The following is a 55,235-nucleotide window of genomic DNA, read 5'->3' on the forward strand; positions in this document are numbered from 1 at the left end:
TTCGGAGCTGACATGGGTGTAGATCTGGGTGGTGGCCAGCGACGCGTGGCCCAGCATCTCCTGCACCGACCGCAGGTCGGCCCCACCCTCGAGCAGGTGGGTGGCCATCGCATGGCGCAGCCCGTGGGGGCCGAACTGCGGCACGTCCGGGACAGCCTCAAGGCGTTCATGGACGACGCGGCGCACCACGCGCTGGTTGATGCGCCCGCCACGGGCCCCCAGGAACACCGCCGGCCCGGACACCTCGGTCGCCACCTTCGGCCGCACCGCCAACCAGCGGTCCACCGCGTCGAAGGCCGGGCGCCCCAGTGGCACCGTGCGTTCCTTGTTGCCCTTGCCGAGCACCCGGAGGGTTCCCCGGGCGCGGTCGAGGTCATCAATGTCCAGGCCACAGACCTCGGCGACCCGGGCGCCGGAGCCGTAGAGCACCTCCAGCAGTGCCACATCGCGCAGCCCCAGCGGACCGGCGTCAGGTTCACCGGCACGGTCCAGAGCCGCCCGGAACAGGGTGTCCAGGTCGTCCCGGCCGAGGTCGGGGGGCAGTGCCCGCGACACCTTCGGGCTGGCCAGTGCTTCGGCGATGTCCTGTTCCACGAGTTCTTCGGCCACCAGCCAGCGGTAGAAGACCCGCACGGCCGCAGTCCGCCGTTGCAGGGTGGCCGATGCCGCCCCGCCGCGGTGCATCCGGCCCAGCCAGGCGCGCAGGTCGGGCAGGGACACCTGGTCCCACCGGGCAATTCCCCGCTCGGTGACGAAACCGGTCAGGTCGGCCAGGTCACCCCGGTAGGCCCGCAGGGTGTGCTCGGAGCGCTGCAGCGCGAGGTGGTCGAGAAAGTCGTCCACCGGGGTGGTCAGCGCGGGGGTGCTCACCACCCCAGCATGACCCATTCGCCACCCCACGCCCGTGCCGAGCCCGGCGTGTCGGCCACCTCGGCCGCTAGCCTCAAGACCATGACGCGAACTCTGTGGGTGGGCTGCATGACCGACGACACGGGCCACGGCGGCCTGATCCGGCTGGAGGTGGACGACACCCGCGTGGTGGAGCAGACCGGCTCGTGGGACCTGCCCTCCCCCGGTTGGCTCGACACCCGCGACGGCATCGTCTACGCCGCGCTGCACACCGATGACTCTTCGGTGGTGAGCATGCGGTTCACCGACCAGGGCCCCCAGGTGCTCGACCGGGTGCAGACCGGCGGCGCTGATGCCTGCCACCTGGCGATCAACCCGGCCGGGCGCCGCATCGCTGTGGCCCACTACTCGTCGGGGTCGGTCGCGCTGCTCGGCACCGATCCCGAGGGTGACCTGTACACCCTCGACCTGATCGAGTTCACCGGTTCCAGTGGCGCCGTGCCCGACCGGCAGCAGGCCCCGCACGCCCACCACACCCACTGGCTGTCCGACGACCAGCTGCTGGTCTGCGACCTGGGCGCCGACATGGTGCGCCGCCTGCAGGTGGTCGACAACCGATTCATTGAGGACCCGCCGATCCAGCTGCCGCAGGGCTTTGGGCCCCGCCACCTGGTCACCCGCCAGCGCAACGAGGGTGTCGAGGTGGCCATCGCCGGTGAACTCACCGGCGAGGTCGCCGTCGTCCGGCTCGACCTGGAGGGCCATGACGAACTCGTCGGCGTCTTCCCCGGCTCGTCCGAGCCCACCGCGCAGCCTTCGGGCATCAGGCTCGACCAGCGCGACCGGCTGTGGGTGGGCCAGCGCAACGTCGACACCCTGTCACTGATGGACTGGCAGCCGGACGCCACCGTGGGTGCGTTCACCGAGCACCCGACGATCGGCGCCGGGGTGCGTGACCTGGTGCTGAGCCCCGACTCGTCCCCGGTGAACGTCTGGACGGCGTTGAAGGCCGGCAACGAGGTGCGTGCCTTCATCGAGACCGAGCACGGGCTGGTGGCCGGTGATCCGTTCACGGTGGCCGCGCCCATGGCGCTGTTGTTCGGCGACCGCATCGACTCCTGAGGCGCCCCCGTTGGCCCGGTCGGGGCGACGGGCAGTAGGTTCGGCTGTATGAACATTGCCATCACCAACGCCCATGTGGAACCGGTCAACGGTGAACCGTTCGACGGCACGGTCCTGATCACCGACGGCCGCATCGCCGCAGCCGGCCCCGACATCGAGGTGCCCGCCGACGCCGAGGTCATCGACGCCGCCGGCCAGTGGCTGTCCCCCGGGCTGGTGGAGGCCCACGGCCATGTCGGGATCATGGAGGAGTCCCACGGCTGGGCCGGTGAGGACACCAACGAGGGCACCGACCACAACGGGGCCCGCTTCCGCGCCCTGGACGGCATCCACCCCACCGATGAGGGTTTCCGTGATGCCCTGTCCGGCGGCGTCACCACCATCGTGGTCAAGCCGGGCTCGGCCAACCCCATCGGCGGCCAGACGGTCGCCATCAAGTCGTGGGGTCGCATCGTCGACGAGATGGTCATCAAGCACCCGGTCTCGATGAAGTCAGCGCTGGGCGAGAACCCCAAGCGGTTCTACGGCGCCGACCAGAAGAAGTTCCCCAGGACCCGCCAAGGGGTGGCCACCGCCATCCGTGAGGCCTTCACCGCCGCCCGCAACTACGGTGCGCGCAAGGCCGAGGCCATCCGTGACGGCAAGGCCTTCGACGTCGACCTGAACAATGAGGCGTTGCTGCTGGTGCTCGACGAGGGCATGCCCTGGTGCCAGCACTGCCACCGCGTCGACGACATCGCCACCGCGATGCGCCTGCAGCAGGAGTTCGGGTACAACCTGATCATCAACCACGGCACCGAGGCCCACTTGATCGCCGACGTCATTGCCGAGAAGAACCTGCCCGTGGTGATCGGTCCCCTGTTCACCGCCCGCACCAAGCAGGAGCTGACCCACCGTTCGGTGGCCAACCCGGGACGACTGGTCGCCGCCGGGGTCAAGATCGCGATCACCACCGATGCACCGGTCGTCCCGATCAACATGCTCAACCTGCAGGCGTCGATGGCCGTGAAGGAGGGCCTGGACCGCGAAGCCGCGTTGAAGTCGATCACCTTGTGGGCGGCCGAGATCATGGGCCTGGCCGACCGGGTCGGCTCGATCGAGGTCGGCAAGGACGCCGACCTGGTGCTGTGGAGCGGTGACCCGCTGGCGGCCACCAGCCGCGCCACCGCGGTGTGGATCGATGGGCGCCGGGTCTACCACTACGATGACTCCACGGCTGAGGGCATCACCCTCGACCCGTACAGCACGCTGGGCACCACCGTTGCCGAACCCGGAAGAGAGCGCCGATGAGCGAGGGCCGAATCCTGCCGATCACCCGCTGGGGCGAACCGGTCATGCACGAGGTCACCGAGCCGGTGACCAGCTTCGATGAGGAACTGCACCAGCTGGTGGCTGACATGTTCGCCACCATGGAGGCGGCCGAGGGCGTCGGCCTGGCCGGCACCCAGGTCGGGCGCAACCTGTCGATCTTCGTCTACGACTGCCCCGACGAGAACCAGGTGCGTCGCCGCGGCGTGGTGTGCAACCCGGTGACGGTCGTGCCCGAGGGCCGCGACCGCAACATGGAGTCCGCCGAGGAGGGCTGCCTGTCCTTCCCGGGTGCCTACCAGCCGTTGGCGCGGCCCGACAAGGCCACCTGCACCGGCCAGGACGAGCACGGCAACCCCGTCACCGTCGTCGGCACCGGTCTGCTGGCCCGCTGCCTGCAGCACGAGACCGACCACTGCAATGGCACCGTGTTCGGCGACAAACTGTCCTCACGGGTGCGCAGGAAGCTGGACGAACAGCACGCCGAGCTGGTCAAGCTCTACCCGGACGACTGGCCGGTCACCCCCAAGCTCAAGCGTCACGAGCTCTGAGGCCGTGAGCCGTGGTTGCGTGACTCGCTGCTCACCGGCCACGCCTGCCTGATCCGTTCCCTGGTGGCCGGGTCGTGGAGGTGGTCCATGATCGTGCAGGCCACGAACCCGGCCAGCAGCACGATCCCGGCCTGCAGCAGGGCCCAGCCGATGCTGGCATGCTCGGCGTAGATGGTGTGGCCGACGCTGCCCACCAACAGCCAGGTGGCGCCGACCAGCATCGGGCCCACGATCCAGGCACTGAACAGGTTCGCGGCCTGCCGCCTGCCTGACCAGGGAGACGTCCGAGGACCACGTCTTGCGTGGCGTGGTGCGGGTGAACGGCGTGCGTACCCGCAGGGTGAGGGCACCGCAGATCACCCCGAGCACCACCCCGACCGCGCCGATGACGACACCCTGCATCGAGCCGGGCACGTCGTCGGCCAGGCTGACCAGGCCGAAGATCAACAGGAACGCCCCGACGACGAGCAGGCCGACGCAGTAGACGATCAGCGTGACCCTGAGGTTGGCGCGGGAGTCCTCCGGGTCGCGCTTCAGCTGGGCGGGGGTGGCGACCAGGCCGGGCAAGTCCTCCGCCTGCGCCTCGATCGCCCGGCGGGTGGCCAGGTCCGCCCAGTGGGTGGCGGCCACGGCCGGTGGGATCAACGCGATCGCGACGAGGGTGACGATGCCGATGCTGTACCGGGCCAGGGCATCGAACTGGCGCCAGGGCCGGGCCAGCTCGATCGCCCCCTCCTCCAGGACCAGGAGGCAGACCAGCACCACCAGGAACGTGATCAGGGCGCCGTAGAGCAGGTACCAGACGACGTGTTCGACGATCCTCGGCAGGGCCGGGGTCGAGAACTCGCTGTAGCGCAGTCTGGGTCTCGGGTCGGCCACGGGAGTCATTGTGTCAGGCGAGCACGTGGCAACCGATCGCCGCGGCAGCAGCCACGTTGAGGGAATCGACCCCGCGGGCCATCGGGATGGTGGCCACGATGTCGGCCGCTGCCAGCCAGGTGCGGCTCAGGCCGGCACCCTCGGTGCCGAGCATCATCGCGACCGGCCGGTCCCCCACCAACGCAGGCACCTCGGTGAGCTCGACAGCCTCGTCGCTCAGCGCGAGCGCTACCAGCACGACCCCGGCTTCGCGCAGGCGGACGAGGTCGTCATCGCCTCCCATCCGGGCCCAGGGCAGGCTGAAGACGGTGCCCATGGCGGTCTTGACCGACCGGCGGTACAGCGGGTCGGCCGATCGGGGCGACAGCAGCAGCCCGTCCCAGCCGAGGCCGGCGGTGCAGCGGATGATGGCCCCCAGGTTCGTGTGGTCGACGATCTCCTCGACCAGCACCAGGCGTCGCATGCCGAGCAGGTCCTCCACCCGGGCCGTTGGGCGCCGGTGGAACGAACCCAGTGCACCGCGGTGCACATGGAAGCCGGTGACCTGTTCGGCCAGCGCCTCATCGACGAGGTAGACCGGCACGTCCAGCGGTTCGACCAGGTCACGCAGCCCGTCCCACCACCGCGGGGCCAGCATCAATGAGCGCGGGGCGAAGCCGGCCTCGAGCGCACGCTCGATGATCTTGTGGCCCTCGGCGATGAACAGGCCGTGCTCCGACTCGATGCTGTGGCGCAACTGGGTCTCGCGCAGCCTCACGTAGTCACCCAGTCGGGCATCGGCCGGGTCGGTGATCTCAAACAGCGTGGCCACCCGAGCACTCTAGTGGGGCCGCCCGCGTGCTGCCCTCGTCCTGACCGGCCGGTGTCTGCGTTTGGGGGGTGCGTCAACGGATGGCTGATCGGGGTTTTAGTGTGTGTCCATGCCAGAATCCCTCAAGCTCACCAGTCCTGAGACCACCGTCGAGCTGACCGTGACCGATGGCGCCATCCGCGCCACCGACCTGCGGCAGGTCGCCACCGATCAGGGGCCGCTGGCCAGCTACGACCCCGGCCTGGTCAACACCGCCAGCTGCCGCAGCGCCATCACCTACATCGATGGTGACGCCGGCATCCTGGAGTACCGCGGTTACCCGATCGAGCAATTGGCTGCCAACGCCACCCACCTGGAGGTGGCCTACCTGCTGCTCTACGGCGAGTTGCCCACCCCCGAGCAGTTGACCGCCTGGGAGAACCGGGTCAACAACCACCGCTTCGTCCACGAGAACGTGCGCAGCATCATCCAGTCCTACCGCTACGACGCCCACCCGATGGCCAAGCTGATGAGCGGCGTGGCCTCGATGCACACCTTCTACCCCAGCGCCCGCCAGATCGACGACCCCGAAGCGCGTGAGCGCAACATCGTGCGGCTGCTGGCCAAGATCCCGACCATGGCCGCCTGGGCCTACCGGCACTCGATCGGACGCCACTACGTCTACCCCAACGACGAACTGGGCTACGTCGACAACTTCCTGGCCATGCTGTTCCAGAGCCAGCAGTTGGTCTACCGGGCCGACCCGCGGGTGACCCGCGCCCTGGAAATCCTGTTCATCCTGCACGCCGACCACGAGCAGAACTGCTCCACCAACGCGGTTCGTGCGGTCGCCTCGGCCGGCAATGACGTTTACACCTCCGTCGGTGCCGGCATCGGCGCCCTGTTCGGCCCGCTGCACGGCGGCGCCAACGAGGCGGTGCTGAAGATGCTCGGAGAGATCGGCAGCGTCGACCGGGTGCCCGAGTTCGTCGAGGGCGTGAAGAACGGCGGGGCCCGGCTGATGGGCTTCGGCCACCGCGTCTACAAGAACTACGACCCCCGCGCCCGCATCATCAAGCGCGCCTGCGAAGACGTCTTCGAGGTCACCGGGGTCAACCCGCTGCTGCAGGTCGCCCTCGAGCTCGAGAAGTACGCCCTGGAGGACGAGTACTTCATCAAGCGTCGCCTCTACCCCAACGTGGACTTCTACTCCGGCCTGATCTACGAGGCGCTGAAGTTCCCGCCGGAGATGTTCACCGTGCTGTTCGCCGTACCGCGCACCTCCGGCTGGGCCGCCCAATGGCTCGAGGGCATCACCGACCCCCAGCAGCGGATCACCCGCCCGAAGCAGGTCTACACCGGCCACCGCAACCGGCAGTTCATCGCCGCCGACGAGCGCTGAGACCCCGGACGACCCCCGGCGCTGCGGGCGCCGGGGGTCGTCTGTCGCCGACACCGTCGTCCGCTGTCCCCGCGCAGCCCCGTCCGACCTGCAATCCTTGCGCCGCAGCAACGAATACACCCCGCCAGACCCGGACGAGGTGTATTCCTTGCACTCACGCAAAGAATGCAGGTCGGGGTTGAGCGGGCCCCAACCACCCCTCGACCTACTGGGTGGGGTCGATCGGCTCGGGGTGTGCGCCGGGCTGGGACGCATGCCAGTCGGTGGACGGCCGTCCGCTGGTGTCCCAGGCCTGGTTCGGGGCCGACGCGGCATGCGCCTGTCCCTCGGTGGCCTCGAAGGGTGAACCATAGGCCTGCCCGGCATCCGAGGGTGCCTGCTGGCCCTCCAGGGCCGGCTGCCCAGCCGGGTTCACCGCGGGAAGTGACGCCCGGCCCTTCGACGACTTCGGCTTGGTCCCGATGCCACCACCCTCGAGCGCGCGGGCCTCGGCGATGGCCTTCTCGACCGCCGCGTCCGAATCAGCCTTTTCACGCTGCTTCTGTTCCTCGATCTCGGCGAACACGTCGACCCGTTCGGGGGCGCTGAACTCGCCCGTGGGTTCCTCCCCGGCCAGCCGGGGGGCGCCACCGGACTCACCGCCCATGACCTGGCCGAGGCCTTTGAGGGCGTCGTTGAGTTCGCTGGGCACGATCCACATCTTGTTCGAGTCACCCTGGGCGAGGGTGGGCAGCATCTGCAGGTACTGGTAGGCCAGCAACCCCTGGCTGGGACGGCCGGCGTGGATGGCCCCGAAGACGGTGGTGATGGCCTGCGCCTCACCCTCGGCCTTCAGCATCTGGGCCTGACGTTCGGCCTGGGCACGCAGCACGGTCGCCTCCCGCTCACCCTGGGCCCGCAGGATCGCCGACTCCCGGTCGCCGCCGGCGGACAGGATCTGGGCCTGCCGTTGGCCCTCGGCGAGCAGCACCTTGGCGCGCTTCTCACGCTCGGCACGCGCGCTCATCTCCATCGCGTCACGGATGGTCGGCGGCGGTTCGATGGCGCGCAGCTCGACCCGGTTGACCTTGATGCCCCACTTGCCGGTGGCTTCGTCGAGCACGGCCCGCAGGCGGGCGTTGATCTCCTCACGTGAGGTGAGTGCCGCCTCCAGGTCCATGCCGCCGATGATGTTGCGCAGGGTGGTCATGGTCAGCTGTTCGATGGCGGCGCGGTAGCTCTGCGCCTCGTAGGCCGCCCGCACCGGGTCGACGATCTGGAAGTAGATCACCGAGTCGATGTTGACCATCAGGTTGTCCTCGGTGATCACCCCCTGCGGTGGGAAGGGCACCACTTGCTCGCGCATGTCGAGGGTGTAGCGCACGCGGTCGAAGATCGGGATGACCAGGTGTGGCCCCGGTTCGAGTGGGCGCCGGTACTTGCCGAGGCGTTCCACCAGCCCGATCCGCTGCTGGCTGATGATCTTCAGGCTCTGCGAGAGCGCGATGATCACGAACACGACGAGTACGGCGATGATGATGATCTGCATGGCAGCCTCCTAGTGGCCAAGCATGGGGTCGGACCCGCCGTGGTCCAGGTCAGGTGGTGGGGCCTCCAACGGGTAGACCATCAAGGTGGTGCCGTTGACCTCCTGCACCTCGACCTTCTGGCCGAACGCGACCCGGCCGGGGACGACGAGTTTGGCGTTCCAGACCTGTCCCTCGACCTTCACCTCGCCACCGTCATCGGTGATCTCGGCGGTGGCGGTGGCCTGGGCCCCGACGAGCTGGTTCAACGAGTTGCGGTAGCCCGGGGCCTTGCGGACTCGTTCCAGCAGGGTCGGGCGGGCCAGCAGCAACAGCAGCACCGAGACGACCAGCGCCACCAGCACCTGGACGACGATGAACCCGGGCAGCACCAGTGCGGTCAGCCCGCCGGCGACCGCGCCGCCGGCCAGCATCAGCAAGGTCATGTCCAGGGTGAGCATCTCGGCGGTGCCCAGTACCAGCCCCAGGCCGAACCAGCCGGCCCACAGGTTCTCCCTGATCCACTCCCCGAAGTCCATGACGTGCTCCCGCCTACTGCGGCACCCTCAGGCCGTCGGTGGTCATGGGGGCCGCAACCCCATTCTCCCCCACCGCGGCAACTCCCACCTGGGGGACGTCTGCCCTGGCCGGGGCGCTGTTGCGCACGGCCCGCGCGGTCCAGCGACCGTCCTCGTGGCCGACCTTCAGCGGCAGGTCGAAGGTGGCGCTCAGGTTTTCGTCGGTGAGCACCTCGCTGATCGGGCCGGAGGCGACGACACGGCCCTGGCGCAGCAGCAGCGCGTGGGTGATGCCCTCGGGGATCTCTTCGATGTGATGGGTGACCAGCACCGTGGCCGGGGCCTCTTCGTCCAGGCAGATCTCGCTGAGCGTGCTGACCAGCGATTCGCGGCCGGTCAGGTCGAGGCCGGCGCCGGGTTCGTCCAGCAGCAGCAGCTCGGGGTCGGTCATCAGCGCGCGGGCGATCTGCACCCGCTTGCGCTCCCCCTCGGACAGGGTGCCGAAGGTGCGTGCCGCGAGGTGGTCGACCCGCAACTGGCGCAGCAGGCCCTGGGCGCGTTCCACGTCCATCGGGTCGTAGTCCTCACGCCAACGCCCCATCACGGCGTAGCTGGCTGACATGACCACGTCGTCGACGCGCTCACCGCGGGGAATCCGGTCCTGGATCGCGGCCGAGGAGACGCCGATGCGGGGCCGCAGCTCGAACACGTCGACGGCACCCAGCAGTTCGTCCAGCAGCCCGACCAGGCCGCTGGTCGGGTGCAGCTGCGCGGCCAGCACCTGCATCAGGGTCGTCTTGCCGGCGCCGTTGGGCCCGATGACCACCCAGCGTTCACCTTCGGCGACCTGCCAGGTGATGTCGTCCAACAGTTTCGCGCCACCCCGGACGACGTCGACACCGGCGAGTTCCACCACTGAGCTCATGGCTCCCAACCTACACAATCACCGCCACCGGGCTGCCGCGGCCCGCGGCATAGGCTGGGGTGCGTGACTTTGCTGCTGCCACGGCTGGCGGTGCTGCTGAACTCGATGGACGCCGGCCGCGTGAACCCGTCGGAGGCCGAGCATGCGCTGGCCGGTCAGGTGCACCTGGTCGAGGACCCCGAACAGCGCCTGGGGCTCGGTCACCACCCGACCCTGCGGCTGGCGATGGCGCAGATGCCGAGGTTGCCGGGGCCGGGCGGGTGGGTGCTGGCACTGGTGACACCCGGACGACTCGGTGGGCTGCGTGGCCCGGCCGCGTTGAACCAGTCAGCGCTGGCGTCGGTGCCGGAACCGGAGTTGGGGGCGGTGGCGGTGGTGCTGCGTCACGACGGGCTGCTGGCCTGGCAGGCCGCGGCGGCCATTCCCGAGGAGGAGTCGGTGGACGAGGAGGTGCTCAGCCTGGTGCTGTCCGGGGCGGAGCGCCCGCTGTCGCCTGCCACGCCCACCGAGGCCGGGCGCCAGTTGGCCCAGGTGATGGCCGCCTCCACCGCTGCCCTGGAGGCGATGGCGGTGGCGGCCGGGCGACGCCCCGACCCGGCGGCGACAGTGCAGCTGGGCGGCAGCTACCCGGCGAGCAGCCAAGTGCTGCTCGACCAGGCCATGACGGTGCTGGCGGTCGTTGAGGCAGCACACCGCTGGGAGGCGGAACTGCCGCATTCCCACGCGGTGACCAGCCGCTCGGGAGCGCTGGCATCGCTGCGCGCCGCCGCGCTGGATGCCGTGCAGGCAGCCGTGTCGTGGCCCACCCACCTGATGGTCTGAACCCGCAGCGGGCGTCGGCCAGCAATGGGCGCGGGTCAGCGGCGCGGGAAGGCAGCGGCCAGCTGCAGCTGGTCCTCGAGCAGTTGCGGGACATCGGCCCGCAGCCGCCGGTAGAGCTCCACCTCCTGGGGGTCGGTGGCGACCACCTCGCCCTGGTCCACCCCGGGCCGCAGCAGGCCCAGCCCCTCGTCCAGCGTGGTGGCGCGACCCACGGCGAGCAGGCCCAGCGCCGCCGCCCCGAGGCTCGCGCTGCCGTCGCTGCCCACCACGGTCAGCGGACGACCCAGCACCGAGGCGATGATGTGGGCCCAGACGGCAGACCGGAACGCACCACCACTGGCGTGCACGGAGGTCACCGGGCTGACCTGGCCCAGGGCGTCGGTGATGCCGGCGAACTGCATGGCCACGCCCTCCATGGCAGCCCTGACCAGGTGGCCACGCCCGTGGTGTCGCTGCAGCCCCATCAGGGTGCCGTGCAGCGACGGGTCCCACAGGGGGGCCCGCTCGGCGATCAGGTAGGGCACCATCACCAGGCCCTCACTGCCGGGCGGTACTCGCCCGGCCAGCTCGAACAGGTCGGCGAAACTGCGGTCGGGGCCCTCGGTGAGCAGGTCGAAGCCCAGCAGGTCGAGCAGCCAGCTGATCACCCCGCCGCCGTTGGACAGCGGCCCGCCGACCACCCAGCTGCCCGGCGTCAGCGCCAGGCAGAACAGGGTGCCGCGGTCGTCCACGCCGGGTTCGTCGACGAAGGTGCGCACGGCACCGCTGTTGCCCAGGGTGAGCCCACCCACACCGGGGACGAGCGCCCCCACCCCGATGTTGGCCAGCGGCCCGTCGCCGGCCCCGAGCACCACCGGCAGCCCGGCGGGCAGGCCGCAGCGCCCGGCGGCAGCAGCGCCCAACGGCAGGGTGTCGGTGATTTCGTGGACGTCGGCGAGCTGGTCGGCGGTGATGCCGGCCAGTTCGAGCAGACCCTCGTCCCACTGCCGGGTGTGCATGGCCAATAGCCCGCTCGCCGAGGCACTGTTGACCTCACTGGTGAGCCGGCCGGTGAGGTGCCAGACGACGTAGTCCTTCAGCCCCACCCACCAGCGCACCCTGGCCTGGGGGTCGTGCCGGGCGAACCACATCAGCTTGGTCAGCGGTGACATCGGGTGCACCGGGACGCCCGACAGGTGGTGCACGTCGAAGGCCTGGCTCGACTCGTACAGGGCGGCGCACTCATCGGTGGAGCGGGAGTCGGCCCAGGTCACCAGTGGGGTCACCGGACGGTGGTCGGCGTCCAGGCCGACCAGTCCGTGCATGGCCGCACTGCACGAGATCGCCAGCACCGGTGTACCGTCGAGCTGCTGGGCCAGGTCTGCCAGCGCGGCCAGCACCGCGTCGACGATCTGGTCGGGGTCCTGCTCCTCACGCCCGGGAGCAGGGCGCAACAGGGGGAACTCGCGGCGGACCGTGATGGCCCGGCCACCCCCGATGGGGTGTGCGGTGGCCTTGACGGCGGTGGTGCCGACATCGAGGCCGATGATCACCTGCGATGGCGCTGAGTCCCCCTGTTGCATGGCCTCATCCTTGCCCAAGTTCCTCCACCAGTGCCACCACGAGGGCCACCAGTTCGGCGTCGTCAGCCAGGTCGGCCCCGAGCAGCCGCAGCACTCCGGTCACGGCCTCCTCGGGGGTTCCGGTGGTGGCGGCATCGACGTAGGGCGGGGCAGCGGCATCGGTGATGGGGGTGGTGTGGCCCTGCAGGTGGCGGATCCAGGCGGCGACACCGCGGGCTGCCCCGCGTCCGTCACGGCCGGCGGCCCGTTCGGCGCGCAGGGCGGGCAGCAGCCGCACCGGCACCTTCTGGGATCCGTCGGCGGCGATCTGGGCCAGCAGGTGGCGGATCTGGCGGTTCTCGAAGCGGCTGACCAGCGCGGCCCGGTAGGCGACGATGTCCGACTCGGGCACCGACAGGTGGCGGGCGGCCTCGTCCCACCACTGTTCGACCCAGTCACGCACCACCGGGTCGGTGATGGCCTCGGAGACCACCTCGTGGCCGCGGGCGGGCGCGGCGTAGGCCATCAGCGTGTGCGAGCCGTTGAGCAGCCACAGCTTGCGCTGTTCGAAGGGTTCGACATCGTCGACGAAGTTGGCATCCCAACCCGGACGACCCGCGGGGAAGTCGCCGGCGACGACCCATTCGGTGAACGGTTCGGTGACCACCGGGGCGGCGTCGGTGCGGCCGGTCTGTTCGGTGACCGCGGCGATCTCGGCGTCGGTGGTGCGGGGGGTGATCCGGTCGACCATGGAGGTGACGAAGCTGTGCTGGTGGACCAGGTCGAGCAGGGCGGGGTCGACGGCCTCGGCGAGGCTGAGGGTGACCCGGCCGGCCACTCCCCCGTTGTCGGGCAGGTTGTCGCAGGACAGCACCGCGACGGGGCCACCGCCGGCGTCGCGGCGGGCGATCATGCCGGCGACCAGTTTGCCGGGAGCGGTGCGGACGTCAGCCAGGTTCCCGGCGGCCAGTGCCTCCCGGTCGGCGACCACGGTCGGGTTGGTCAGGTCGATGCCGCCGTCGGCGCCACGCAGGTAGCCGGCCTCGGTGACCGTCAGGGTCACCACGGCGAGTTCGGGAGCACGCCAGTAGTCGAGCCAGGCCTCGAGGTCGGTGCCGGCGTGGACGGCCGAGACCGAGCTGATCACCTGCGGCTGGTCGCCGTCGTCGGCGCGCACGAGCAGGGTGTAGAGGCCGTCCTGGGGCCCGAGCTGGTCGGCCAGGGTGGTGGAGCGACCGCAGAAGGCGGCGATGCCCCACTGGTCGGCGTCGGGGGCGTGTTCGGTGTACCAGGCCTGGTGGGCCCGGAAGAAGTTCCCCAGGCCGAGGTGGACGATGCGGACGGGGGCGGCGGGACGTCCGTCGCCGGCGGCACGCGACAGGGTGGGGAGTGAATCGTTCACAGCTGGAACACCTTTCGGGGGTTGTCGACCACCAGGGAGTGGATGGTCTCGAGTGCTTCGTCCTCGTCCAACCGGTGTTCAACGACCAGGTCTGCCAGGTGGCAGGCGTCGAGCCGGCGGGACATGTCATGGCGGGTGGGAATGGAGCAGAACGCTCGGGTGTCGTCGATGAACCCCGAGGTGCGGGTGAAACCTGCCGTCTCGGTGACCGCGCGGCGGTAGCGCTTGATCGCGTCGGGGGCGTCGAGGAACCACCAGGGCACGCCTGCGTACACGCTGGGGTAGAACCCGGCCAGCGGTGCGATCTCGCGGCTGAACACGGTCTCGTCGAGGGTGAACAGGACGAGAGTCAGGTTCGGGTGGGTGCCGAAGGACTCCAGGGCGGGTTGCAGCGCGCGGGTCACCTCGACGCTGATCGGGATGTCGGCGCCGATGTCGGCGCCGTAGCGTTCGAAGCTTGGCCGGTGGTGGTCGCGGGCCACCGCCGGGTGCAGGGTCATGGTCAGGCCGTCCTCGCAGGCCATCCGTACCTGGTGCCAGACCAGGTGGCGGCGCAGTGCGGTGGCCTGTTCGGTGGTGATGCTGCCGCTGAGGCCGAGCTGGTAGAGCCGGTTGGCCTCGTCCTCGTCAAGGCGGGTGGTGCCCAGGTCGGCGTGGGAGTGGTCGGCTGACACTGCGCCGTGCTGCTGGAAGTAGGCGCGGCGGTCCTGCAGTGCGGCCAGGAAGCCGGGCAGGTCGTCCACCGGCACCCCGCTGGTCTCACCGAGCCGCTGCACCAGGGAGGCCCAGCCGGGGTGGGCGGCCTCCAGGTACTTGTCGGGGCGGAAGGTGGGCACGACCCGGCGGGTGAAGCTGCCGTCCGACCGCAGCGCCGCGTGGTGGGTGAGGTCGTCACAGGGGGCGTCGGTGGTGGCCAGCACGGCGATGTCGAAACGTTCCATCAGGCGGCGCGCCGAGTTGGCGGGGTCGGCCAGCCAGGCGGCGATGGTGTCGTAGAGCCGGTCGGCGGACTCGCGGCTCGGCTTCTCGGTGATCCCGAACATCTCGACGAACTGGTTCTCGAGCCAGTAGCGCACCGGGGTGCCGCGGAAGTCGGCCCAGTGCTCGCACAGGTGGGCGAAGGCGCGCCGTGCGGCCGGTTCGTCGAGGCGGCCCTGCCCCACGCCCAGTTCGTGCAGCGGCACCCCGTTGGCGTGCATCAGCCGGGTGACGTAGTGGTCGGGGGTGATCAGCAGTGCGGCCGGGTCGTCGAAGCTGATGTCCTCGGCGATCCACTGGGCGGGCACGTGCGAGTGGGGCGAGATGATCGGCAGGTCGGCGACCGAGGCGTGCAGCCGTCGGGCCACGGCGCGGGTGCGCTCGTCGGCCGGGAACAGCCGGTCGGGGTACAGCCGCAGTGACGTCGTGGTCATGAGTCCCACTGTGGTTGCCCGGCCGCGGCTGCGGCAACGGGTTGCCATCGGTTGCCAGTCCTGACCCGGACGAGCCGCTGTTTCGGGGTCCTGCCCGGGCCCGACCCGGGTACGGCAACTCGCGGCAAGTGGTTGCGCAGGCTGCGGGGGCGGCGTGGAATGGGGGGATCGACCAGATGAGGAGTTGCCGTGACCCAGATTGAAGCCGACCTGATCGGCGGGCCGGACCAGCATGTCATCGACGACCAGCTGGACGCGTTCATCCAGAAGAGCCTCGCCGGGGCCGACCTGGACGGCAAGGATGTCGTCCTGGTGATCCCCGACGGCACCCGCAGTTGCCCGCTGCCGCTGGTGCTGGGGCTGCTGCACCGCCACCTGGTCGACAAGGTGGCGAAGCTGACCGCCGTGATCGCCCTGGGCACCCACTCCTACATGGAACCCGACGAGATCGCCCGGATGGTCGGCGGTGACCCCGAAGAGACCTACCCGGGGATGGCTGTCGTCAACCACGAGTGGGCCGACCCCGACATGCTGGTCAACGTCGGCCACATTCCCGGTGAGCGGATCTCGGAGTTGTCCGAGGGACGCCTCGACGTGGGCGCGAACATCCTGATCAACCGGCACGTGGTCGAGTCCGACGTGGCGATCGTGGTGGGCCCGGTCTTCCCGCACGAGGTGGTCGGCATCTCGGGCGGCAACAAGTACTTCATCCCCGGGGTGGCCTCGCAGGAGTTCATCGACATGACCCACTGGGTCGGGGCGCTGATCACCAGCTACGAGATCATCGGCACGACCGGCATCACCCCCGTGCGGGCCATGATCAACGAGGGTGCTGCGCTGATCCCGACCCAGCGGCTGGCGCTGTGCCTGGTCGTCGAGTCGGGCAGCGGCCTGATCGAGGCGGCCGCCTGGGGCACTGCCGAGGACTCGTGGGCAAAGGCGGCGGCGATCGCCGCCGAGACCCACGTGAAGTACGTCGAGAAGCCGTTCACCCGGGTGCTGTCGATCATGGCTGAGCGCTATGAGGACATCTGGACCGCTGCCAAGGGGTTCTACAAGCTGGAGCCGGCGGTGGCCGACGGCGGTGAAGTGATCATCTACGCCCCGCACGTCACCGAGGTCTCGGAGACCCACCACGAGATCCACGAGGTCGGCTACCACTGCCGCGACTACTTCGTGAAGCAGTGGGACAAGTTCAAGGACGTCCACTGGGGGGTGCTGGCCCATTCCACCCACCTGCGCGGCAAGGGCACCTACAACGCCGAGACCGGTGAGGAGAAGCTGCGGGTCAAGGTGACCCTGGCCACGCAGATCCCCCGGGAGGTGTGCGAGTCGATCAACCTGGGTTACCTGGACCCTGCCGAGGTCGACATCGCCGCCTTCGAGGCCGCCCCCGATACCTTCGTCGTCCCCAATGCCGGGGAGGTGCTCTACCGGGTCAGGTGATAGCCGGGTCAGGTGATAGCCTGCAGGTACGTGCTCCGGGGTCGGTGCAATTCCGAACCGGCGGTAACAGTCCGCGACCCACCCGCATTCGCTGGGGTGGTTGACCTGGTGGAACTCCAGGACCGACGGTGAAAGTCCGGAGGGGAGGCAGCACGAACGGGACGCACCTTGGGGTGTGCCCCGAAGGCATGGCACCTGTAGCCGTTCCGTCAACCCGGAGTCCGTCGTGTTACACGCCGACAGGACGAGGGAGGGCGATGATGACCGCGGGTCACCCCGACGACGAATGCTGGCTGCGTCGCGCCCTCGAGCTGGCCACCCGCTCCCCCGCCCCCGACCCGAACCCGCGCGTCGGTGCGGTCATCGTGCGCGACCAGGTGCTGCTCGGTGAGGGCTGGCACCACGGTGCCGGCACCCCGCACGCCGAGGTCGAGGCCCTGCGCGCCGCCGGTGATGCGCGGGGTGCCACCGCCTACGTCTCCCTCGAGCCGTGCAACCACACCGGACGAACCGCTGCCTGCGCGCTGGCGTTGATCGAGGCCGGCGTCAGCCGGGTGGTCTACGCCCAGCCCGACCCCAACCCGGTCGCTGCCGGCGGGGCGAGCACCCTGCGGCAGGCCGGTATCGAGGTGGCCGGTGGCCTGCTCGCCGAGCAGGCCGAAGCCCTGAACCGGGGCTGGTCGTTCTCGGTGCGCCACGGCCGACCGCGGGTGACCTGGAAGTTCGCCTCGACCCTCGACGGGCGCAGCGCCGCCGCCGACGGCACCAGCCAGTGGATCACCGGTGGGGCGGCCCGCGCCGACGTGCACCGGCTGCGCGACGGTTTCGGTGCGGTGGTGGTGGGCACCGGCACCGCCCTGGCCGACAACCCCCGCCTGACGGTCCGCACCGACCCCCCGCCGCTGCGCCAGCCCCTGCGGGTCGTGGTGGGTCGGCGTGACCTGCCGCCCACCGCCAACCTGCTGGACGGGTCGGTCGAAACGTTGCAGGTGCGCAGCCATGACCCTGCCGAGGTGCTGGCGGCCTGCCATGCCCGCGGCATCCACGAGGTTTGGCTGGAGGGTGGCCCGGTGCTGGCCGCCGCCTTCCTGCGCGCCGGGCTGGTCGACGAGGTCATCGCCTACCTCGCCGGCGCCCTGCTGGGGGCCGGCGCCCAGGCGGTGGCCGACCTCGGCGTCGGCACCATCGACCAGGCCCACCGGTTCAGCCTGGTCGACGTCACCCGGCTGGACGACGACGTCCGGCTCACCCTTGCTCCCCGTCCGACCGAGATTCCCCGTCCGAGCGAGATTCGCCGTCCGAGCGGCGTTGCCCACTCCACCGACCTGCAGGAGGCCGACTGATGTTCACCGGAATCGTCGAGGAGGTGGGCACGGTGCTCACCATCGAGCAGCAGGCCCGCTCCGCAGTCCTGGCCGTGACCGGCCCACTGGTCACCAGTGACGCCGCTCCGGGCGACTCGATCTGTGTCAACGGGGTGTGCCTCACCGTGGTCGACCTGGTTGAGGGCCACGACGGCCGGGCCTTCAGCGTGGATGTCATGGCCGAGACCCTGGACCGGTCAAGCCTGGGTGGGCTGCAGGTGGGCTCCCCGGTCAACCTGGAACGAGCGATGCCGGCCACCGGCAGGTTCAGCGGGCACATCGTGCAGGGCCATGTCGACGGCACCGGCCGGATCATCGAGATCGTCCCCGGCGAGAAGTGGCAGGTCGTGAAGGTCAGCCTCGACCCGGCCCTGAGCCGCTACGTCGTCGAGAAGGGGTCGATCTCGCTCGACGGGGTCTCGCTGACGGTGGCCTCGACCAGTGAGCCCGGCGCCGAGCAGGCGTGGTTCACGGTCTCGCTGATCCCCACCACGCTGGCCGGGACGATCCTGGGCACGGCCCGGGTCGGCCAGGTGGTCAACCTCGAGGTGGACGTGCTGGCCAAGTACGTCGAACGCATGCTGGCCCGCGAAGAAGGACTACCCGTGGGGGTGCAGGGGGTCACCCCCCGCGAAGGACTGGAGCCCCAACGATGACCGCGCCGCTGGAACTGAGCATCGTCACCGACCCCGACCGGGTCGAGCACTGCGCGACCACCCGGATGCCCACCGAGCACGGCACCTTCACCGCCCATGTCTACCGCGACCTGCTCACCGGCGCCGAACATGTCGCGCTGGTCAGCCCCGGTGGCCTGGAGGGCACCCGGCTGTCGACGCCGCTGGTCAGGATGCATTCCGAGTGCCTGACCGGTGACGTGTTCGGGTCACTGCGCTGCGACTGCGGCCCGCAGCTGCAGCGTTCCATGCAGGAGGTGGCCGAGCGGGGTGGTGCGGTGATCTACCTGCGGGGGCATGAGGGCCGCGGGGTGGGGCTGGCAGCCAAGCTGCAGGCCTACGCCCTGCAGGACCAGGGCGTGGACACCGTCGATGCCCAGCTCGAGCTGGGCCTGCCGGTGGATGCCCGTGAGTACGGTGCCGCGGTGGCCATGCTCGCCGACCTCGGCATCGACCGGATTGCGCTGCTGACCAACAACCCGGCGAAAGTCGAGGCCCTGCGCGCCGCCGGCATCGTCATCGACCAGGTCGAGTCGGTGGAGATCCCGCCGAACCCCGACAACGAGTTCTACCTGCAGACCAAACGTGACCGGATGCGCCACCGCATCCTGCTCGACCAGATGGAGGCCTGACATGGTCAACCCCGGAATCCCCATCCTGTCCCCCGAGGGCGCCGGTCGCCGCATCGCGATCGTCGCCTCGCAGTGGCACACCACGATCATGGACGGGCTGATCAACGGCGCCCAGCAGTCGCTGGCCCGCGCCGGTGTCGACGACGTCACCCTGGTGCGGGTGCCCGGCTCGTTCGAGCTGCCGGTGGCCTGCGCCCGGCTCGCCGACCACTTCGACGCCCTGGTGGCCCTGGGGGTGGTGATCCGGGGCGACACCCCGCACTTCGACTACGTCTGCCAGGCCGCGACCCACGGGCTGACGCAGGTGGCGATCAACACCGGCAAGCCGGTCGGGTTCGGCGTCCTGACCTGTGATGACGAGGCCCAGGCCCTGGACCGGGCGGGACTGGAAGGTTCCAGCGAGGACAAGGGCGCCCAGGCGGTCGAGGCAGTGCTGATGACCCTGTCGGCGGTCGAGCGGGCGCTGGCCGGGCTCACCGACGCTCGGTAGCCGGGGGTCCGGTCGACGCGCGCACCTTCAGCAACACCGGCATCACGACCGGCGCCTGGGAACGCCAGGTGGCGCCCTTGATCAGCCCGATCAGGTTGGAGATCCCCAGCGCACCCAGCCGCGCCAGCGGGGCGGCCACGGTGGTCAGCTGCGGCGTGACCAGTTCGGCGCCGAAGGCGTTGTCGAAGCCGATGATGCTCATCTGCTCGGGTACCCGCACCCAGCGGTCGCGCAGCGCCTGCAGCAGCCCGAAGGCCATCAGGTCGTTGTAGCAGACCACCGCCTTCGCACCGCGGGCCAGCAGTTCGTCGGCGATCTTGTGGCCCTCGCGCATGTTGGGGTGGAAGGGCCCGATCCGGTGCGACGTGAGCACCAGCTCGATGGAGGCTTCCCGCATGGCCCGCCAGCGCACCCCGTCCGCCCAGCTCGCTTCCGGCCCGGCGACGTACCACAAGTGGGTGTGGCCGAGTTCGGCCAGGTGCTCCACCGCCCGACGCATCCCGCGTTCGTTGTCGGTGATGATGCTGGGCATCCCCTGCACGTCGCGGTTGAGCACCACCACCGGCATCTGTTTGCCGAGCTGGCGCAGGTGCGTGTCCGAGATGCGTGAGCTGGCCACCATCATCGCGTCGATCAACGGCATCGCCCGGCCCATGTTGCGGCGTTCGATCTCCTCGTCCTCCTGGGCATCGATCAGCAGCACCGAGTAGCCGTGTTCGGCGGCGGCCGCCTCGGCGCCGCGGATGATCCCGAAGTAGAAGGGGTTGGTCACATCCGAGACCGACAGCCCGATGGCGCGCTTCGTCGAGGGCAGGGTGGGGGGCGCCTCGATCGTTTCGGTGCGGTAGCCGAGGTCCTGGGCGACGGCGCGGATGCGGGCTGCTGTTCGGGCACTCACACGTCCGGGCCTGGCGAAGGTCCGGCTGACGGTGGAGGGGCTCACGCCGGCTGCGACGGCCACGTCATAAATGGTTACCGCAGGCCCGAAAGCATCATTGCTCACGCCGTCATGCTAGGCGACACCACGTCGCATGTATGGGCGGGGGTGTGACAAAGTCCTCAAACCCGGTAGTGTCGCGACTTGCGGCGGCTTACCTGCGGATGTCACCTGCATCCAACGAAGGGATCCCCCGATGCTGCGTCCCCAGGACAGCTCGACCCGTGAACGCAAGAACCCTCAGTGGCATGTGGGACTTCCGCCTCGACCCCGACGGCGTGGGGCGTGAGCAGGTGGTTCGCCGGAGCGCTGGCGGATGCGCGCAAGATGCCGGTCCCGGCGAGTTTCAACGACCTGGTGACCGACACCGCGACTCGTGAGTACTTCGGCGACATCTGGTACCAGACCACGGTGCGGGTGCCGCGCGGCTGGGACGAGCAGCGCATCGCGCTGTACGTCGAGTCGGCCACCCACCGTGCGACCGTGTGGGTGGACGAGGCCGAAGTGGTCAGCCACGAGGGCGGCTACCTCCCCTTCGAGGCCGACCTGACCGACGTCGTGGACCCGGGCCAACTCGTCCGGTTGACGATCTGTATGAACAACTCGCTGAACTTCCAGTCCGTGCCCCCGGGTGTGGTCGAGGACACCCCGGCCGGCCCCCGCCAGGATACTGGCACGACTTCTTCAACTACGCAGGGATCCATCGTCCGGTGTGGTTGCACTCGATCCCGAAGGCGCACCTCAGCGACGTGACGGTGGACACCGGCTTGGACGAGGGCGTGGGCACTGTCGGCTACACCGTGGACACCCGGGCCGCCGAGGGCCTGGGGGTGCGGGTGGTGCTGCGCGACGAGGACGGCATCGAGGTGGCCACCGCGGAGGGGCACCGGGGCGAACTGACGGTGGCCGATGTGCGGCCGTGGCGCCCGCTGGACGCCTACCTGTACGACCTGGAGGTGCAGGTGGTCGACGGCGACGACGTGGTCGACTCCTTCCACCAGGCGGTCGGGGTGCGGACCGTCGAGGTGCGCGGTACGCAGTTCCTGATCAACGGTGAGCCGTTCCACTTCAAGGGGTTCGGCATGCACGAGGACCACGTCACCATCGGCAAACACAGACCGACCCCACTCGTCCGGTGGGGTTCGTCAACGTGATGCTGGCCCCGCACGGCCAGTGCCGGGTGAGCCAGTTCGGCGAGGTGATCATGCTGAACCGCTACTACGGCTGGTACGTGCAGACCGCTGACCTGGCCAACGCCGAGGTCGCGATGCGCGCCGAGACCGCCGGCTGGGCGGGCGAGGGCAAGCCGATCATCTTCACCGAGTACGGGGCCGCCACCTACCCCGGCCTGCACCAGCTGCCCGCCGAACCATGGAGCGAGGAGTACCAGGTCGACTACCTGGAGGTGCAGCACCGGATCTTCGACGAGTTCGACGAGGTGGTCGGCGAGCAGATGTGGAACTTCGCCGACTTCGCCACCACCGGCGGCATCATGCGGGTGGGCGGCAACAAGAAGGGTGCCTTCACCCGGGAGCGCCAGCCGAAGCTGGCCGCCCACCTGCTGGGTCGCCGCTGGACCGGCGAGAGGGGCTGACGGATGACCGGGCCCGGCCGACGGGCCGGGCGCCGGTCGAAGGGCTCAGGCGCCGGTCGAGTGCAGCCCGCCGTCGACGTGGACGACCTCGCCGGTGGTCGCGGGGAACCAGTCGGACAGCAGCGCCACGACAGCCTTCGCGGTCGGGGTGGTGTCGGTGGGGTCCCAGCCCAGCGGGGCACGTTCGGCCCACACGTCGTCGAAGCTGGACGCCCCGGGGATGGCCTTCTTCGCGATGGTCTGCAGGGGGCCGGCCGAGACGATGTTGGAGCGGATGCCCTGCTTGCCCAGGTAGCGCGCCAGGTAGCGGCTGGTCGACTCCAGCGCTGCCTTGGAGACCCCCATCCAGTCGTAGCTGGGCCAGGTGACCGAACCGTCGAAGGTGAGGCCCACGACGCTGGCGGACTCGCCGAACAGCGGCTTGCAGGCCATGGTGAGGCTTGCCAGGGAATAGGCGGAGACGTGCAGCGAGGTGGCCACGTCGTCCCAGCCGGTCTCGAGGAACTTGCCGCCCAGGGCAGTCTCGGGATTGGCGAAGGCGATGGAGTGCACGACGCCGTCGAGGTGGTCGACGTGCTCACGCACCGCGTCGGGCAGGGCGGCCAGGTGGTCGGCGTCAGTGACGTCGAGTTCCAGCACCGGCGGCACCGGGTCGAGCTTCTGCACCACGCGCCGGGTCAGGCTCAGCGCCCGGCCGAAGTTGCTGACCAGCACGGTGGCGCCCTCCTGCTGCGCGATCCGCGCCGCCTCGTAGGCGATGGAGGTGTTGTGGGTGACGCCTGCCACCAGGATGTTCTTGCCCTCGAGGATTCCCATGTGTGGTCCTTCGTTCTCGTCCGTGTGTCGTGTGCGCGGTGTCGCGCGGGGAGGGTGTGGAGCGGGCTCGTCAGTGGCCCATGCCGAGGCCGCCGTCGACGGGGATCACGGCACCGGTGATGTAGCCGGCCTCGGCCAGGAAGGCGACTGCCTGGGCGACGTCGTCGACCTGGCCCAGTCGTCCGGCGGGGATGCGGGCCTGGTAGCCCTTGATGGTGTCCTCGGGCAGCACCGCGGTCATGTCGGTCTCGATGAACCCGGGCGCGACCACATTGCAGGTGATGTTGCGGCTGCCGAGCTCACGGCTGAGAGAGCGGGCGATGCCGACCAGTCCGGCCTTGGAGGCGGCGTAGTTGACCTGCCCGGGTGAGCCGAGCAGCGCCACCACCGAAGAGATCAGCACGATGCGGCCGTAGCGCTGCTTCATCATGGCGCGGGTGGCGCGCTGGACCACCCGGAAGGAGCCGGTCAGGTTGGTGTCGATGACGCTGGCGAAGTCGTCCTCACCCATGCGCATCAGCAGCCCGTCCTTGGTGATGCCGGCGTTGGCGACCAGCACCTCGACCGGGCCCAGTTCGCCCTCCACATCGGCGAAGGCGGCGTCGACCTGCTCGGCATCGGTGATGTCACAGCGCACCCCGAAGACACCCGGGGGCACCTCGCCGCTGCGGAAGGTGCCCGCCACGCGGTACCCCTGCTCGAGCAGGTGGCTGGCGATGCTGGCGCCGATGCCCTTGTTGGCTCCGGTGACGAGCGCGACACGGCCGGCCTGGTTGGGGGATGTGCTGGTTTCACTCACACCTGTGAACCTACCCAACCGTGCCGCGGCTCGCCTGCGCCGAACGCACAGTGTCCCGGTTTGGATTTGTGTGGAATCCTGCAAAGGTGAGTTCATCCAGTGATGGCCAGGGCTTCCGCCGGTCATCCCAGCGGGTGGTCGTGGTGACCCAGGTCGCCGAGAGCCGCACCGAGGACCTGAATCGCCGCCGGCGCAACTATGCGATCGCGATGGCGATCCGGACACTGTCGTTCGTCCTGATCTTCTTCGTGCCGGGGGTCTGGAAGTTGGTGCCGCTGCTGGCGGCGGCGGTGCTGCCGGTGCTCGCGGTGATGTTCGCCAACGCCCTCGACCACCACCAACCACCACCCATCAGCGAGGAGCCCGACCCGCGGTTGGCGCTGACGTCGGGGGCCGAGATCATCAAGGGTGAGGTGGTCGCTGACGAGGACCCGTCGGCGACCGACGACCCCCCGCAGCCCGGCTGACCGCCGGACGGTCCCCCACCGACCAGCCGATAGGCTCATGGGGTGAAGAAGCTGTGGATCCGGTGGGTGGTGCTGGTCTTGTTCGTCACGGCCCTGGCGGTGACCTTCGTCCAGCTGGGTGAGTGGCAGTTGCACCGCCTCGACCAGCGCCGCGACCGCAACGCCGCGGTGCTCGCCAACCAGGCCAAGCCCGTGGTCGACTGGCGACAGGTTTTCGGTGACACCGTCGAAGAGGACGAGCAGTGGCAGCGGGTCACCATCACCGGCACCTACCTTCCCCAGCACCAGCTCGAGGTGCGCTACCGCAACGTCGGCGGTGAGGCAGGCAGCGAATGGGTGGTGCCAATCCAGACCGCCGACGGTGGCATGGTGCTCGTCAACCGGGGCTTCACCCCCCGCGACGCCGGCACAGTCCTCGAGGCCGGGGCTCCCCCCGGTGGTGAAGTCACCGTGGAGGGGTTCGTGCGCCGCAACGAGCGCGGCAAGGACAGCGCGACCGTCCCGGTCCAGGGGTCGGTGCGGCTGATCAACGCGCCGGCGATCGCCACCGAACTGGACCTGCCCCTGGCCGACGGTTACATCCAGCTGATCAGCAGTGAGCCGCCGACCACCGGCCTCACCCCGGTGGGCCTGCCCGAGACCGATGAGGGCCCGCACCTGTCCTATGCCATCCAGTGGTTCCTGTTCACGGCGGTGGCGGTGATCGGGTGTGTGCTGCTGGTGCGCGCCGACCTGAGGGAGCGTCGGCGTCGCCGGGAGCGCGCCCAGGCGCTGCGCGAGGAGTTGGCCGGGCGCACCTCCGCCGGGGGTGGGGCGGCCCCCGACGAGCAGTCCGACGACGACCAGTCCGACGACGAGCAGCTCGGCGGCGAGGACCCCCGCGAGGACTCCGGGGAATGAGCGGTTTCGATGCGCTGGTCTGCCCGCTGTGCCGGCTCCCGTTGGGCGTGCAGGACCGGGTGGCGGGCTGCGGTTCGGGGCACCGTTTCGACCTGGCCCGGCAGGGCTACCTGAACCTGCTGGGTCGTGCTGCCGGGGCCAATGCCGACACCGCCGAGATGCTCGACCAGCGCCAGCAGTTCCTGGGGGCCGGCCACTACCAACCCATCGTCGACGCCGTGGTGGCTGCCTGCACCGGGGCATCGAGGGTGCTCGAGGTCGGGGTCGGCACCGGGTCCTACCTGTCGGCGGTCCTCGACGCGCTGCCGGAGGCCGAGGGGCTGGGGCTGGACATCTCGCCGGCCGCCGCCCGCCGTTCCACCCGGGCTCACCCCCGCCTGCAGGCGGTGGTCGCCGATGCCTGGCAGCCGCTGCCGCTGCACGACGAGTGGTTCGACGTGGTGTTGTCGGTGTTCGCGCCGCGCAACCCCGCCGAGTTCGCCCGGGTGCTGGGGCCGGGCGGGCGACTGGTCACCGTCACCCCCAACTCCGGGCACCTGGCCGAGGCCCGGGAACGGTTCGGCCTGATCGACATCCACCCCGACAAGGACGAGCGGCTGCAGCGGGCGCTGGAGCCGCTGTTCACCCGGGTCGACGAACAGCGGGTCGCCTTCGTCCTCGACCTGGACGCGGCGGCGATGACCGCCCTGGTCGGGATGGGCCCCAATGCGCTGCACGAGCATGGCAGCACGTCCCCCGGCAGGGTCGGCGTCGACGTGCACGTCAGCACCTGGCAGCTGAACTGAACGGGGCGCCACCCCCGGGTGGGGGTGGCGCCCCGTCAGGCTTGGCCAGGATCAGGCGCCGGTGTCCGGCAGGGCCGGGGGCTTGACCGGGGTGGTGCTGGGCGCCGACGAGGTCGGGGCCGGGCTGGTCACCGGGGCGTGGTCACCGGGGCGTGGTCACCGGGAAGCCGGAGAAGTAGGCGGTGGTCGAGGTCGCCGGTGCCGCACTTGAAGTGGCAGGTGGCAGCGGAGCGGTTGCCACGGGTGTGGCCGAACATCGGCAGCAGCTTGAGGTCCTTGGGCATGAGGGGTTCTGCTCGAGGTACGGGGACGACCGTCGTCGCGAGAAGGCTCTCCGCGCGTCACGAGATCGATCCGGACATCCATTGAACACTCAATGACCGAGCGGTGCCGGGCCTCAGCGGTTCTTCTTGCCCTTGTCCTTCTTCTGCTTGTCAGCGGCCTTCTTCGGCGCGGCCTTGGCCGACTTGTCCTTGTCGGGCTTGGCCTTCTTGCCGGCCTTCTCGTTCTTGGCCTTCGTCTTCTTCGACGCGGACGAGGTGCTCTCGTCCAGCCTGGTCCTCTTGCCGTTCGCCGCCTTGGCCTTGGCCTTCTTCTTGGCCTTGGACTTCTTGCCCCCTGCGGGTGCACCCTGGTCGGCCAGCACCTCGGCGACCCGGGCGGCGGTCTGCTCGAACCGGCTGCGGGCGGCCGGGCTGCGGGTGTCTCCCCCGCGGCGTCGCAGCGGCACCTCGGCTTCGACGAGCAACTGCTGGACGAATCCGTAGCTGCGTCCCAGGTCTGCCGCGATCGGCCGGATCGCCTCCCCCGCCAGGTAGCGGCGGGCCACCCACTGGGCCATCTCGGCCCGGGCCTCACCGGTGATGCGGGCACCAGCGATCACTGTCATGGCTCGGGCTCCTCGGTCGGCGTCGGCGGAAGTCCCTGCACAGACTACGCGAGCGCCGCTGCGCCCGTGCAACCCGGGTGCGGCGTGATCACCCGCAGTTGCGGGGTCAGGCCGGTGCGGGGTCAGGCCAGGGCGATCAGGTCGGCGTAGTCCTGGCTCCACAGGTCTTCGACGCCGTCGGGCAGCAGCAGCACCCGGTCGGGTTCCAGGGCTTCGACGGCCCCCTCGTCGTGGGTGACCAGGATGACGGCACCCTGGTAGGTGCGGATGGCGTCGAGCACCTGCTCACGGCTGACCGGGTCGAGGTTGTTGGTGGGCTCGTCCAGCAGCAGCACGTTGGCGGCAGAGACGACCAGGGTGGCCAGGGACAGTCGGGTCTTCTCACCACCGGACAGCACCCGGGTGGGCTTGTCGACGTCGTCGCCGGTGAACAGGAACTGGCCCAGGATCTTGCGGCATTCGGTGGCGTTCAGGTCGGCCGCCGCCCGAGTCATGTTCTCGAGCACGCTGACGTTCATGTCGAGCAGGTCGTGTTCCTGGGCGAAGTAGCCGAGCTTGAGCCCGTGCCCGGGAATGACCCGGCCGGTGTCGGACTGTTCGGCGCCGGCCAGGATGCGCAGCAGGGTGGTCTTGCCCGCCCCGTTGAGCCCGAGGATGACCACCTGGGAGCCCCGGTCGATGGCCAGGTCGACGCCGGTGAACACCTCGAGCGAGCCGTAGGTCTTGGAGAGGCCCTCGGCCATCAGGGGGGTCTTGCCGCAGGGGGCCGGAGTCGGGAAGTTGATGTTGGCGACCTTGTCCTGCACCCGCTCACCCTCGATGCCCTGCAGCAGCCGTTCGGCGCGGCGGGCCATGTTCTGGGCGGCGACGGCCTTGGTGGCCTTGGCGCGCATCTTGTCGGCCTGGGCCATCAGCTGGTCGGCCTTCTTCTCGGCGTTGATGCGTTCACGGCGGCGTCGCTTCTCGTCGGTCTCACGCTGCTGCAGGTAGCGCTTCCAGTCCATGGAGTAGATGTCGAGTTCGGAGCGGTTGGCGTCGAGGTGGAAGACCTTGGTGACGGTGGCGGCCAGCAGGTCGGTGTCGTGGCTGATCATCAGGACGCCGCCGGGGTAGCCCTGCAGGTAGGTGCGCAGCCAGGTGATCGAGTCGGCGTCGAGGTGGTTGGTGGGTTCGTCCAGCAGCAGGGTGTCGGAGCCCGAGAACAGGATGCGGGCCAGCTCGACGCGGCGGCGCTGGCCACCGGAGAGCTGGCGGACCGGCTGGTCGAGCACCCGGTCGGGCAGGCCGAGGTTGGCGCAGATCCGGGCTGCTTCCGACTCGGCGCCGTAGCCGCCGGCCGCGACGTGTTCAGCCTCGGCGCGGGCGTAGGCGTCCATGGCCTTCTGGCGGCGCTCACCGCTCGCCTCGGCCATCTCGTGTTCGTAGCGGCGCAACCGGGCCAGCACCTGGTCGAGGCCGCGAGAGGACAGGATCCGGTCGCGGGCGGTGACGTCGAGGTTCCCGTCGCGCGGGTCCTGCGGCAGGTAGCCGAGCTTGCCGGTGCGGGTGACGAGGCCACCCGACGGCTGCCCCTCCCCGGCCAGGATCCGCGTCATCGTGGTCTTGCCGGCGCCGTTGCGGCCGACCAGGCCCACCTTGTCACCGGGCAGCACCTGGAACGAGGTCGGCATCAACAACGTACGGGCACCGACGGTGACTTCGAGATCCTTGACTTGCAGCACGATGAACCATTGTCCGCCCTCAGCGGGCCCCAGCCAAACCAGTTCGCGCAGGGCACCAACGCCACAGCGGTGGCAAACCGTTGGTAGTCGAACGGTTTGCCACCGCTGTGGGTGACCTGGTGGGCGGGCTCAGACGTTGTAGCCGATGGCCCGCAGCTGTTCGCGGCCCTCGGCGGTGATCATCTCCAGCGACCACGGCGGCAGCCAGACCCAGTTGATGGCCACCGAGTCGACCAGGCCCTCGAGCACCGTCTGGGTGTCGTATTCGATGCGGTCGGTCAGCGGGCAGGTGGGGCTGGTGAGGGTCATGTCGATGGTGGCGTTGTTCTGCTCATCGACCTGGACGCCGTAGACCAGGCCGAGGTCGACGACGTTGACCATCAGCTCCGGGTCGACGACATCACGCATGGCCTCGACCACGTCGTCGATCTTGGCGATCTCGGTCGGTGCGTTGATGTCGGGCAGGTCGTCCTTGACCAGGTCGGACGGTCGCGTCGCCTGGGCCTGCTCGGTGTGGGAATCGCTGGTCATCATGCCTCCTGTGCTGCTGGTGACTGCTGGTCTGCGGTGGCTCGCAACAGGGCGTCACGCAGGGCCGACCAGCCCAGCATGGCGCACTTCACGCGGGCCGGGAACTGGGCCACCCCGACGAAGGCGATGCCGTCCTCGAAACGGTCCTCGTCCGGTTCGATGGCGCCCTGGGACTGCATCATGGTGACGAACTCGTCGTGCAGGGCCAGGCTGTCGGCCACGTCGCGCCCGATCACCAGGTCGGTCATCACCGACGTGGAGGCCTGAGAGATCGAGCAGCCCTCGGCGTCGTAGGACACGTCAGAGATCACGTCCCCGTCCACGTCGACGCGCAGGGTCAGTTCGTCGCCGCAGCTGGGGTTGACGTGGTGCACCTCGGCGTCGAAGGGTTCGCGCAGCCCGGCGTGGTGCTTCTCGCGGTAGTGGTCCAGGATGATCTCCTGGTACATCTCCTCGACGTTCATCAAAGGGCTCCTGCCTGCGCCGCCCGGGCCGCGCGTTCGGCGCGTCGTTCGGCGAATGTTTTGCGGGGGGTGTGGGGGCGGGTGCGCCCGGCGAAGAAGTCGCGGGCGTAGGCCACCGCTTCGGCCAGCACCTCGATCTCGGCCTCGGTCGTGTACAGGGCCACGCTGGCCCGCGACGAACTCTGCACCCCGAGCCGGTCGTGCAGCGGACGAGCGCAGTGGTGCCCACCCCGGATCGCCACGCCCCGTGAGTCGGTCAGCTGCATCAGGTCGTGGGGATGGACCCCCTTGACGGTGAACGCCACCGCTCCCCCGCGGTCGACGGCCGGGTCGGTCGGGCCCAGCACCCGCACCCCGTCGATGCCGAGCAGGCTGTCGACCAGGTGGCGGGTGATGGCGACCTCGTGGTCGGCGACCTGCTGCATGCCGATGCCGGAGAGGTAGTCGATCGCCGCGGCCAGGCCGATGGCCTGCACGATCGGTGGGGTGCCCGCCTCGAACCGGGCCGGCGGCGGGGCGTAGGTGGAACCCTCCATCCGGACCACCTCGATCATCTCGCCACCACCGAGGAACGGTGGCAGTTCGGCGAGCAGGTCACGACGACCCCAGAGCACACCGATGCCGGTGGGCCCGCAGAGCTTGTGCCCGGTGAAGGCCAGCAGATCGACGCCGAGCGCAGCCACGTCGGTGACCCGCTGCGGGACGCCCTGCGCACCGTCGGCGACCATCACGGCACCGAACCGGTGCGCCCAGGCGGCCACCTGGGCGATCGGGTTGACCGTGCCGACCACGTTCGACACCCAGGTGAGGCTGACCACCTTGGTACGTTCATTGATCAGGTCCTCAGCGCGGGCCTTGTCGAAGTCGAGCTGCCCGTCGTCGGTGATGTCGAACCAGCGCAGGGTCGCTCCGCTGCGCTGGCAGGCCAGCTGCCACGGGACGATGTTGGAGTGGTGCTCCATCACCGAGACCACGACCTCGTCCCCGGGGCGAAGCCGCGAACCCAGGGTGTGGGCGGCGAGGTTCAGCGCTTCGGAGGCGTTCTTGGTGAACACCACCTCGTCGGCACCGGCGGCACCGATGAAGCGGGCCACCGTTTCACGGGCACCCTCGAAGGCCGCGGTCGATTCGGCGCCGAGCTGGTGCATGGCGCGGGCGACGTTGGCGTTGTGCTCGAGCAGGTGCTCCGACATCGCCTCGACGACCTGCCGTGGCTTCTGGGACGTGTTGCCCGAGTCCAGGTAGGTGAGCGGGTACCCGTTGACCTGTCGGCCCAGGATGGGGAAGTCGGCCCTGATGGCCTCAACGTTGTATGTCATCTCACCTGCTCTCAATGTTCTTGGACCCGGGCGCATTCCCGCCCGCGAGAAATGGGCCTCACGCGGTGGCGGCGGCCTTCACGAACTTCTCGTAGCCCTCGACCTCGAGACGGTCGGCCAGCTCAGCGCCGCCCTCCTCGACGATGACACCGTCAACGAACACGTGCACGAAGGTCGGCTTGATGTAGCGCAGGATGCGGGTGTAGTGGGTGATCAGCAGCACACCGCGGTCCTCGTTGCTCATGTAGCGGTTCACGCCGTCAGAGACGATGCGCAGGGCGTCGATGTCCAGGCCCGAGTCGGTCTCGTCCAGGATGGCGAACTTCGGGTTGAGCAGCTCGAGCTGGGCGATCTCGTGGCGCTTCTTCTCACCACCGGAGAAGCCCTCGTTGACCGAACGGCCGCTGAACTCGCTGTCGAGCTGCAGGCGGTTGAGGGCCTCGTTGACCTCCTTGACCCAGGTGCGGACCTTGGGGGCCTCACCGTCCAGGGCGGTCTTGGCGGTGCGCAGGAAGTTCGACACCGACACGCCCGGCACCTCGACCGGGTACTGCATCGCCAGGAACAGGCCGGCGCGGGCCCGCTCGTCGACGGTCAGCTCGGTCAGCTCGACGCCGTCGAGCTTCACCGACCCCTGGGTGATCGTGTACTTGGGGTGGCCGGCGATGGCGTAGGCCATGGTCGACTTGCCCGAGCCGTTGGGGCCCATGATGGCGTGGATCTCACCGGGGTTGATGGTGAGGTTGACACCCTTCAGGATCGGCTTGGGGCCGCTCTCGGTCTCGACATCGACGTGCAGGTTGCTGATCTCCAGCTTCGACATGTTCTCCAGGCTTTCTGTGTTCTTGATGCGTGTTCGGGGGTCGCCTCAGGCGACGGGCAGCGGGTTGTCGGCGTCGACCTCGAGGTCGTCGCCGTTCAACCGCACGGGGTAGACGGGCACCGGCTGGGTGGCCGGCAGGTTGAGGACGGCGCCTGTGCGCAGGTCGAACCTGGAGCCGTGCAGGTAGCACTCGATGGTGCAGTCCTCCACGTCGCCGTCGCTGAGGGCCACCTTGCCGTGGCTGCACTCGTTGTGGATGGCGAAGTACTCCCCCTCGTGGCTGACGATGGCGACCTCGAACTCCTCACCGGCGTCGGTGACGACGTCGACGGGGAGCGGCAGGTCCTCCTCCAGCTCCGAGGTCTGGGCAACGACGCGCCAGGTCACTGGACGACCTGGAGCTCGTTCTCGACGATGTCGCGCAGGTGTTCCTCGATGTCCTCGATGCCGATGCGACGGATGATGTCCCAGAAGAAGCCGTGCACGACCAGGCGGCGGGCCTCCGACTCGGGGATGCCGCGGCTGCGCAGGTAGAACAGCTGCTCGTCGTCGAAGCGTCCGGTGGTCGAGGCGTGACCGGCGCCGGCGATCTCGCCGGTCTCGATCTCCAGGTTCGGCACCGAATCGGCCTGACAGCCGTCGGTCAGGACGAGGTTCTTGTTCGACTCGTAGGTCTCGATGCCCTCGGCGACCTTGCGGATCAGCACGTCACCGATCCACACCGAGTGCGCACCCTTGCCCTGCAGCGCACCGCGGTAGTCGACATTCGACTTGGTGTGCGGGGCGTTGTGGTCGACGAACAGGCGGTGCTCGATGTGCTGGCCGGCGTCGACCAAGTACAGGCCGAACTGCTCCAGCGAACCGCCGGGGCCGTCGAAGCGGCTGTTCTCCTGCAGGCGCACGTCGCCGCCGATCGAGACGGTGATGGTCTTGACCTGGGCGTCACGGCCCACGCGCAGCGAGCGCTGGCCGCCGTGGACGGCACCCTCGGCCCAGTCCTGCACGGTGATCAGGTTCAGGGCGGCCCCGTCACCGACGATCACGTCGAGCTTCTCGGCGTAGTCAGCCTTGCCCTCGAACTTGACCACGACGGTGGCCTTGGCGAAGCGACCGATCGACAGCACGTAGTGGTCGCGGGCCTGGCCCTCGTTGCCCTTGGCGGTGAAGACGATCGGCTTGGTCAGCTCGGCCTCGGCCGGCACCTCGATGTGGGTGCGGTAGACGCTCTGCTCGGCGGCCAGGGCGGACACCCGGTCGACGGGCGCCTCGACGGCCAGCGCGCGGGCCTGCTCGGCGGTCAGCTCGGTGACGGTGACGCCCTCGGCGCCGGGGGCCAGCGACCAGTCCAGCGTGCCGATCTCGTCGGCGGGGTTCAGCAGGTCAGCGAAGCGCTTGATCGGCGTGAACCGCCAGATCTCCTCGCGACCGGTGGGCATCGGGTGGTCCTCCACGGCCCAGGAGGGGGTGGGGTGCAGGTGTGACTCGACGGTCTCGATGGCCCTTGCCACCGCCGGCTGCTCAGTCGTGACTGACAACGTTCCTCTTTCTCGTTCTGTGTCTCGGGTGGTGCTGCTGGTGGCCGCGGCAGGTGCCGCGGCCGGCGACGTGGGGTCCGGCCTCAGCCGACGGCCCCCTCCATCTGCAGCTCGATGAGCCGGTTCAGCTCCAGGGCGTACTCCATGGGCAGCTCACGGGCGATCGGCTCGACGAAGCCGCGCACGATCATCGCCATGGCCTCGTCCTCCTCCATGCCGCGGCTCATCAGGTAGAACAGCTGGTCGTCGGAGACCTTCGAGACGGTGGCCTCGTGGGCCATCGAGACGTCGTCCTCACGCACGTCGACGTAGGGGTAGGTGTCCGAACGGCTGATGGTGTCGACCAGCAACGCGTCACACTTGACCGAGCTGGCCGAGTGGTGGGCACCCTCCTGCACCTCGACCAGGCCGCGGTAGGACGAACGGCCCCCGCCGCGGGCCACCGACTTGGAGATGATCGAGCTCGAGGTGTGCGGGGCGCAGTGCACCATCTTCGAGCCGGCGTCCTGGTGCTGGCCCTCGCCGGCGAAGGCGATCGACAGGGTCTCACCGCGGGAGTGCTCGCCCATCATGTAGACGGCCGGGTACTTCATGGTGACCTTGGAACCGATGTTGCCGTCGATCCACTCCATGGTCGCGCCCTCTTCGCAGGTGGCGCGCTTGGTGACCAGGTTGTACACGTTGTTCGACCAGTTCTGGATGGTCGTGTAGCGCACGCGGGCGTTCTTCTTCACCACGATCTCGACGACCGCCGAGTGCAGCGAGTCCGACTTGTAGATCGGGGCGGTGCAGCCCTCGACGTAGTGCACGTAGGAGCCCTCATCGGCGATGATCAGGGTGCGCTCGAACTGGCCCATGTTCTCGGTGTTGATCCGGAAGTAGGCCTGCAGCGGGATCGAGACATGGACACCCTTGGGCACGTAGATGAACGAGCCGCCCGACCACACGGCGGTGTTCAGCGAGGCGAACTTGTTGTCGCCGACGGGGATGACGGTGCCGAAGTACTCCTGAAACAGCTCGGGGTGTTCCTTCAGCGCGGTGTCGGTGTCGAGGAAGATCACGCCCTGGCGCTCGAGCTCCTCGTTGATCTTGTGGTAGACGACCTCCGACTCGTACTGGGCGGCGACGCCGGCCACCAGCCGGGCCTTCTCTGCCTCGGGGATGCCGAGGCGGTCGTAGGTGTTCTTGATGTCCTCGGGCAGGTCGTCCCAGGTGTTGGCCTGCTTCTCGGTCGACCGGACGAAGTACTTGATCGTGTCGAAGTCGATCTCGGAGAGGTCGGCGCCCCAGCTGGGCATGGGCTTGCGCTCGAACATCTTCAGGCCCTTCAGGCGAAGGTCCAGCATCCACTGCGGCTCGTTCTTGAGTCCGGAGATGTTCTTGACCACGTCAGGGTTCAGGCCACGCTGCGCGGCCGCCCCGGCGGTGTCACTGTCGTGCCAACCCCACTGGTAGCTGGAGAGGGCTTCGATGTGCTCGTCCTGGGTGGCGCCGGTGCCCGGTGCCATCGGGCGACTGTTCTCGACCTGGGTCATATCGTTGCGGACCTTTCCTGATGGGGGTCAGTGTTTCTGGCTTGAGGTGTTGCTGGTCTGGGGTGCTGGGAGTCAGCTGGTGGGTGCCACGGGGCGGGGCACATGCGTGGTGCAGACCCCGTCGCCGTGGGCGATGGTGGCCAGCCGCTGGACGTGCGAGCCCAGCAGCCGACCGAAGAGTTGGGTTTCCGCCTCGCACAGCTGGGGGAACTCAGCGGCCACGTGCGCCACCGGGCAGTGGTGCTGGCAGATCTGCTCCCCCGACGAGACGGGTTGGACTGAAGCGACGTAGCCGGTGGCCGACAGCGCCTTGGTGAGCGCCTGGACGGGGGTGGCATCGGGGTCCTCGGACCGCGCCAGACGATACCGCGCCTCGACGTCGGCGACACGCCGCTCGGCCAGTTCGGAGACGGCCAGCGACCCGGCGACACTGGCCAGAGCACGCAGCGCGTCGACGGCCAACTCATCATAGGCCTGGTAGAAATCAGCCCGGCCGCGGTCGGTCAGGTAGAACACGCGCGACGGACGACCACGGCCCCTGGGACCGTAGACCCGCTGCTCACGGCTGCCGATGGCGCCGTTGTCGGTCAGGGTGGCGAGGTGGCGGCGGACAGCGGCCGGGGTCAGGCCCAGTCGTTCGGCCAGTTGGCTGGCCGTGCTGGGACCGCACTCCAGGATGGACTGCAGGACGCGCTCCCGGGTGTCGACCTCCACGGCCTCGACTCGAGCTGCCGCCGTCGGCGGCTCGGGGTGGGTGGACTCGACTCCGGGCGAGGTTGAGGTCGAGTTTTTCACGACACAATCATTTCTTATTTGGGCGCCAGACTCAAACCGGTCCGCCTGCTGGACCATCGTCGGACCCGGGCTGCAAGCGCCCGCCCGGGGCCCCGGATTTCACTCGACACCCCCGCGCAGTTCACGTGGGCGTTGGGAATATCACCAAACGTGTAACGGATGGGACACGGGGTCCATCGGGAGGTGCATTCAGACCTCCGATGTAGTACAAACAGCACGTCAAGCACGACGCCGTGTGACCACGGTCAAGGCCGACCGCACCCCTGAAAGGCACTTCATTGAGCATCAACCGTCGACTCCTGTTTCAGAGCGGCCTGGCCGCCACCGCCGTGGGCATCCTGGCCGCCTGCGGATCGGATGACACCGGTCCGGCAGCGAGCACCGCTGCCTCGACCACCGCGGCCTCGTCCAACCCGCCCGCTGACGCCGGCCAGATCACCCTGTGGGTGGACGCGAACCGCGCCCCGGTCCTGAAGCCGCTCGCCGAGCAGTTCAAGGCTGACACCGGGGTCACGGTGAACCTGGTCATCAAGGACAACCAGAAGATCCCCGACGAGTTCATCACCCAGGCGCCCACCGGCAAGGGCCCCGACGCCATCATCACCGCCCACGACAACATCGGCCGCTTTGTCGAGAACGGTGTGGTCGCCCCGCTGGAGCTGGGCGATGCCTCGGTCTTCCAGGAGGTCTCGGTCCAGGGCTTCACCTACAACGGCAATGTCTACGGTGTGCCCTACGCCATCGAGAACATCGCCCTGCTGCGCAACACCGAGATGGTGCCTGAGGCGCCGGCGACCTGGGCCGACCTGCTCACCGCTGCCGAGGGCAAGGGCAAGTACAAGGTGCTGGTCGGCCTCGACCCGAAGGCCTCCGACCCCTACCACCTGTACCCGCTGCAGACCTCCTTCGGTGCGCCGGTCTTCGAACTGCAGGACGACGGCTCCTACGACGCCTCGAAGCTGGCCATGGGCGGCGAGAACGGCGGTAAGTTCGCCGAGTGGCTCGCCCAGATGGGCAAGGACGGGGTGCTTTCGCTCAATATCTCCCCCGACATCGCCAAGGACCAGTTCGTGAAGAAGCAGTCCGCCTTCTTCATCACCGGCCCGTGGAACCTGGAGGCCGTCAAGGACGCAGGGTTCGCCTACGCCATCGACCCGGTGCCGCCGGCCGGTGACCAGAACGCCGCCCCCTTCGTCGGTGTGCAGGGCTTCGCGATGTCGGCCAAGTCGACCAACACCGTGGCCACCCAGAAGTTCCTGGTCGAGTACATCGGCTCGCAGCAGGCGCAGGAGGCCCTGTTCAAGGAGGGCAACCGTGCCCCCGCCAACAAGGCCGCCTTCGAGACCGCCAAGGCCGATGCCGACGTCGCGGGTTTCGGTGCCGTGGGCGCCACCGGTGTGCCGATGCCGAACGTGCCCGCCATGGGCTCGGTCTGGGCTGACTGGGGCCAGACCCAGGCCAACATCATCGGCCAGAAGGCCGGAGACCCGAAGGATGCTTGGGCCAAGATGGTGACCACCATCGAAGGCAAGATCTGAGGGGTCACCCCCAAGTGAGCAGCTGTGCGGGGTGGGTCGCTATCGACCCACCACGCACGCTGGTCCACCACCACTCACCCGGCGGCGCCGTGCCGCCCTGTCGACGCGCAGAAAGCAGCCGATGAGCACCTCCCTCGAAGAACGCGAAGCCAAAGGCACCAGGGCCCGGGCGACCTACTCGACCCCGCTGTGGGTGTGGGTCATCAAGATCGTTCTGCTCGGTACCATCACCGCCATCGCCCTGCTGGGGGCGCTGACGGCGGCCACCAAGGGGTCCTGGCTGGTCATGGCCGGGTTCCTGGTGATCGCCCTGGTCTGCCTGCTGGTCTACCTGCCGCCGAACAGGTTCCTGCCCGCCAAGTACCTCACCCCGGGGCTGATCTTCCTGCTCATCTTCACCGTCGGCGCGATGATCTACACCGTCTGGGTGGCCTTCACCAACTACGGCGACGGGCACTCCGTGAGCAAGGACGACGCGATCGTCTCGATCCTGCAGCAGAACCAGGCCCGTGTCCCCGACACCCCCGCCTACCCGGCGGCGGTGGCCGAGAAGGACGGCATGCTCTGGCTGGTCATCGTGAAGGACGACCAGGTCCTGGTCGGTCACAACGGGCAGCCGATGGAACCGGTCGAAGGGGCCGAACTGACCAGCCTCGGTGGCGTCCGCTCGGTGCCCGGCTTCCGCACGCTCGAGTTCGCGGAACTGTCGAGCCGCTCGGCCGAGGTCGGTGACCTGCAGGTGCCACTCACCGACAACGCCGCCGACGGCTACTACCGCACCACGACCGGCTCGCAGGCCTTCGTGTACAACTCCACGATCACCTACGACCAGGCCGCCGACACCTTCACCGACACCAACGGGGTGGTCTACACCGACAACGGTGAGGGCAACTTCGCCTCCCCTGACGGCCGCACCCTCGACCCGGGTTGGCGGGTCGCGGTCGGCTTCGACAACTTCAGGACCGCCTTCTCCAGTGAAGAGATCCGCGGGCCGTTCCTGGCGATCACCGCCTGGACCTTTGCCTTCGCGTTCCTCAGCGTGCTGACCACCTTCGTCCTGGGCCTGTTCCTGGCGATCGTGATGAACGAGCCGCGGATGACCGGGCAGAAGGTCTACCGCACCCTGCTGATCCTGCCCTACGCCTTCCCGGCCTTCCTGTCGGCGCTGATCTTCGCCGGCCTGTTCAACCAGGAGTTCGGGTTCGTCAACCAGGTGCTGCTGGGCGGGGCCGACATCCCCTGGTTGACCGATGCGACGTGGGCGAAGGTGGCGATCCTGCTCACCAACCTGTGGCTGGGCTACCCGTACATGTTCCTGGTCTCCACCGGTGCGCTGCAGTCGATCCCTGAAGACATTCTCGAGGCCGCCAAGGTCGACGGGGCCTCACCGTGGCGCACGTTCATGAGCATCAAGCTGCCGCTGCTGATGGTGCCGCTGGCGCCGCTGCTGATCAGCTCGTTCGCCTTCAACTTCAACAACTTCACCCTGGTCTTCCTGCTGACCAGGGGGTGGCCGCAGTTCGCCGACACCTCCCTGAACGTCGGCCACACTGACATCCTGATCACCATGGTCTACAAGCTGGCCGGCCTCGACGGCTCGACCCGCCACGACTACGGGTTGGCCTCGGCCTTCTCCATCCTGATCTTCATCCTCGTCGGCCTCGTGTCCTACATCGGATTCCGCCAGACCAAGACCCTGGAGAACCTGAACTGATGAGCACCCCACAGATTCGTCCCGACCGCAGCACCCAGAAGCTCGGCTTCGGCAAGTGGCTCGCCCGGGTGGGCTGGCGCCACCTCGTCGCCATCGTGGCGGTGGTCTTCGCCGCGTTCCCGCTGGTCTACGTGCTGTCGGCCTCCCTGAATCCGCACGGCACCCTGACCGGCTCGAACACGCTGTTCACCACGTTCTCGCTGGAGAACTACCAGCGCCTGCTCAGCGACCCGATCCGCCCCTACGGGCGCTGGTATGCCAACACCTTGTTCATCGCCGGCACCACCGCCGTGGTCACCGTCCTGCTCGGGGCGATGGCCGCCTATGCCTTCAGCCGCCTGCGGTTCAAGGGTCGTCGTCCGGGGTTGATGAGCCTGCTGCTGATCCAGATGTTCCCCCAGCTGCTGATGGTGGTGGCCATCTTCCTGCTGCTCTCGGCGTTGGGTGACGTGATCCCCGCGCTGGGTATCGGGTCGTCGATCGCGCTGATCCTGGTCTACCTGGGTGGCGCGCTGGGCACCAACACATACCTGATGTACGGCTTCTTCAACACGGTGCCGATGGCACTGGACGAGGCGGCCAAGGTGGACGGCGCCGGTCATGCACGCATCTTCTTCACGATCATCCTGCGGCTGGTCGCCCCGATTCTGGCGGTGGTGGGCCTGCTGAGCTTTGTGGCCACCTTCAACGAGTACGTGGTGGCCTCGGTGGTGCTGGGCAACGACCCGAACCACAACACGCTCGCGATCGGCCTGTACCAGTACGTCTCGAGCGAGTTCAACACCTACTGGCAGGTCTTCGCAGCCGGTGCGGTGCTGGCCGCCCTGCCGGTGCTGGTGCTGTTCCTGTGGTTGCAGAAGTACATCGTCTCCGGCCTGACCGTCGGTGCGGTGAAGTAGGCCCTGACCGGCGGCCGCTGCCCCGGTGGAGGGGCGGGGGCCCGCTCGCCTAGACTGATCGGGTGCTTGACCAGACCCCCCTACTGAGCCTGGACGACGTCCACCTGCGTTTCGGTGACACCCGGGCGCTGGCCGGCCTGACCCTGTCGGCCCACGCCGGGCAGGTGACCGCCGTCCTCGGGCCCAACGGCGCCGGCAAGACGACCATGGTGCGCTGCTGCACCGGGCTGTACCAGCCCGACTCCGGCAGCATCACCATCGTCGGCGGTGCCCCCGGCACCGCCCGCGCCCAGGCCGAGGTCGGGGTGATGCCGCAGTCAGCCGGCACCTGGAATGCGATCCGGGCCCGTGAACTGCTGGTGCACCTGGCCGGTATGCACACCAACCCCCAGCCCGTCGACGAACTGATGGACCTGCTGGGCATCAGCCATGTCGCCAACACCGCCTACCGCCGGCTGTCGGGCGGCCAGCAGCAGAGCCTCAACCTGGCCGCCGCCCTCATCGGACGACCCCGGCTGGTCTTCCTCGACGAACCCACCGCCGGGCTCGACCCGCACGTGCGCCGCCAGGTGTGGCAGGTGATCGGCTCCCTGCGTGATGCCGGCGTCGGCGTGGTGCTGAGCACCCACCTGATGGACGAGGCCGAGGCGCTGGCCGACCAGGTGTGGATCATGAATGCCGGTCGGGTGACCGCCTCGGGCACCGTCGCCGAGCTGACCGCCACCCAGAGCCTCGAAGAGGTCTTCCTGTCCACCACCACCCCGGGGGGCCAGTGATGACCACCGCCACGCTCGACCTCACACCTCGTCCGGGTGCCCAGCCGGCCCTGCGCCGGGTGTGGCGCCAGGGCCTGCTCGAAACCCGGTTGATGATCCGCCAGGGCGAGCAGGTGCTGCTGGCCCTGGTGATCCCGGTCGCCCTGCTGGTCGGCGGCACGCTCGTCGGCGGGCGTTTCGGCCTGGACCGTGACCCGCTGGTCGGGTCGGTGCTGGCGATGGCGGTCTGGTCGACGGCCTTCACCTCCATCGCCATCGCGACCGGTTTCGACCGGCGCCAGGGTGTGCTGGAACGCCTGGCGGCCACCCCACTGGGCCGCACCGGACTGGTCGGCGGCAAGATCGTGGCGGTGGTGCTGATGACAGCCCTCCAGTGGGTGGTGCTGCTGGGGGTCGGCCTCCCCCTGGGGTGGCGCCCGTCAGCCGGGTTCACCACTACGCTGGTCATGCTGGTCGGGGTCGTCCTGGCGGCAGCGGCGTTCACGGCGCTGGCCCTGGCCCTGGCCGGGACCCTGCGGGCCGAGGCCACGCTGGGGCTGGCGAACCTGATCTACCTGGTCGGCCTGGTAGCCGGCATCGTGGTCTCCCCCGCGGCCCTGGGGTCGCCGTGGCGGACGGTGGTCGAACTGCTGCCGACCGGCGCGTTGGGTGAAGTAATGCGTGCCTGGACCGGTTCCGCACCCGCCCCGTGGTGGGCGCTGCTGGTCCTGGCGGTGTGGGCGCTGGCAGGGTTCCTGCTGGCCAGAAAGGTGTTCCGATGGACCATGTGACCGTTGAGCAGACCCCGGTGGGAACCGGGCGCCCGCTGTGGCGCCGGTGGTGGGACCAGCTGACCGACAACCACCGGGCGCTGGTGGCCTGGACCACCGCGAGCCTGGTCGGCAACATCCTCATCATGGTCACCGGCGCGTTCGTCCGGCTGACCGGGTCGGGGCTGGGCTGCCCCACCTGGCCGCAGTGCGATGACGGTTCCCTGGTGCCCCACGAGGGGCTCGGCTACCACGGCATCATCGAGTTCGCCAACCGGACGCTGACGTTCCTGCTGGTCGTGCTCGCGCTCGGGGTGTTCATCGCCGCGGTGCGTTCGGGAGCCGACAAGTTCACCGTGCGGTGGGCGTTCATCGCCGGCCTGGGCATCCCGCTGCAGGCTGTCATCGGCGGCATCACGGTGCTCACCCACCTGAACCCCTACGTCGTCGGACTGCACCTGATGGCCTCGCTGGTGCTGGTGATGGTGCTGACGGTGCTGCTGATGCACATCAGGGGTGTCCCCCGTGACGTCGTCCCGGGACCCGCCAACCTGGTCGCGAAGCTGGCCTGCGCCTTCATGTTTGTCGCCTGCTGGCTGGGCACCCTGGTCACCGGGTCGGGCCCCCATTCGGGTGGTGGCCCGGTCTCGGGTGTGCATCGCACCGGCCTCGACATCGCCATGATCGCCCGGGTGCACTCATTGTCGGTCTGGGCCACGGTCGCCCTGAGCGTGCTGGCCCTGCTGCTGTTGCGCCGGGCCGGGTCGTCCGCGGTGCGGTTCGCGTGGGCGCTGCTGGCCGCCGAACTGGTGCAGGGTGCGATCGGCTATTACCAGTACTTCACGGGGGTGCCGATGGTGCCGGTGCTGTTCCACCTGCTGTTCGCCGGTGTCGCCATGTCGGCGGCCACCGCGTTGGCGTGGTCGGTGCGGCCTCAGGCGAAGATGAGCGGGTCGATGGCGGCAGCGACGAACACCAGCGCCAGGTAACTGTTCGACCAGTGGAACAGCCGCATCGGCTTGAGGGCGGCGTCACGCAGGCCGGCCCGGGCCCGGCGGTACAACTGGACTGCCTCCCACAGGAAGACGAGGCCGAGGACGCCTGCCACCAGCGGGTAGAGCCAGCCCGTGCCGGCGACCGGCCACAGGGCCAGTGAGGTGACCACTGTCGCGACGCTGTAGACCAGGATGCGCACCGCCACCCCGGGGGCGTCCAGCACGACGGGCAGCATCGGCACCCGGGCAGCCTGGTAGTCCTCGCGGTAGCGGAAGGCCAACGCCCAGGTGTGCGGCGGGGTCCAGAAGAAGACGATCAGGAACAGGATGATCGGCGGCAAGTCGACCGACCCGGTGATCGCGGTCCACCCGATCAGCGGTGGGAAGCAACCGGCGATGCCACCCCAGACGATGTTCTGGGAGGTGCGACGCTTCAGCAGCATGGTGTAGACGAACACGTAGAATGCGTTCGCCGCCACGGCCAGCCCGGCCGAGAGCCAGTTGGCGCCGAAGCCGAGGACGAGCACCGAGGCGATGCCGAGCACCACCCCGAAGACGGTGCCCCGGGTGGGGCTGATCAGGTGGCGCGGCACCGGGCGACGGCGGGTCCGGCGCATCACTTCGTCGATGTCGCGGTCGAACACGCTGTTGAACACGTTGGCGCTGGCGGCGGCGAACAGCCCACCCAGCATGGTGGCCACGGCCGTCCACAGCGGCGGCACCCCCCCGGCGGCCAGAAACATGGCCGGAATCGTGGTGACCAGCAGCAACTCGATGATGCGCGGCTTGGTCAGGGCCACATAAGCCCGCACCACGTCACCGATGCCGGTCCCCGCCTCGGCCGCCCCGGTCAGGGGACGGGGGTCGAGCGCCTCAGTGGCGCCGGGGGCGGGCATGGGCGAGGTCACGAGCAGTCCTTAGCACAGGGGTCGGGGTCAGTGGGTTCGGGGTCAGTCCGGGACAGTGTACGCCGACCTCGACGACTTCCCCGAATGTGCCGCCACCCCCGGACTAGAGTGAGTTCCAAGCCGCCCGTCACCTTCCCATGCAGGAGGAAACACATGACCGCCAACCCCCGCACCGCCGCGCTCAGCCAGGCCGGTGTCTCGATCTGGCTCGACGACCTGTCCCGTGAGCGCCTCAACTCGGGCAACCTGGCCGACCTGATCGAACGACTCTCCGTCGTGGGTGTCACCACCAACCCCACCATCTTCGCCAAGGCGCTCGGTGATGGTGCCTCCTACGGGGAGCAGCTGCGGGCCACCGCCGACCAGGGTGTCGAAGGTGTCATCCGCGAGCTGACCACCACCGACGTGCGCAATGCCTGCGACCTGTTCACCGACATCCACACCGCCAGCCAGGGCTTCGACGGACGGGTCTCGATCGAGGTCGACCCTCGGCTCGCCATGGACGAGGAGGGCACCGTCGCCCAGGCCGCGGAACTGTACGAGAAGGTCGGCCGCGCCAATGTGCTGATCAAGATCCCCGCCACCAAGCCCGGCCTGTCGGCGATCCGGCGCACCATCGCCGCCGGCATCTCGGTCAACGTCACCCTGATCTTCTCCAACGAGCGCTACGGCGAGGTGATCGACGCGTACCTGTCCGGCCTTGAGGATGCTGCTGCCGCCGGCATCGACCTGTCCGGGATCCACTCGGTCGCCTCGGTCTTCGTCTCCCGCATCGACACCGAGGTCGACAAGCGGCTCGACGCCATCGGCGGCGAGGAGGCCGCAGCGCTGCGCTCCCAGGTGGCGATCGCGAACACCCGGTTGGCCTACCAGCTCTACGAGCAGGAGTTCGGTGGGGAGCGTTTCGCGGCGCTCGCCGCCAAGGGCGCCAACCGTCAGCGTCCCCTGTGGGCCTCGACCGGGGTGAAGGACCCGGCACTGCCCGACACCCGCTACGTCGACGAGCTGGTGGCCGGCGGGGTGGTCAACACCATGCCGGAGAACACGCTGCAGGCGGTCGCCGACCACGGCTCCGAGTCCCCCAGCGACCAGGTCACCACCAACTACGAGCAGGCCGCCGAGGTCATCGCCCGGACGAAGGCGCTCGGCATCGACTTCGACGACGTCTTCGCGGTGCTGGAGTCGGAGGGCGTGGAGAAGTTCGAGCAGTCGTGGAATGACCTGCTCGAATCCACGCAGGCCGAACTCGACAAGCTGTGAAGTAGGCTGGTCACCGCTCGCGGCACCGGGTGCCGCTCGCGTCCCGGGTCGGCAACCCGACCCGGGACGTTCCCTGTTGCGCCACCCCAGTGGCGCCGGCCAGCACGACCCAGGAGATCCCACGTGACGCCACCCGTCCACCGGAACAACCCGCTGCGCAACCCCGCCGACTACCGCCTGCCCCGCATCGCGGGCCCGTCGGTGCTGGTGATCTTCGGTGTGACCGGTGACCTGTCACGCAAGAAGTTGATGCCGGCGGTCTACGACCTGGCCAACCGTGGCCTACTGCCGCCCGGCTTCGGGCTGGTCGGTTTCGCGCGCCGCGACTGGGAGACCCAGGACTTCGCCAAGGAGGTGCACGACTCGGTCAAGCAGCACGCCCGCACCGAGTTCCGTGAGGAGGTCTGGCAGCAGCTGCTCGAGGGCATCCGGTTCGTCCCGGGCCGCTTCGACGACGACGAGTCCTTCGTTCGGTTGAAGGAAACCCTGCGTGACCTCGACGAGTCGCAGGCCACCGGCGGCAACCACGCCTTCTACCTGTCGATCCCACCGTCATCGTTCGAGCCGGTGGTCAGCCAGCTGAAGAAGCACGGCATGGCCGAGCGTCGCGAGGGCCAGTGGAGCCGGGTCGTCATCGAGAAGCCGTTCGGCCACGACCTGGAATCGGCCCGCGAACTGGACGCCGTGGTCAGCTCGGTGTTCCCGGCCGAGTCGGTCTTCCGGATCGACCACTACCTGGGCAAGGAGACTGTCCAGAACATGTTGGCGTTCCGGTTCGCCAACCAGATGTTCGAGCCGATCTGGAACAACAACTACGTCAGCCACGTGCAGATCACCATGGCCGAATCGATCGGCATCGGTGGGCGCGCCGGCTACTACGACGGCGTCGGTGCCGCCCGTGACGTGATCCAGAACCACCTGCTGCAGTTGCTGGCGCTGACCGCGATGGAGGAGCCGAACAGCTTCGAGGCCGCCCAGCTGCGGGTGGAGAAGCAGAAGGTGCTCGCCGCGACCCGGGCGCCCGCCGACATCGATGCGCACACCGCTCGCGGGCAGTACCTGGGTGGCTGGCAGGGTGCCGAGAAGGTGAAGGGCTACCTGGAGGAGGACGGCATCCCCGCCGACTCGACCACCGAAACCTACGCCGCGATCCGGGTCGACGTGGACAACCGCCGCTGGGCCGGGGTGCCCTTCTACCTGCGCACCGCCAAGCGGATGCCGCGCCGGGTGACCGAGGTGGCGCTGCAGTTCAAGCCCGCCCCGCACCTGCCGTTCAACGCCAGCGACACCGAGGCCCTGGGCACGAACGCGCTGGTCATGCGCATCCAGCCGGACGAGGGCATCACCATGCGGTTCGGCGCCAAGGTGCCCAGCACGCAGATGGAGATCCGTGAGGTGTCGATGGACTTCGACTACGGCGGTTCGTTCACCGAGTCCAGCCCGGAAGCCTATGAGCGGCTCATCCTCGACGTGCTGCTCGGTGACCCCCCGCTGTTCCCCCAGCAGGAGGAGGTGGAGCTGTCCTGGCAGATTCTGGACCCCATCCTGGAACGCTGGGCCGAGAGCGGCACCCCCGAGGGGTACGCGCCGGGCACCTGGGGGCCGCAGAACAGTGTCGACATGCTGGCCCGGCAGGGCTTCAGCTGGCGTCGTCCGTGATGTGAGGAAGCAGAACCGATGATCAAGAACCTGCATGACACCAACGCCACCGAGATCTCCAATGCGCTGATCCGGGCCCACTCCGAGCAGGGCCCGGCCACCGGCATGGTGCACACCCTGCTCGTGGTCTGCCGCGAGGACATCCGTGAGCGGGCCCTGGGGGCGGCGCTCGACGCCGCACGGGAACACCCGTCACGGGTGATCCTGGTGGTCGAGGCCAACGGTGGCCACGACGCCCCGCAGGGCCTGTGCGCCGAAATCCGCGTCGGCGAGGGGTTGCCCGGTGACGTGGTCAGCCTCGACGTGCCCGCCAGCCTGGAGGACCACCTCGACACCATCCTGCTGCCGCTGCTGCTGCCGGACTCCCCCGTGGTGGCCTGGTGGCCGGGTGACAGCCCCGAGAAGCCCGCCGACACGCTGATCGGCAAGCTCGCCACCCGCCGGATCACCGACGCCGGTGGGGTGGCCGACCCGTTGGCGGCGCTGGCCGTGCGGGCCGAGCACCATGCCCCGGGCGACACCGACCTGACCTGGACCAGGCTGACCAGCTGGCGTGCGCTGCTGGCGACCGCACTGGACCTCTACGACGGCCAGGTGCAGGGCGGGATCGTTGAAGCCGCACCCCACAACGCACCGGCCGAGCTGATGCGGGCCTGGCTCAGTTCGTGCCTGGGCATCGACGTGGACCGGCTCGACACCGCCGGGCCCGGGATCACCGGTGTGCGGTTGCACACCCCCGACGGTGACATCTCGCTGCTGCGTCCCAGCGGCGGCCAGATCGCCAGCTACACGGTGCCGGGGCAGCCCACCCGCAGCGTCGCCCTGCACCGGCGCAACATGACCTCGCTGATCACCGAGGAGTTGCGGCATTCGCAGCCCGACGAGGTGTTCGAGAGCGCCACCCGGGAGTATCTGACCAGGCTCAAGGCAGACCAGGCCCGGGGTACCCATCCGCGGGTCCAGTCCCCCAGCGAAGGAGCAAGCTGACATGTCGACCAGGACCCAGGTGCCCCGAGTTCTGCGCTATTCCAGCAGCGACGAGCTGGCCGATGCGGTGGCCAGCCTGCTGCTGACCCGGCTCGTCGAGCTGCAGGCCAAGGGTGAGGTGCACGTCTGCCTCACCGGTGGCCGGATCGCCAACCGGATGTACGAGTCGCTGGCGAGCCTGGCCGAGGGCTCCGAGCTGGACCCCTCGAAGCTGCACCTGTGGTGGGGCGACGAGCGTTTCGTCCCGCTGACCGACCCCGACCGGAACGCCAGCCAGTCGTTCGGGATCCTGGCGCGCACGATCTCGCTTCGTCCGGGCCAGACCCACGCGATGCCAGCCACCGACGGACGAGCCGACTCCGACGAGGCGGCGTTCAGCTACGCCCGCGAGCTCGGTGACACCGTCTTCGACGTCTGCCTGCTCGGCATGGGTGAGGACGGCCACGTGGCCTCCCTGTTCCCGAACCACCCCTCGTTCACCCAGCCCACCTCGGCCATGGTGATCGGGGTCAGTGACAGCCCCAAGCCCCCTTCTGAGCGAGTGTCCCTGACCATCCCGGCGATCAACCGCTCCCGCGCCGTGTGGGTCCTGGTCAGCGGCGAAGCCAAGGCCGAGGCCGTCCAGCGCACCATCGGCGGCGACCCCTCCCTGCCTGCCACCGCCGTCCAGGGCCGCGAGGAAACCTTCTTCTTCCTCGACCAGGCCGCCGCCAGCCTGCTCCCCCGCTACAACTGCCAGCTGTAGGTCATCGCGTTGCCGCGCCCCTCGTGGGACCCCCGCACCCGCACCGCGCGCTCATCCGAGCTGCATTCGTTGCACGTGCGCAAAGACTGCAGGTCACCCCACCCGGACGAGGCGCATTCCTTGCACGTGCGCAAAGAGTGCAGGTCCAGCGGCTGCCCACCACAGCTGTGGGCCGCCCCATCTACAGGATGAACGGCGCCGCCCGGGCACCACGCACCCCTCCTGGTCACCGCCCACCCAATGCCGGCACGCTGCACCCCGATCGGAGCACCACGCACCCATTGCTGGCACGGCGCACCCCTCAGAACCCGGCAGAAGGGGTGCGCCGTGAACCGACAGGGTGCGTCGTGCCTCCAGGGGGGTGCGTCGCGCACTGAGAGGGTATGCCGCCGGCCGCAGGCAGGCTGATCGGAGTCGCCCGCGTCGTCCGACCTGCGATTTTGCGCCCAGGCAACGAATACACCCCGCCCCACCCGGACGAGGCGCATTCCTTGCACCCACGCAAAGACTGCAGGCCCCACCCCGGACGAGGCGCTTTCCTTGCACGTGTGCAAGGACTGCAGGTGCGTGCCGCCCACCCCGCCACGGACCCCATCTGCAGCCCGAACCCACGTCTGCGAACCCACTCCCCATCTACAGCCCGAACCTGCTTCTGCACGTCGTACAGCCCCGCAGACTCAGGCACGCACTGCAGACGCCAACTGGCTCTGCGGACTCAGGCACGCACTGCAGACGCCAACTGGCTCTGCAGACGCAGTCACGCACTGCAAACGCCACCGGGCTCTGCGGACGCAAAAGCGGGCCCTGCACGAATGCGGGCCCGCCTTGTTTGAATGGTTTGCGCGGAACCCGCCGATCACCGGGGCCCACAGGGGTTTGCGCGGCCGCTGAGCGAGCGAGGAACGAGCGAGTCGAAGCCCGGAGCGCGAGCGAGCGAGATACGAGCGAGGAGCGCGACAATGCTCGGAGAGCCGCGCACGCGGGCGGAGCCCGCGAATCACTCAGTAGAAGATTTCCCCGCTGGCGCGGCGCAGGCGCAGGTCCGACAGGGCTTCGGCCAGGATCTCGGCGGCCTCGGCGTCGGTGCGACGCTCCTTCACGTAGGCCAGGTGCGTCTTGTAGGGGATGGTCTTCGGGGGCGGCGGCGGGTTGCTGGAGTCCATGTTCGCCGGGAGGCCACAGCGGGGGCAGTCCCAGGTCTCGGGAACCTGCGCCTCGGCCGAGAAGGCAGGACGGGTCTCGTGATGGTTCGAGCAGAAGTAGGACACGTGCAGGCGCGGTGCACTGTCGCCGCGTTCGGCCTCTCCCATCGGCCCGGCTCCGACACGACTTCCCCTGATGGCGCTGCCACCGACCACTTGACGTTCTCCCTCTCGATTGCCATCCGCGCCGATTGGTGCGGACGACGTCTTGCAATGTCCGTGCTTGTGCGGCGCACTCAGGCGCGCTCCCCCACGGTGGGGACTTGGTTCCTGGATCGGGTCAGAGGCCCAGCCTGTACAGGGCGAGCAGCCCGAAGATGCACATCAACCAGACGATGCCGACGAAGATGGTCAGCTTGTCGAGGTTGCGCTCGGCGACCGAGGTGCCGCCCATGGAGGTGGACATGCCACCACCGAACAGGTCGGACATGCCGCCACCGCGGCCCTTGTGCAGCAGCACCGACGCCGCCAGCAGGATGCTCGCGACAACCAGCACGATCGACAGCGTCAGGATGGGCCAGCTCGCCAGGGGAACCAAAGTCACCCGGACAGATTACCTCACCGGCGCGGGAATCCCACATCCGGCCCCGCTCCCTTGGGCATCCACCCCTCGCAGGCCGACCTGCGTTCGCGCCGGACGGAAAGTGCCCCGCCCGGAGCACGGGCGGGGCACTGTCCATGGCTGGTGTCGGTACCTCAGCGCTGGTGTCGATACCTGGTGTCGACGCAGCTGACCGGTCAGGCGGGCAGCGCGTAGAACCGGACGATGCCGGCGAACTCCTCCGGGTCGAGGCTGGCGCCACCGACCAGGGCACCGTCCACGTCAGGCTGGGCCATGATCTGGGCGATGTTCGCCGCCTTCACCGAACCGCCGTACTGGATGCGCACGGAGTCAGCGGTCTCCTGGTTGTGCATCTGGGCGATCTCGGCACGGATGGCGCCGCACACCTCCTGGGCGTCCTCCGGGGTGGCGACCTCACCGGTGCCGATGGCCCAGACCGGCTCGTAGGCGATCACGAGCCCGGCGACCTGCGCCGACGGGATGCCGGCCAAGGTGCCACGCACCTGCGCGATGGTGTACTCGACCTGCTTGCCCTCCTTGCGGACGTCCAGGCCCTCCCCCACGCAGATGATCGGGGTCATGCCGTGCTCCAGGACCTTCTTGGCCTTGGTGTTGATCAGGGCATCGTCCTCGCCGTGGTACTCACGACGCTCCGAGTGGCCGACGGCGACGTAGCTGCAGTTCAGCTTCGCCAGCATCTGCGCCGAGATCTCACCGGTGTAGGCACCCTTGTCGTGGGCAGACACGTCCTGGGCGCCGTGGACGATCGGCAGCCGGTCACCCTCGATGAGGGTCTGCACGGTGCGGATGTCGGTGTAGGGGGTCAGCACGACGCACTCGGACTGCTCCGGGTCCCACTGCTTGTCGTTCAGGGTCCAGGCCAGCTTCTGCACCAGGCCGACGGCCTCAACGTGGTTGAGGTTCATCTTCCAGTTGCCGGCCATGATGGGCTTGCGGGTCACTTGTCTTCCTCCAGAACGGTCAGGCCGGGGAGCTCCTTGCCCTCCAGGTACTCCAGCGAGGCGCCGCCACCGGTCGAGATGTGGCCGAAGGCCTCATCGGCGAAGCCGAGGTCGCGCACCGCGGCAGCCGAGTCGCCGCCACCGACGACCGACAGCCCGTCGACCTCGGTCAGGGCCTGCGCGACGGCCTTGGTGCCGTTCGAGAACTCTTCGATCTCGAAGACGCCCATGGGGCCGTTCCAGAACACGGTCTTCGCGCCGCGGATGGCGTCGGCGAACAGCTTCTCGGACTCGGGGCCGATGTCCAGCCCGGCCTTGCCGGCGGGGATGGCGTCGGCAGCGACGACCTCGACGTCACCCTGGGGGGTCTTGGCGGCGAAGTCGGCGCCGTCGGCGACGCGCACGTCGACGGGCAGGATGATCTGCTTGCCGGCGGCAGCAGCCTCGTCCAGGTAGCGCTTGCACGTCTCGACGTTCGACTCGTCGACGATGGAGTTGCCGATCTCGAAGCCCTGGGCCTTGAGGAAGGTGAACAGCATGCCCCCGCCGATCACCAGGGTGTCGGCGATCTTGAGCAGGTTGTCGATGACGTTGAGCTTGTCGGCGACCTTCGCACCACCGAGGACGACCACGAACGGGCGGGCCGGGTCCTTGGTGAGGGTGGCGAGGATGTCGGTTTCCTTCTTCACGAGGGTGCCGGCAGCGCTGGGCAGCAGCTTGGCGACGTCGTAGACCGAGGCCTGCTTGCGGTGGACGACACCGAAGCCGTCGGAGACGAAGACGTCACCGAAGGCGGCGTACTTGGCGGCCAGTTCGGCGCGCTCGGCCTCGTCCTTGGACTCTTCGGCCGGCTCGTAGCGAACGTTCTCGAGCAGGGCGATCTCACCGTCGGCCAGCGAGTCGACGGTCTGCTTCGCGGAGTCACCGACCACGTCGGCGGCGAGCTTCACCTCGGTGCCTAGCAGCTCGGAGAGCCGGGCAGCGACCGGGGCCAGCGAGTACTTGGGGTTGGCCTCACCCTTGGGACGACCCAAGTGGGCCATGACCGCGACGCGGGCGCCGGCGTCACGCAGCTCGGTGAGGGTGGGGAGGGCGGCGCGGATGCGTCCGTCGTCGGTGATGGTCTGGCCGTCGAGGGGAACATTGAAATCGCAGCGGATGACCACGCGCTTTCCGCGCAGGTCACCCAGTTCGGATACTGACTTCACAGCGAGATGCCTTTCGTTCGAAACAGGGAGGTGCCGGGTTGCTGGCCCCGGGGACGACGAAGGGGCGGGGTGATCCACCCCACCCCTTCATCGACCAGGGAGATTGGTCAGAGCTTGCTGGCCACCAGGCTGGTCAGGTCGACCAGGCGGTTGGAGTAGCCCCACTCGTTGTCGTACCAGCCGACAACCTTGACCTGGTTGCCGATGACCTTGGTCAGGCCGGCATCGAAGATGCAGGAGGCCGGGTCGGTCTCGATGTCCTTGGAGACGATCGGGTCCTCGGTGTAGGTCAGGATGCCCTTCAGCGGGCCCTCGGCAGCAGCCTTGATCAGCGCGTTGACCTCTTCGACGGTGGTCTCACGGGGAGCCTCGAAGGTCAGGTCGGTGGCCGAACCGGTGGGGGTCGGGACGCGCATGGCGTAACCGTCGAACTTGCCCTTCAGCTCGGGCAGCACCAGGGCGACGGCAGCAGCAGCACCGGTCTTGGTGGGCACGATGTTCAGGGCGGCGGCGCGCGAACGACGCAGGTCGCTGTGCGGGCCGTCCTGCAGGTTCTGGTCGGCGGTGTAGGCGTGGATGGTGGTCATCAGGCCCTTGACGATGCCCAGACCATCGTTGATCACCTTGGCCATCGGGGCCAGGCAGTTGGTGGTGCAGGAAGCGTTGGAGATGATGTTGTGCGCCGCCGGGTCGTAGTCGCCGTCGTTGACGCCCATCACGATGGTGATGTCCTCGTTCTTGGCGGGAGCCGAGATCAGGACCTTCTTCGCGCCGGCGGTGATGTGGGCCTGCGCGGCCTCAGCCTTGGTGAAGCGACCGGTCGACTCGATCACGATGTCGACACCGAGGTCACCCCACGGCAGGTTGGCGGGGTCCTTCTCTTCGAAGACCTTGATCTGCTTGCCGTCGACGGTGATGGACTCCTCGTCGTAGGAGATCTCACCGGGGAAGCGACCCAGGATCGAGTCGTACTTCAGCAGGTGGGCCAGGGTCTTGTTGTCAGTCAGGTCGTTGACGGCCACGACATCCAGGTCGGCGCCCTGCGCGAGCAGCGCGCGGAAGTAGTTACGGCCGATGCGGCCGAAGCCGTTGATTCCAACCTTGACGGTCATGTGTGATCTCCTTAAGAGCTCTTGGGTTGTGATGCAATCCTAACGAATGGGTCACGGCGGCGGGAGTGGGGGTCATTGCTTTTCGGACTGCCCGACACCTGTGCGCGCCGCGAGCCCCCATGGTGGGCGAATGCGCAGGCCCTGTTCGTCCGCCCCGCATCAAACACCGTTACCAAACTGCTGTGACGAAGCCTGCGCGATGACCCCGCGGGCTCCTACGATTCTTGGCATGACCACACCCGAGGCCGGGGCGCCCGACGCCCTGGATCCCACTGCTGACCCCTTCCAGGACCATCCCGGGCGTGGGGGTGTTGACGACCCGACGATCTGGCTGGCGAACTTCCTGGCCGAGGCCGAACAGCTGGCTGCCCAGGCGCAGGCCGCCGAGGCCGCGATGGCCGACCAGTCCACCACCGTCGAGAACCGGTTCATGCGGATGACCATGGGGGCCTCCGGCCAGATCACCAAGCTGGTGTTCTCGCCCTCAGCCAATGCCGCCACGGCCGCCCAGCTCACCGAGGCCTTCCAGGAACTGCACGTGCAGGCCGCCTCCAGCGCCACCCGCGACACCCTGAAGATCATGTCGACCCTCGTGGGCCCCGACGACCCCTCGCTGGGCGCGATCCGTGACTCGGTCTCCGACGAGGTCCGCGAGCAGATGGCACTCGACGACGCCGCCGAGGCTGCCGGCGACCCGTCAGGAGACCAGTGATGAGTTCCAACCCGTACAACGACCACGCCGGCACCACCGACGCCACGCACCGCTACAGCGGCGGCACCTCCCCTACCCCCGGGGGCTACGGCAGCTACCCGGGTGCCACCGGCACCACCGGGACGTCGACGGGCGGCCAGGGCACCACGACCTGGCAGCTCGGGGAGTTCGAGACCCACATGGGGCGCCTCAGCCGGGTCCATGAGTCGGTGCTGGCCACCAACCAGAAGACCAGCGATGCGGTGCAGAACACCGGTGAGGCCTACGGGATGCTGTTCGGCTGGGCGATCATGCCGTTCCTGAACAGGATCGCTGATGCGACGGTCGACTTCACCGACAAGCTGGCCGGTGCCGTCGAGAACAGCCGCCAGGCGATGCGGATGACGATGGCCGCCTACAACGATCGTGAGTCGGCCAACGCCGCCTCGACCCTCAAGATCAACAGCGACAATCCCGGGAGCTACCGATGAGCGAGAACCAGCTGGCCGGCCTGGTCAAGACCGCCACCTCCGTGCTCGGCGACGGCAAGCTCGATGCCAATGACATCCCCGCCGTCGGCAACGCGGTGCTTGGCTTCCTCGGGGTCGACATCGACGCGGCCGGGGCCGCCGGCCAGTCGCCCCTGGGCCAGCTGATGCAGCTGGTGGTCAGCAAGATCGACTTCCTCTCCAAGCCGCTGGAGAAGCTGCTGGGCAGTGCGGAACTGGTGCAGCAGCAGGCACAGGACTGGCAGGCGGTGGCACAGAGCTTCACCGAGGCCGGGCAGGACTACGCCGGTGGTGCCGCGGACATGCCGAGCTGGTCGGGCAGCGGTGCCAGTGAGTACGCCCAGATCCGTGATGCGGCGACCCGGATCTTCCCGCAGGCCGCCCAGGGCGCCCAGTCGATGTCGGTGCTGGTGGTCAAGGCCGGTGCCATGGTGGCCGAGGTCCGCGCGATGATCTGGGACCTCCTGGCGCAGTTCCTGGGCAATGTGATCAGCTCGGCGCTGTCGGCGCTGGCTGCGGCCGTGCCGACCTTCGGCGCCTCGATCGCGGCGTTCGCGACGTGGTTCATCGGCAGTTCGGCGAGCCTGGCGCAGCGCTTCTTCCAGATGCTGCAGAAGCTGCTCAAGGCTGCCGCCGACTTCGGCAAGGCGCTCGGTGAGGAGTCGAAGAAGTTGAAGGAGGCCGGCAACCTGATGGGCCAGTTCAGCCGCGGCCTCGGGGTGGCCTGAGGCTCGTCCAAGCAGTTTTCGGCCCCCACCACGAGGGCCGCGGGGCCGGGCAGGTCTAGCCGGTCTGGTCCTCGGCCTCGTCCAGCATCGCCATCGTCAGGTGCGCCTCGGTGTTGGGGATCCCCTGCTCCTCGGCGACCTTGTCGGCGGTGGCCAGCAGCCGTCGGATGCGGCCTGCGACCGCGTCCTTGGTGAGTGGCGGTTCGTGGGCCTGGCCGAGTTCCTCGAGGCTGGCGTTGCGGTGCTCGAGGCGCAGGCGCCCGGCGGCGAGCAGGTGGTCGGGGATGTCGTCGCCGAGGATCTCCAGGGCGCGTTCCACGCGGGCCGAGGCGGCCACCGCGGCGCGGGCCGAGCGGCGCAGGTTGGCGTCGTCGAAGTTGGCCAGTCGGTTCGCCGAGGCGCGGACCTCCCGGCGCATCCGGCGTTCCTCCCAGGCCATCATCGTTTCGTGGGCACCCATCTGCGCCAGCAGCTGCGAGATCGCCTCAC

At 69.0% G+C, this 55,235-nt stretch carries 59 protein-coding genes and 1 riboswitch (2 of these 60 running past the window's edge); of the genes, 29 read left to right on the forward strand and 30 right to left on the reverse strand.

Annotated elements, in window-relative coordinates:
* A protein-coding gene (locus ACQE3C_RS07635; protein WP_434538584.1) for a tyrosine recombinase XerC crosses the window boundary here: on the reverse strand, positions 1 to 870 show its 5' portion. Its footprint begins 42 nt before the window's first position; 870 of the gene's 912 nt are visible here — the first part of the coding sequence; the start codon lies at positions 868 to 870; the stop codon falls past the left edge of the window.
* Between the two features lie 81 nt (positions 871 to 951).
* On the opposite strand from ACQE3C_RS07635, the gene ACQE3C_RS07640 reads away from it, so the two are divergent.
* From ACQE3C_RS07640 to def, 3 genes are read left to right on the forward strand one after another with little or no spacing between them, the layout of a single operon-like run.
* Entirely contained in the window at positions 952 to 1,971 is a 1,020-nt protein-coding gene (locus ACQE3C_RS07640) for a lactonase family protein (RefSeq protein ID WP_434538585.1), read from the forward strand.
* A 48-nt stretch (positions 1,972 to 2,019) separates the two neighbouring features.
* A complete protein-coding gene (locus ACQE3C_RS07645; protein WP_434538586.1) occupies positions 2,020 to 3,261 on the forward strand; it encodes an amidohydrolase in 1,242 nt (413 codons plus the stop codon).
* Positions 3,258 to 3,830 carry a peptide deformylase gene (gene def, locus ACQE3C_RS07650; protein ID WP_434538587.1) on the forward strand — a complete coding sequence of 191 codons (573 nt, stop codon included), beginning with the start codon at positions 3,258 to 3,260 and terminating at the stop codon, positions 3,828 to 3,830. Before ACQE3C_RS07645 ends, def begins: the two co-directional genes overlap by 4 nt.
* Here def and ACQE3C_RS07655 read toward each other — a convergent pair.
* Together ACQE3C_RS07655 and ACQE3C_RS07660 are read right to left on the reverse strand one after the other, a co-directional pair.
* Positions 3,729 to 4,709 (reverse strand): hypothetical protein, encoded by a 981-nt coding sequence (locus ACQE3C_RS07655; protein ID WP_434538588.1) that lies wholly within the window; start codon positions 4,707 to 4,709, stop codon positions 3,729 to 3,731. The two genes, def and ACQE3C_RS07655, sit on opposite strands and share 102 nt — an antisense overlap.
* Before the next feature lie 13 nt (positions 4,710 to 4,722).
* Positions 4,723 to 5,520, reverse strand: coding sequence for a TrmH family RNA methyltransferase (locus ACQE3C_RS07660; RefSeq protein WP_434538589.1), 798 nt, complete (start codon positions 5,518 to 5,520; stop codon positions 4,723 to 4,725).
* 109 nt (positions 5,521 to 5,629) lie between these two features.
* Between ACQE3C_RS07660 and ACQE3C_RS07665 the strand changes: the two genes are divergently transcribed.
* Positions 5,630 to 6,901, forward strand: a complete 1,272-nt coding sequence (locus ACQE3C_RS07665; RefSeq protein WP_434538590.1) for a citrate synthase — start codon at positions 5,630 to 5,632, stop codon at positions 6,899 to 6,901.
* Positions 6,902 to 7,106: 205 nt separating this feature from the next.
* Here the strand turns inward: ACQE3C_RS07665 and ACQE3C_RS07670 are convergent, their stop codons facing one another.
* The 3 genes from ACQE3C_RS07670 to ACQE3C_RS07680 are packed head-to-tail and all read right to left on the reverse strand — an operon-like array spanning position 7,107 to position 9,849.
* Positions 7,107 to 8,429: an SPFH domain-containing protein gene (locus tag ACQE3C_RS07670; protein ID WP_434538591.1), complete on the reverse strand. Its 1,323-nt coding sequence runs from the start codon at positions 8,427 to 8,429 to the stop codon at positions 7,107 to 7,109.
* A gap of 9 nt (positions 8,430 to 8,438) precedes the next feature.
* A complete protein-coding gene (locus ACQE3C_RS07675) occupies positions 8,439 to 8,945 on the reverse strand; it encodes an NfeD family protein (protein WP_434538592.1) in 507 nt (168 codons plus the stop codon).
* A gap of 13 nt (positions 8,946 to 8,958) precedes the next feature.
* On the reverse strand, positions 8,959 to 9,849 hold the full coding sequence (locus ACQE3C_RS07680) for an ABC transporter ATP-binding protein (RefSeq protein ID WP_434538593.1): 891 nt from the start codon (positions 9,847 to 9,849) through the stop codon (positions 8,959 to 8,961).
* A gap of 63 nt (positions 9,850 to 9,912) precedes the next feature.
* Between ACQE3C_RS07680 and ACQE3C_RS07685 the strand changes: the two genes are divergently transcribed.
* Complete coding sequence (locus ACQE3C_RS07685) at positions 9,913 to 10,671, forward strand: hypothetical protein (RefSeq protein WP_434538594.1); 759 nt, start codon at positions 9,913 to 9,915, stop codon at positions 10,669 to 10,671.
* Positions 10,672 to 10,706: 35 nt separating this feature from the next.
* On the opposite strand, the gene ACQE3C_RS07690 is transcribed toward ACQE3C_RS07685, so the two are convergent.
* Genes ACQE3C_RS07690 through uxaC form a run of 3 tightly spaced genes read right to left on the reverse strand, consistent with a single transcriptional unit; the run spans position 10,707 to position 15,026 of the window.
* Complete coding sequence (locus tag ACQE3C_RS07690) at positions 10,707 to 12,233, reverse strand: gluconokinase (protein WP_434538595.1); 1,527 nt, start codon at positions 12,231 to 12,233, stop codon at positions 10,707 to 10,709.
* A 4-nt stretch (positions 12,234 to 12,237) separates the two neighbouring features.
* Entirely contained in the window at positions 12,238 to 13,614 is a 1,377-nt protein-coding gene (locus tag ACQE3C_RS07695; RefSeq protein ID WP_434538596.1) for a mannitol dehydrogenase family protein, read from the reverse strand.
* Entirely contained in the window at positions 13,611 to 15,026 is a 1,416-nt protein-coding gene (gene uxaC, locus ACQE3C_RS07700) for a glucuronate isomerase (protein WP_434538597.1), read from the reverse strand. The genes ACQE3C_RS07695 and uxaC overlap by 4 nt, the downstream gene beginning before the upstream one ends.
* A gap of 189 nt (positions 15,027 to 15,215) precedes the next feature.
* On the opposite strand from uxaC, the gene ACQE3C_RS07705 reads away from it, so the two are divergent.
* The 5 genes from ACQE3C_RS07705 to ribH all read left to right on the forward strand — a co-directional run bounded on the left by ACQE3C_RS07705 (position 15,216) and on the right by ribH (position 19,632).
* The gene (locus tag ACQE3C_RS07705) at positions 15,216 to 16,472 is read left to right on the forward strand and encodes a lactate racemase domain-containing protein (RefSeq protein ID WP_434538598.1); all 1,257 of its coding nucleotides are present in this window, start codon (positions 15,216 to 15,218) and stop codon (positions 16,470 to 16,472) included.
* 27 nt (positions 16,473 to 16,499) lie between these two features.
* Positions 16,500 to 16,629: riboswitch (FMN riboswitch) on the forward strand.
* A 103-nt stretch (positions 16,630 to 16,732) separates the two neighbouring features.
* On the forward strand, positions 16,733 to 17,815 hold the full coding sequence (gene ribD, locus ACQE3C_RS07710; protein ID WP_434538704.1) for a bifunctional diaminohydroxyphosphoribosylaminopyrimidine deaminase/5-amino-6-(5-phosphoribosylamino)uracil reductase RibD: 1,083 nt from the start codon (positions 16,733 to 16,735) through the stop codon (positions 17,813 to 17,815).
* Positions 17,815 to 18,492 (forward strand): riboflavin synthase, encoded by a 678-nt coding sequence (locus ACQE3C_RS07715; protein ID WP_434538599.1) that lies wholly within the window; start codon positions 17,815 to 17,817, stop codon positions 18,490 to 18,492. Before ribD ends, ACQE3C_RS07715 begins: the two co-directional genes overlap by 1 nt.
* Positions 18,489 to 19,142 (forward strand): GTP cyclohydrolase II, encoded by a 654-nt coding sequence (locus ACQE3C_RS07720; RefSeq protein WP_434538600.1) that lies wholly within the window; start codon positions 18,489 to 18,491, stop codon positions 19,140 to 19,142. Before ACQE3C_RS07715 ends, ACQE3C_RS07720 begins: the two co-directional genes overlap by 4 nt.
* A 1-nt stretch (position 19,143) precedes the next feature.
* Complete coding sequence (gene ribH / locus ACQE3C_RS07725) at positions 19,144 to 19,632, forward strand: 6,7-dimethyl-8-ribityllumazine synthase (protein ID WP_434538601.1); 489 nt, start codon at positions 19,144 to 19,146, stop codon at positions 19,630 to 19,632.
* On the opposite strand, the gene ACQE3C_RS07730 is transcribed toward ribH, so the two are convergent.
* On the reverse strand, positions 19,616 to 20,635 hold the full coding sequence (locus ACQE3C_RS07730; protein WP_434538602.1) for a LacI family DNA-binding transcriptional regulator: 1,020 nt from the start codon (positions 20,633 to 20,635) through the stop codon (positions 19,616 to 19,618). The two genes, ribH and ACQE3C_RS07730, sit on opposite strands and share 17 nt — an antisense overlap.
* Positions 20,636 to 20,854: 219 nt before the next feature.
* Here ACQE3C_RS07730 and ACQE3C_RS07735 point away from each other — a divergent pair, with 219 nt between their 5' ends.
* From ACQE3C_RS07735 to ACQE3C_RS07745, 3 genes are read left to right on the forward strand one after another with little or no spacing between them, the layout of a single operon-like run.
* Positions 20,855 to 21,322, forward strand: coding sequence for a sugar-binding domain-containing protein (locus tag ACQE3C_RS07735; RefSeq protein ID WP_434538603.1), 468 nt, complete (start codon positions 20,855 to 20,857; stop codon positions 21,320 to 21,322).
* Complete coding sequence (locus tag ACQE3C_RS07740; protein WP_434538604.1) at positions 21,319 to 21,723, forward strand: glycoside hydrolase family 2 TIM barrel-domain containing protein; 405 nt, start codon at positions 21,319 to 21,321, stop codon at positions 21,721 to 21,723. The genes ACQE3C_RS07735 and ACQE3C_RS07740 overlap by 4 nt, the downstream gene beginning before the upstream one ends.
* Complete coding sequence (locus tag ACQE3C_RS07745; RefSeq protein WP_434538605.1) at positions 21,705 to 22,163, forward strand: glycoside hydrolase family 2 TIM barrel-domain containing protein; 459 nt, start codon at positions 21,705 to 21,707, stop codon at positions 22,161 to 22,163. The genes ACQE3C_RS07740 and ACQE3C_RS07745 overlap by 19 nt, the downstream gene beginning before the upstream one ends.
* A gap of 45 nt (positions 22,164 to 22,208) precedes the next feature.
* Here ACQE3C_RS07745 and fabI read toward each other — a convergent pair whose 3' ends face one another.
* Together fabI and ACQE3C_RS07755 are read right to left on the reverse strand one after the other, a co-directional pair.
* Positions 22,209 to 22,979 (reverse strand): enoyl-ACP reductase FabI, encoded by a 771-nt coding sequence (gene fabI, locus ACQE3C_RS07750; RefSeq protein ID WP_434538606.1) that lies wholly within the window; start codon positions 22,977 to 22,979, stop codon positions 22,209 to 22,211.
* A 70-nt stretch (positions 22,980 to 23,049) separates the two neighbouring features.
* Positions 23,050 to 23,778 carry a beta-ketoacyl-ACP reductase gene (locus tag ACQE3C_RS07755; protein WP_434538607.1) on the reverse strand — a complete coding sequence of 243 codons (729 nt, stop codon included), beginning with the start codon at positions 23,776 to 23,778 and terminating at the stop codon, positions 23,050 to 23,052.
* 86 nt (positions 23,779 to 23,864) lie between these two features.
* Here ACQE3C_RS07755 and ACQE3C_RS07760 point away from each other — a divergent pair, with 86 nt between their 5' ends.
* From ACQE3C_RS07760 to ACQE3C_RS07770, 3 genes are read left to right on the forward strand one after another with little or no spacing between them, the layout of a single operon-like run.
* Entirely contained in the window at positions 23,865 to 24,245 is a 381-nt protein-coding gene (locus tag ACQE3C_RS07760; RefSeq protein WP_434538608.1) for a DUF3099 domain-containing protein, read from the forward strand.
* Positions 24,246 to 24,287: 42 nt separating this feature from the next.
* Positions 24,288 to 25,145 (forward strand): SURF1 family cytochrome oxidase biogenesis protein, encoded by an 858-nt coding sequence (locus tag ACQE3C_RS07765; RefSeq protein WP_434538609.1) that lies wholly within the window; start codon positions 24,288 to 24,290, stop codon positions 25,143 to 25,145.
* Entirely contained in the window at positions 25,142 to 25,930 is a 789-nt protein-coding gene (locus ACQE3C_RS07770; RefSeq protein ID WP_434538610.1) for a methyltransferase domain-containing protein, read from the forward strand. The genes ACQE3C_RS07765 and ACQE3C_RS07770 overlap by 4 nt, the downstream gene beginning before the upstream one ends.
* 128 nt (positions 25,931 to 26,058) lie before the next feature.
* On the opposite strand, the gene ACQE3C_RS07775 is transcribed toward ACQE3C_RS07770, so the two are convergent.
* The 11 genes from ACQE3C_RS07775 to ACQE3C_RS07825 form a co-directional block, all read right to left on the reverse strand.
* The gene (locus ACQE3C_RS07775) at positions 26,059 to 26,214 is read right to left on the reverse strand and encodes a hypothetical protein (RefSeq protein ID WP_434538611.1); all 156 of its coding nucleotides are present in this window, start codon (positions 26,212 to 26,214) and stop codon (positions 26,059 to 26,061) included.
* 113 nt (positions 26,215 to 26,327) lie between these two features.
* Positions 26,328 to 26,819, reverse strand: coding sequence for a helix-turn-helix domain-containing protein (locus ACQE3C_RS07780; protein WP_434538612.1), 492 nt, complete (start codon positions 26,817 to 26,819; stop codon positions 26,328 to 26,330).
* A 122-nt stretch (positions 26,820 to 26,941) separates the two neighbouring features.
* On the reverse strand, positions 26,942 to 28,540 hold the full coding sequence (locus ACQE3C_RS07785; protein ID WP_434538613.1) for an ABC-F family ATP-binding cassette domain-containing protein: 1,599 nt from the start codon (positions 28,538 to 28,540) through the stop codon (positions 26,942 to 26,944).
* 129 nt (positions 28,541 to 28,669) lie between these two features.
* Positions 28,670 to 29,071, reverse strand: a complete 402-nt coding sequence (locus tag ACQE3C_RS07790; RefSeq protein WP_434538614.1) for a metal-sulfur cluster assembly factor — start codon at positions 29,069 to 29,071, stop codon at positions 28,670 to 28,672.
* Positions 29,071 to 29,535, reverse strand: a complete 465-nt coding sequence (sufU, locus tag ACQE3C_RS07795; RefSeq protein ID WP_434538615.1) for a Fe-S cluster assembly sulfur transfer protein SufU — start codon at positions 29,533 to 29,535, stop codon at positions 29,071 to 29,073. The genes ACQE3C_RS07790 and sufU overlap by 1 nt, the downstream gene beginning before the upstream one ends.
* Positions 29,535 to 30,854, reverse strand: coding sequence for a cysteine desulfurase (locus tag ACQE3C_RS07800; RefSeq protein ID WP_434538616.1), 1,320 nt, complete (start codon positions 30,852 to 30,854; stop codon positions 29,535 to 29,537). Before ACQE3C_RS07800 ends, sufU begins: the two co-directional genes overlap by 1 nt.
* 58 nt (positions 30,855 to 30,912) lie before the next feature.
* Complete coding sequence (gene sufC / locus ACQE3C_RS07805; RefSeq protein WP_434538617.1) at positions 30,913 to 31,677, reverse strand: Fe-S cluster assembly ATPase SufC; 765 nt, start codon at positions 31,675 to 31,677, stop codon at positions 30,913 to 30,915.
* A gap of 45 nt (positions 31,678 to 31,722) precedes the next feature.
* Positions 31,723 to 32,064, reverse strand: coding sequence for a non-heme iron oxygenase ferredoxin subunit (locus ACQE3C_RS07810; RefSeq protein WP_434538618.1), 342 nt, complete (start codon positions 32,062 to 32,064; stop codon positions 31,723 to 31,725).
* Positions 32,061 to 33,299, reverse strand: coding sequence for a Fe-S cluster assembly protein SufD (sufD, locus tag ACQE3C_RS07815; RefSeq protein WP_434538705.1), 1,239 nt, complete (start codon positions 33,297 to 33,299; stop codon positions 32,061 to 32,063). Before sufD ends, ACQE3C_RS07810 begins: the two co-directional genes overlap by 4 nt.
* Positions 33,296 to 34,747 (reverse strand): Fe-S cluster assembly protein SufB, encoded by a 1,452-nt coding sequence (gene sufB / locus ACQE3C_RS07820; RefSeq protein WP_434538619.1) that lies wholly within the window; start codon positions 34,745 to 34,747, stop codon positions 33,296 to 33,298. Before sufB ends, sufD begins: the two co-directional genes overlap by 4 nt.
* A gap of 72 nt (positions 34,748 to 34,819) precedes the next feature.
* Complete coding sequence (locus tag ACQE3C_RS07825; RefSeq protein ID WP_434538620.1) at positions 34,820 to 35,542, reverse strand: helix-turn-helix transcriptional regulator; 723 nt, start codon at positions 35,540 to 35,542, stop codon at positions 34,820 to 34,822.
* Between the two features lie 440 nt (positions 35,543 to 35,982).
* Here ACQE3C_RS07825 and ACQE3C_RS07830 point away from each other — a divergent pair, with 440 nt between their 5' ends.
* From ACQE3C_RS07830 to ACQE3C_RS07855, 6 genes are all read left to right on the forward strand, one after another.
* Positions 35,983 to 37,080, forward strand: coding sequence for a sugar ABC transporter substrate-binding protein (locus tag ACQE3C_RS07830; RefSeq protein WP_434538706.1), 1,098 nt, complete (start codon positions 35,983 to 35,985; stop codon positions 37,078 to 37,080).
* A gap of 121 nt (positions 37,081 to 37,201) precedes the next feature.
* On the forward strand, positions 37,202 to 38,794 hold the full coding sequence (locus tag ACQE3C_RS07835; RefSeq protein WP_434538621.1) for an ABC transporter permease subunit: 1,593 nt from the start codon (positions 37,202 to 37,204) through the stop codon (positions 38,792 to 38,794).
* Positions 38,794 to 39,693: a sugar ABC transporter permease gene (locus tag ACQE3C_RS07840; RefSeq protein WP_434538622.1), complete on the forward strand. Its 900-nt coding sequence runs from the start codon at positions 38,794 to 38,796 to the stop codon at positions 39,691 to 39,693. The genes ACQE3C_RS07835 and ACQE3C_RS07840 overlap by 1 nt, the downstream gene beginning before the upstream one ends.
* A gap of 62 nt (positions 39,694 to 39,755) precedes the next feature.
* Positions 39,756 to 40,469, forward strand: a complete 714-nt coding sequence (locus ACQE3C_RS07845; RefSeq protein WP_434538623.1) for an ABC transporter ATP-binding protein — start codon at positions 39,756 to 39,758, stop codon at positions 40,467 to 40,469.
* Entirely contained in the window at positions 40,469 to 41,239 is a 771-nt protein-coding gene (locus ACQE3C_RS07850) for an ABC transporter permease (RefSeq protein WP_434538624.1), read from the forward strand. Before ACQE3C_RS07845 ends, ACQE3C_RS07850 begins: the two co-directional genes overlap by 1 nt.
* Complete coding sequence (locus tag ACQE3C_RS07855; RefSeq protein ID WP_434538625.1) at positions 41,227 to 42,207, forward strand: COX15/CtaA family protein; 981 nt, start codon at positions 41,227 to 41,229, stop codon at positions 42,205 to 42,207. The genes ACQE3C_RS07850 and ACQE3C_RS07855 overlap by 13 nt, the downstream gene beginning before the upstream one ends.
* Here ACQE3C_RS07855 and ACQE3C_RS07860 read toward each other — a convergent pair.
* Positions 42,153 to 43,127 carry a heme o synthase gene (locus tag ACQE3C_RS07860; RefSeq protein WP_434538707.1) on the reverse strand — a complete coding sequence of 325 codons (975 nt, stop codon included), beginning with the start codon at positions 43,125 to 43,127 and terminating at the stop codon, positions 42,153 to 42,155. The two genes, ACQE3C_RS07855 and ACQE3C_RS07860, sit on opposite strands and share 55 nt — an antisense overlap.
* Positions 43,128 to 43,274: 147 nt before the next feature.
* Between ACQE3C_RS07860 and tal the strand changes: the two genes are divergently transcribed.
* The 4 genes from tal to pgl all read left to right on the forward strand — a co-directional run bounded on the left by tal (position 43,275) and on the right by pgl (position 47,772).
* Positions 43,275 to 44,381 carry a transaldolase gene (gene tal, locus ACQE3C_RS07865; protein WP_434538626.1) on the forward strand — a complete coding sequence of 369 codons (1,107 nt, stop codon included), beginning with the start codon at positions 43,275 to 43,277 and terminating at the stop codon, positions 44,379 to 44,381.
* A 123-nt stretch (positions 44,382 to 44,504) separates the two neighbouring features.
* Positions 44,505 to 46,040, forward strand: a complete 1,536-nt coding sequence (gene zwf / locus ACQE3C_RS07870; RefSeq protein WP_434538627.1) for a glucose-6-phosphate dehydrogenase — start codon at positions 44,505 to 44,507, stop codon at positions 46,038 to 46,040.
* 18 nt (positions 46,041 to 46,058) lie between these two features.
* Complete coding sequence (locus ACQE3C_RS07875; protein ID WP_434538628.1) at positions 46,059 to 47,027, forward strand: glucose-6-phosphate dehydrogenase assembly protein OpcA; 969 nt, start codon at positions 46,059 to 46,061, stop codon at positions 47,025 to 47,027.
* A gap of 1 nt (position 47,028) precedes the next feature.
* Positions 47,029 to 47,772 carry a 6-phosphogluconolactonase gene (pgl, locus tag ACQE3C_RS07880; RefSeq protein ID WP_434538629.1) on the forward strand — a complete coding sequence of 248 codons (744 nt, stop codon included), beginning with the start codon at positions 47,029 to 47,031 and terminating at the stop codon, positions 47,770 to 47,772.
* A gap of 1,001 nt (positions 47,773 to 48,773) precedes the next feature.
* Here the strand turns inward: pgl and ACQE3C_RS07885 are convergent.
* The 5 genes from ACQE3C_RS07885 to gap form a co-directional block, all read right to left on the reverse strand.
* Positions 48,774 to 49,130: an RNA polymerase-binding protein RbpA gene (locus tag ACQE3C_RS07885; protein ID WP_434538630.1), complete on the reverse strand. Its 357-nt coding sequence runs from the start codon at positions 49,128 to 49,130 to the stop codon at positions 48,774 to 48,776.
* Between the two features lie 124 nt (positions 49,131 to 49,254).
* Positions 49,255 to 49,518, reverse strand: a complete 264-nt coding sequence (gene secG, locus ACQE3C_RS07890) for a preprotein translocase subunit SecG (protein ID WP_434538631.1) — start codon at positions 49,516 to 49,518, stop codon at positions 49,255 to 49,257.
* 194 nt (positions 49,519 to 49,712) lie between these two features.
* Positions 49,713 to 50,498: a triose-phosphate isomerase gene (gene tpiA, locus ACQE3C_RS07895; RefSeq protein WP_434538632.1), complete on the reverse strand. Its 786-nt coding sequence runs from the start codon at positions 50,496 to 50,498 to the stop codon at positions 49,713 to 49,715.
* Positions 50,495 to 51,706: a phosphoglycerate kinase gene (locus ACQE3C_RS07900; protein ID WP_434538633.1), complete on the reverse strand. Its 1,212-nt coding sequence runs from the start codon at positions 51,704 to 51,706 to the stop codon at positions 50,495 to 50,497. Before ACQE3C_RS07900 ends, tpiA begins: the two co-directional genes overlap by 4 nt.
* Positions 51,707 to 51,813: 107 nt before the next feature.
* A complete protein-coding gene (gene gap, locus ACQE3C_RS07905) occupies positions 51,814 to 52,818 on the reverse strand; it encodes a type I glyceraldehyde-3-phosphate dehydrogenase (RefSeq protein ID WP_434538634.1) in 1,005 nt (334 codons plus the stop codon).
* Positions 52,819 to 53,047: 229 nt separating this feature from the next.
* On the opposite strand from gap, the gene ACQE3C_RS07910 reads away from it, so the two are divergent.
* Genes ACQE3C_RS07910 through ACQE3C_RS07920 form a run of 3 tightly spaced genes read left to right on the forward strand, consistent with a single transcriptional unit; the run spans position 53,048 to position 54,746 of the window.
* Complete coding sequence (locus ACQE3C_RS07910; RefSeq protein ID WP_434538635.1) at positions 53,048 to 53,530, forward strand: hypothetical protein; 483 nt, start codon at positions 53,048 to 53,050, stop codon at positions 53,528 to 53,530.
* Positions 53,530 to 54,000 carry a hypothetical protein gene (locus ACQE3C_RS07915; RefSeq protein ID WP_434538636.1) on the forward strand — a complete coding sequence of 157 codons (471 nt, stop codon included), beginning with the start codon at positions 53,530 to 53,532 and terminating at the stop codon, positions 53,998 to 54,000. The genes ACQE3C_RS07910 and ACQE3C_RS07915 overlap by 1 nt, the downstream gene beginning before the upstream one ends.
* Complete coding sequence (locus tag ACQE3C_RS07920; RefSeq protein ID WP_434538637.1) at positions 53,997 to 54,746, forward strand: hypothetical protein; 750 nt, start codon at positions 53,997 to 53,999, stop codon at positions 54,744 to 54,746. Before ACQE3C_RS07915 ends, ACQE3C_RS07920 begins: the two co-directional genes overlap by 4 nt.
* Before the next feature lie 55 nt (positions 54,747 to 54,801).
* On the opposite strand, the gene whiA is transcribed toward ACQE3C_RS07920, so the two are convergent.
* Positions 54,802 to 55,235 carry the final stretch of a DNA-binding protein WhiA gene (whiA, locus tag ACQE3C_RS07925; protein WP_434538638.1) on the reverse strand. It continues 568 nt past the right edge of the window, so 434 of the gene's 1,002 nt are visible here — the last part of the coding sequence; its start codon lies off the right edge, out of view; the stop codon is at positions 54,802 to 54,804.

Origin of the sequence: Aestuariimicrobium sp. Y1814 (assembly GCF_050113895.1) — a bacterium.
GTDB lineage: Bacteria > Actinomycetota > Actinomycetes > Propionibacteriales > Propionibacteriaceae > Aestuariimicrobium.

Bases quoted from the DNA above. Each gene is read 5' to 3' on its own strand.
- ACQE3C_RS07690 (WP_434538595.1), bottom strand. From the start codon at position 12,233: ATGCAACAGGGGGACTCAGCGCCATCGCAGGTGATCATCGGCCTCGAT.
- ACQE3C_RS07640 (WP_434538585.1), top strand. From the start codon at position 952: ATGACGCGAACTCTGTGGGTGGGCTGCATGACCGACGACACGGGCCAC.
- sufB (WP_434538619.1), bottom strand. From the start codon at position 34,747: ATGACCCAGGTCGAGAACAGTCGCCCGATGGCACCGGGCACCGGCGCC.
- ACQE3C_RS07780 (WP_434538612.1), bottom strand. From the start codon at position 26,819: ATGACAGTGATCGCTGGTGCCCGCATCACCGGTGAGGCCCGGGCCGAG.
- sufC (WP_434538617.1), bottom strand. From the start codon at position 31,677: ATGTCGAAGCTGGAGATCAGCAACCTGCACGTCGATGTCGAGACCGAG.
- ACQE3C_RS07850 (WP_434538624.1), top strand. From the start codon at position 40,469: ATGACCACCGCCACGCTCGACCTCACACCTCGTCCGGGTGCCCAGCCG.
- ACQE3C_RS07835 (WP_434538621.1), top strand. From the start codon at position 37,202: ATGAGCACCTCCCTCGAAGAACGCGAAGCCAAAGGCACCAGGGCCCGG.
- ribH (WP_434538601.1), top strand. From the start codon at position 19,144: ATGGTCAACCCCGGAATCCCCATCCTGTCCCCCGAGGGCGCCGGTCGC.
- uxaC (WP_434538597.1), bottom strand. From the start codon at position 15,026: ATGACCACGACGTCACTGCGGCTGTACCCCGACCGGCTGTTCCCGGCC.
- ACQE3C_RS07770 (WP_434538610.1), top strand. From the start codon at position 25,142: ATGAGCGGTTTCGATGCGCTGGTCTGCCCGCTGTGCCGGCTCCCGTTG.
- fabI (WP_434538606.1), bottom strand. From the start codon at position 22,979: ATGGGAATCCTCGAGGGCAAGAACATCCTGGTGGCAGGCGTCACCCAC.
- ACQE3C_RS07720 (WP_434538600.1), top strand. From the start codon at position 18,489: ATGACCGCGCCGCTGGAACTGAGCATCGTCACCGACCCCGACCGGGTC.
- ACQE3C_RS07675 (WP_434538592.1), bottom strand. From the start codon at position 8,945: ATGGACTTCGGGGAGTGGATCAGGGAGAACCTGTGGGCCGGCTGGTTC.
- ACQE3C_RS07875 (WP_434538628.1), top strand. From the start codon at position 46,059: ATGATCAAGAACCTGCATGACACCAACGCCACCGAGATCTCCAATGCG.
- gap (WP_434538634.1), bottom strand. From the start codon at position 52,818: ATGACCGTCAAGGTTGGAATCAACGGCTTCGGCCGCATCGGCCGTAAC.
- ACQE3C_RS07915 (WP_434538636.1), top strand. From the start codon at position 53,530: ATGAGTTCCAACCCGTACAACGACCACGCCGGCACCACCGACGCCACG.
- ACQE3C_RS07840 (WP_434538622.1), top strand. From the start codon at position 38,794: ATGAGCACCCCACAGATTCGTCCCGACCGCAGCACCCAGAAGCTCGGC.
- ACQE3C_RS07715 (WP_434538599.1), top strand. From the start codon at position 17,815: ATGTTCACCGGAATCGTCGAGGAGGTGGGCACGGTGCTCACCATCGAG.
- pgl (WP_434538629.1), top strand. From the start codon at position 47,029: ATGTCGACCAGGACCCAGGTGCCCCGAGTTCTGCGCTATTCCAGCAGC.
- ACQE3C_RS07855 (WP_434538625.1), top strand. From the start codon at position 41,227: ATGGACCATGTGACCGTTGAGCAGACCCCGGTGGGAACCGGGCGCCCG.
- sufU (WP_434538615.1), bottom strand. From the start codon at position 29,535: ATGAACGTCGAGGAGATGTACCAGGAGATCATCCTGGACCACTACCGC.
- ACQE3C_RS07790 (WP_434538614.1), bottom strand. From the start codon at position 29,071: ATGACCAGCGATTCCCACACCGAGCAGGCCCAGGCGACGCGACCGTCC.
- ACQE3C_RS07910 (WP_434538635.1), top strand. From the start codon at position 53,048: ATGACCACACCCGAGGCCGGGGCGCCCGACGCCCTGGATCCCACTGCT.
- tal (WP_434538626.1), top strand. From the start codon at position 43,275: ATGACCGCCAACCCCCGCACCGCCGCGCTCAGCCAGGCCGGTGTCTCG.
- ACQE3C_RS07670 (WP_434538591.1), bottom strand. From the start codon at position 8,429: ATGCAGATCATCATCATCGCCGTACTCGTCGTGTTCGTGATCATCGCG.
- def (WP_434538587.1), top strand. From the start codon at position 3,258: ATGAGCGAGGGCCGAATCCTGCCGATCACCCGCTGGGGCGAACCGGTC.
- ACQE3C_RS07775 (WP_434538611.1), bottom strand. From the start codon at position 26,214: ATGCCCAAGGACCTCAAGCTGCTGCCGATGTTCGGCCACACCCGTGGC.
- ACQE3C_RS07680 (WP_434538593.1), bottom strand. From the start codon at position 9,849: ATGAGCTCAGTGGTGGAACTCGCCGGTGTCGACGTCGTCCGGGGTGGC.
- ACQE3C_RS07920 (WP_434538637.1), top strand. From the start codon at position 53,997: ATGAGCGAGAACCAGCTGGCCGGCCTGGTCAAGACCGCCACCTCCGTG.
- ACQE3C_RS07645 (WP_434538586.1), top strand. From the start codon at position 2,020: ATGAACATTGCCATCACCAACGCCCATGTGGAACCGGTCAACGGTGAA.
- ACQE3C_RS07665 (WP_434538590.1), top strand. From the start codon at position 5,630: ATGCCAGAATCCCTCAAGCTCACCAGTCCTGAGACCACCGTCGAGCTG.
- ribD (WP_434538704.1), top strand. From the start codon at position 16,733: ATGACCGCGGGTCACCCCGACGACGAATGCTGGCTGCGTCGCGCCCTC.
- ACQE3C_RS07800 (WP_434538616.1), bottom strand. From the start codon at position 30,854: ATGACATACAACGTTGAGGCCATCAGGGCCGACTTCCCCATCCTGGGC.